Genomic DNA, 57671 nt, shown 5'->3' on the forward strand with positions numbered 1-57671 from the left:
CTATTTATGCTGCCAGCACCTACCACCTCCGACAACCACCCGCTTACAATAGCCTCCAGTCTTGTTTTTTGCCCCACAAACTGAAGAGGTAGGTGCAGTGGTTCCCCCAGAGCTATTTCCGCCACTTGGGGTGGTGGAAACGTAGCTGCCAAAGCTCGCTGTACCGTTTCCAGTGATGGTATTATAGGAAAGATCAGCGCGGTTATAACCGAGATTTCCGTACACGGCCTCTTCATCTTTCAAAATATAAGCTTGGATAGTCTGATAACTTGAAATGATTGATGAAACGCTTAACTTCAGATCAAAGGAAATTTTTTTATCAATTTTAAAAGTCCATTTACCCATGTTACCTGTTACCGATTTAGTCTGATTAGCTGCATCGGTATAGGAGATATTGCAATAATCACAGGTAACTTCATAAGAATAAACTATCGGAGTTTGCTGCGGCTCTTTTATCATTTCCACGGCTGCTTTCTTGCAGGAGCTGGTCATCATAACGAATAAAATAACTAGCGCGGTAGACATTACTGATTTTGTAAAAATTGTTCTCATATCTATTATTTTAATTAACATGAGCGAAGGTATGAGTAATCAAAAAAACATTTTTACGGGTTTCCGTAAGTGGTAGAACATCTAAAATAAAAACCTAATTAAGGCATTTCTATGCGCTATAATAAAGCTTCTATCTAGGTAGCTATTAAACGTTCAATAGAGGAGCAACCAGATGCTCTGTATGACAAAATAGTATTATCAAAAAAGTCTATGAAACTTGCTAGTTGACAATTAAATCAACTTTAATATTGATTCATTGAGCCAATCTATGCTTGACATGTTTTTTTCTGAGCAACTTTTTTATCAGGAAAAATACAATCAGTAAAATTATAACCAGCGATATACCCCATCCCACAATTTGCAAGACAAAACGGTGGTAAGATAGGTGGTTACTAATAATATAATTAGAAAGCGGTTTTAGTTTCTTTTTGCTATCCACAGGATGCACTCCGCTATCGGTAAAAAATTCATATTCTCCATTCCTTTTCGCATACCAAACTTTTCCAACCGCATTTTTGCTTAGCGTATCGGACCACCCAATTTTTTTAAAATTTTTATAAAGGCTTTTTTGCAAAGGAATTATGCCAGTTTGGGTATTACTCTTTTCACATTCCACCGAAACATATTTATCACCATCCCAGTACATGCACTTCTCAGTCGGAAGCGTATCACTTTCAAACCATCCGCTCTGTTGAAGAATGATAGCAATACTGAAAATTAAAAATCCAGCAATACTGTATACTGCAAATTTCCTATAGGAATTTCTTTTTTCTTCAAATGACTGCGTTTCCTCAACATCTTCCTCTTGAGTTTCATCCTGAGAAGTAGTCAGGTTCTCATTGTCATTATCTTCAGTTGGTTCGGGATGCTGAAGAAGCTTCTCAAGGTCATCATAGTGACAATCTTCATCCGCTTCCGCTATCTCACCTTTTCCCTCTTCCATATCAAAATTTTCATTGGTATCTGAAGAATTTTCATCCTCAGAAGTTCCTAAATACGAATTCAAGCCAGCACCATATTTTTTCACCTTCCAATCTTGATAGGAATGAAATTCTATTAGCCAGGCTAAAAGTTTTACAGGCTCTTCGTCTCTAATGACCGTCCCTTTTGTTAGAAAGTTAACCAACGGTCTGAATTTATCAAGCTCAAATCGGTCAATGCTTTTAAACAGATCTTCATATTTTCCCAAAGGATCGAAAAAATCCTTAATTATATCTCTGTCCTCCTTGCTATTTTTTATTGCATAAATCCTTATGCATTCCTTTCTCAGTTTAAGCCTTTCCGGATTCTCCATAGCGGTGGAAAGTTGATTGGATTTCTTTTTTAAAAAGTAAAATTCCAGTAATTCTCTTTTATAATCTTCGAACATCAGCGTCAATATTTCCCCAAAAATAAGAGGGAATTTCCGGAATTTTTACGGTTTCCCGGAATTAGCAAGGAATTAGGGGAATAAAAGGAATGAATGGAATTATCTGTAAGACAAGCTCTTGACTCCTACTATGTTTGCATCGTTGAATCGGCAGACAGTTATTCATATAAACGATTGAGTGCTTCTTGCAAGTTTAAACAATAAGACAATGCCGCGGGACTGATAACCGGTTTGGGAAGCAGTTCTCTGTTTCCGCGATTGCGTCTTAATACTTCCCAAAAAATTCAGAAGGCCTTCTGACAAAAAATGTAGCAATCCCCCTGTATGGTCAGAGGGACCTACCAAGGTATGTCTTTTAATTTTTTGAAATTATGTTTATTCCATTGTTTATTGCAATTTTATTAGGTCTGGTAAGTCCATCAGATAACAACAACTGTTCAAACAGTAGCGGCACAGTAGTAACCACCCAGAATGCCAACGGCGATGACGGTGATGATGGAACGGATACTGGTGAAACGGGAGGCGGGCCGGTGAGCGGCGAGAACGGAACTATAAAGCCACCAAAACCATAATAATTTTGTTTATTGACAGAGGGCGGCCCAGGCGGCCCTCTTTTCTTCAAAAGGTTATGCCTTCGAAGACCAACAATTCAATTCCTAAAAATTTTTCTTAATTTGGCGTAAATCCCTAAATTTTGAAACTCTCCGTTTTTGCAATTATCCTACTGGCTTTATTTTCTGCTTGTTCAGATAATAAAGCAGTAAAAAAGTCTACAGAACCCAATACCTTTTATTATCAGGCCTATCATTACGATGATCATGGACTACAAGACAGTGCTTTTTTATTTTTCAGTAAGGCTAAAGATGTATTTTCCCAACGAGGGGATAGCTTGGGAATCGGCAAATGCCTTCTTAATATGGCTATAATCTCAAATTCCAGGGGTGATTACTTTGGAGCTCAAGAACTTTCACTCAGTGCGATCCCCTTTTTTAGACCACATAATTTAAAGGAACACCCTTACCTTCAATCCAACTATAACAACCTTGGGATGGTTTCCTACAATTTGCTTGATTTCCGGCAAGCAATTACTTTTTATAATATAGCAAAAAAATACACCCTGGATGCAGCCGGATTATTGATTTTAAACAACAATATTGCGAACGCCTACAGGCGTTTAGGTGAATTTGACAAAGCGATTAAAATATATTCTATTATACTTAGCCAAAAACTCTCTGAAAAGGAATGGTCAAGAACACTTTCAAACTTCGCCTATACCAAATGGCAGCAGAACCGTAAATATGATGCCTCGAATGAGCTTTTTCGCGCATTAAAAGTCAGAAAGCATATAGCTGATTTGCAGGGACAGATTTCCAGTTATACGTTCCTGACCGACTTTTATAGCTTAACTCAGCCCGGCTTAGCCAAATACTACGCAAAGGAAATGTACAATGTCGCAGAAAAAATAAATAACCCAAATGATAAGCTCGAAGCTCTTCAGAGGTTGGTCAGACTAAGTGCCGAAAACCAAAGCAAGCAATATTTTAATGTCCATCAGATTTTAAATGATAGTTTGCAGACAGCCCGGAACGCAGCAAAAAATCAATTTGCGCTGATACGTTACGAAAGTGAGAAAAGTAAGGCAGATAATTTAAGGCTTCAGCAAGAAAACACAGAGAAAACCTATCAGGTTAATAAGCAGAAGACTGTTACCTATCTTCTATCATTCCTATTTGTACTATTTACACTTATTGGTTTATACCTAAGTAAAAAACGAAAAGAAAGGCTGGAACTCACCGCGCAGAATCGAATAAAAGAGGGTCAGCTTAAAACATCAAAAAAAGTTCATGATGTAGTAGCTAATGGCTTGTATAGGGTAATGACGGAGATCGAAAATCAAAGTGGTATTGGAAAGGAAGAAATACTCGATAGACTTGACGGGATGTATCAGAAATCTAGAGATATATCATATGAAGTTGAGCTTCCGCAAGCCCAAGATTATCATAAAAAATAAATAGCCTTTTAAAGATATTTGAATCTGAACGCGTCCACATCACAATTGAGGGGAACACGCAGAATCTTTGGGAAGGGATATCTGCCTCTGTGGAACATGAGCTCGAGCATATTCTTCAGGAATTTATGGTTAATATGGATAAACATAGTCAGGCATCCCATGTATCAGTTCGCTTCAGCAGGCAAGGTGATAGATTAGCTATATCTTATCATGATGATGGAATCGGCGTATCGGATAAAATAAATTATGGCAACGGACTTAAGAATACGGGAAACCGTATAAAAAATATACAAGGTGAAATTATCTTTGGAACTAAATCTGAAAAAGGACTGGAAATCAATTTTTCCTTTCCCGTTTCTCAACAACCTTAAACAATGTTCAAAAAAGTATTAATAGCCGAGGATCACGAAAGCGCCAGCATTTCCGTTCAAAAGACATTAACAGATTTAAATATTTTTCATGATAACCGGAACTATGTGTTTTATTGTGATGATGCACTCAGCCGGATTCAAAAGGCGATAAGCGAAGGAGAGCCCTATGAACTTTTGATTACTGATTTATCTTTCGATGAGGATTCGCCGCAAGTTGTTAAAAGCGGATCAGAACTTATTAAAGCCGCCAGAAACATACAACCTGATCTTAAAGTTTTGGTTTTTTCGATCGAAAATCGCGTTTCTGTTGCTGCAGGATTAATGAGTGAGCTGGATATAGACGCTTTTGTTCCCAAAGCAAGAAACGATGCAAAAGACTTAAAGGCTGCAATTGAAAAGATGGCTGCCGACAGAAAATATCTATCGCCAAACTTAAAAAAAACCTTCTCTCCAGAGCCCGCATTTACATTCACCGATTATGACAAAACTATTATTTCTATGCTTGCAAATGGAAAACCCCAGAAAGATATTCCATTTTACCTCCAGAGAAACAGTATCAAGCCCTCTAGTTTAAGTAGCGTGGAAAAGAGATTCAACACAATCAAAACAATACTCGATATTTCTAGCAATGAGCAATTGATCGCATATTGTAAAGACAGGAAAATCATATAACGCTGCCATCGTTCGGCTAGATTAAATTTATCATTAAATTGCATTACTTTAATTGAGAGCTAATTGCTTAAGGTAGATTAGCATTTATACTGGCGGTCAAATTTCAAGTACCCAATCTTATATTTCTTCTGTTTTCTTAATAACGGTTTTAATTACCTATTAGCCTTTTCGTGATGTGATTAAAATAATTGCACATCGCATTTCCTTTTACGGAAACCCGTAAGCTATTCATTTTTCACTCCTATAAATTTGGAGCTTAAACAAATATTAAGATGGAAAGATATTTAAATCACAGCGGCAGTTCAGGAGTAGCTGCTTACCAGATTGGCGAAGACTATATCTGGGTTCAATTTACCTCAGGAAGTATTTATGAATATACCTATTCAAGTGCCGGAACAAGAAATATCGAAGAGATGAAATCTCTGGCAAATTCAGGGAGCGGGCTTAATAGTTTCATTATGAAAAACGTGAGGAATAAATATTCTAGAAAAATACAATAAATATGGAATATAAAGTCATTCCCTTTACTGCAACCCTGGACCAAAAGAAACAAACAGCAGTTGCGGTCGCAGAACAACTAGAGGAGGTCATAAATTACTACAAGTCTCAGGGCTGGATATATATTAGGTTGGAAAGCGTGTCTACGTATGTTCAGCCAGACAATGGGTGCTTCGGAATAGGCGCAAAGCCTGGTTATCTTGCACCCTACCAGATGGTAGTTTTTGGTAAAACGGAGTAATGAAGTATATTTTGTTATTTGCAATCAGATTTTACTGGATTTTGAAATCTAATAAACAGCCTGCCCGTTGTCTTTTCAGAATAAGTTGTTCCCGTTACGTCTATCAGATAACTACAGAAGATGGATTTTTTAAAGGTGTTCATGCATTGTTCAAACGTTTCAGAAATTGCAGGCATGGCTATCAGCTGATGATAAATCCCTTGAATGGGCAAAAGACTATGGTTTTGCCTGATGGCACAAACATTAGACAAAATGAAATTGCAGAAAAATTCCTCAACTGAAATGCTCCAAATAATCCCTATCGATCTATAAAGTGTTAACAATCTAATACCCTCTACGACGGCGCTTAATCATAACAAATATTCGCTCTCAGAAAATCGGGAGATTGCTTTGACTGATTAGTCATATGATATGCAATTTCCCATTTTCATTTTAGGCATGATATCGTATACCGTATTAGACCCTACATAATATGAGCTAGATTTTTTAAACTTCAGATTGACAGCCGGATAAAAGAACTGCTTTACGGTTTCCCGTAATAATGCGTGCCAGCTGAATTATATTTTTGTTCAATAATAGTCCAGATATGATAACATCTCAACACTCTTTAGAACAGGAAGTTCTTCAGGATAATAAAGAAATTTTTGCCCGGCTTGTTAAGGAGTTGGAAGGTGCAGATTTCGAACTGCTAATCGCTACGGCATGGTTTACCGATGAGGAACTTTTCGATATTGTCAAAAGTAAAGCTGCTCAGCGCGTCAGCGTTAAGCTAATAATTGCAGATAACCAGGAGAATCGTAAACTTCCTTTTGATGAATTGGTAGCACTTGGTGCATCAGTTACCAAAATTAAAGGTGCGGGCTATGGGAACATGAATCAAAAGTTTTGTGTAATTGACAAACGTATTGCCATGCATGGCTCGTATAACTGGTCCGTAAATGCAAGAAAAAATAATCATGAAAGTATTATCGTCACCAACCATAACGAAACTGTAGCAAGTTTGATTGACACTTTCAATGATATTGAAAACAAAATCACAAGTCAAGGCGAACAGCCAATAGAAGATAATATTCAAACGGATAAATCTGAAGTTTTAAAACTAGAAAAGCATACTGCGAAAGAGTATGCAGTTTCAGAATTCACCAAAGTGCTTGATTCAATGATTGCTGCAGAAATAGGGAATTTCGACCGTTCCATGCTCAGCAAACAGGGTTATGAAAGATCTAAATTCAATAACGGCGACCACCAGGTGCTGACTAAGGCACTTGATACAGTTTATTCGGTGTTTATCAATGATATTGACGTAGTCGAAGATAAAAAAAGAAGACTCCTTACAAAAATTGATGAGCAGGAAATAAAAAGCATCAATGCATTTCAGGAAAGCCTTGCACTGCAATTACAGAGTGCGGAAGTGGAATCTGAAAACGAAATATTGAATGCAAAAAATAAACTGATTAACCTAAAGTCAGATGTTGAGAAAAACTCGCAAATCATTGATGGGATAAAAAATACAAAAATCGAATTCCATCAAAATATTATTGGTGAAATTAAAGAGAAAATTCGTCATGCCAAAAGGGAGTTCATCAGTCCCAAATTTAAATGGTATGAATTTATTCCTGTACTCACCGCAAATATTTGTCTGATAATCTACCTGTTTATCTTTTATTCTTCGGCGTGTTACATTTTGTTGTTTGCCGTTGAGGATTCAAAAATTGCCATGCAGAGCGGACTCGAAAGCATACCCATGGAAATCTTCAATCCAAAAGCGATTAATCTGACGATCGAAAAAGGAGGCTCAGGGATTCTTTTTATCTTTCTCTTTGTAAGCATTCCGATATTCTGTGCGCTAATAAAACTTTTCACTAAAAATAACTGGATAGTTATTCCAATGTTTCTAGTTGGGATTCTGCTCATTGATACTGCAATTGCTTATAAAGTTTCTTCGGCAATCCATCAGATGAAATTCGACTCTGGGGACTCGAATGAGGCTTGGAGAGTGCAGATGGCTTTTAGCGACCCTAATTTCTATCTGGTGTTTTTATTGGGTGGCTTTGGCCTTCTGATGCTGAAGTTTGCTTTTGATAAATTGATGTCAATTTTCGATGAGCGCAATCCTGACATCGCCTCACTAAGGAGCAATGTTCTTGTTGACCAGATGGGTGAAGATATCGGTCTTGAAGAAGCAAAAATTGTGTTGCTCAAAGAAGAAATTCAATCTATTGAATCTGTAAATATCGGATTAGATGCCCAATGTAAGATTACGGAGGTCTACCTTTCGACCCTTCCTAATAAGTTGAATCTGATTAAGGAACTTAAGAAAACGGATTTGATTACCGGTAAACAGCATATTAGTGATATTGCCACGATATATAAAAGCCATGTTCAAAATGATAACATTCCTATTTCAATTGATTCGTTGCGAGATAGGATAAATATTTTCCTGGAGGGCTGGAATGATTTTCTTCATGAACGATATTCTATCCCGCTTGCGATGGAAAAATCGCGCGAAGCCTTCGACACCGCCGTTAGCTGGCAAACCGAAAAAATGAAAAATTCATATATAGATAAGCGCGTTCAAATATCATGAAACAATATATCCTTATTAGCCTGATGTTGCTCACATCCGCATCACTTTCTGCCCAGAAAAAAGAAATTGTCAACTATAATATAATATTTTCTCCCGATCTGTCTAACAGGCTGAATACAACTTTATATCCTAAAGTGGTTAATGATGCAGATATAGTGGAAGGTGTGCTCAAAAATATTTATCCAATACTCCGGATTAAACGTTCGCAAGATCAACTTGACCGTTACAGCGTTGATTTTGTAAACAAAGGATTAATCAGTATGTACAAGGTTAATACCGATATGCTTAATATCGATTTTCAACGTTTCGAAAGGCAAAGTGACAGAATTGCATATGTGATGGCCCGAAAAGTTCCCCGAACACTTACCGGAGATGTTTCCGGCTTTATGTCGGAATATAGAAAGTTTAGCGAAAAAGCATCCAAATCAAACAATGGTGCAGATATATGGAGCTACTTTCAGTCAGGCATTGATAACCGGATTGTTTTGCCAAGTTTGGTAAATGCTAAAGTAACTCAAAAATTTAGAAATATCATGGTGCTGCTCACCGACGGGTACATCGAAGCTGGTATTTACAATAAAGGTTATGATTTGAGTGCCAAAAAAGTTGCTGATTTCAGGAAGTCATTTTTGAAGTCAAAATCAGAAAGTATGGAGTCATTTCTTTCTAAAAATAAGGTGTTCAGAATTAATCCGGTAAAAAATGCTGAGTTGAAAAATCTGGAGGTGATCGTTTTAGAAATGTACGACCGATCCCTTTCCAAAACTGGCGCAGCAACCGCACATCCTACTGATATGGAAATCATGAAAGTAATTTGGACAGATTGGATGAGAGCTTCTGGTGTAAAAAGATTTGAACTCAGGCAGACAGCTAGTAATAGCGCAGAAGCAGTGAAGTATGTAATGGATTTTATCAGAAACTAGATGTTTTTATCAACTGAAGTACCTTAACTAACCACTCGATTAAATAGATACTATGAACTTACTTTAAGACTTGGAAAGTTTGATAACGAAATTGTGAACGTATAGAATAAATGTCTTATGCTGACGGGAATGAAAAATGAGGCACATTTGATATAATGCTAGAGAGGAGTCAATGAACTCTTTAAAGTGGGTTACGACTCATGGCTTCTTGCTCCAGTTACTGCCAAAAAAGAGTAGAATTGATAAAAGACCCTCAAAAGCATGTTCTCAGAAAATTCACCTATCCCGCATTTGTGGCCTGCAAAAACCAAACGCACCACCTTAAGCGTTTTTGCTTCTGCATTTACGGCAAAAATTCTCATCATTTTACAGCTAGCTATCTTTGGGTTTTTGGTTTGAGGTTCAGTGAGAAGGAATTGAGCTTTTTACTTGACTATAGAATGGCAATTAAGATTTTAAGACCTAAGTTTCAAAATGATGCTCTAAACCATTGAATAAATAGTGTGGCCTTCAAGCGGCTGACTGATATGTTATCTTTCGTTTTTGGCAGTACTTTGACTGATAAACTTCTGTCAGCAAATTTTTCATAGCCTTCCACCGCTAATTTTGATATAATATGGGTCCTGTTAGCGCGGAAGAACAATGCATGGTCAAGATTTTTATAAAGATTGTCCAATGCTACAAAGCACACATCACGATCGCCGTTGTGATGCTGAATGTAAGTGGTCTTAGTATCTATAAAGATGTAGGCAATGGTTTCTGTTGCAATTTTTTTTTCTCCTTTTCCATCAGGAATGTACAGATGTTCGGCAAGGTCTGTTTTTAAGTTTCGAGCATCATTCTTTATCCATCCTGGAACTTTATGGATATAGTAAAGCACGATGTGCAATAGATTGATCATTATGCATATAAGCACCAGAAGGCTAGACATATTCCTGATGTACCTTGTCGAACTAATATTGACTTTGAGAAAATAAAAGGAAGCCCAGCCGAAAAAATAACAGATTAAAACAGGGGCCATGAGCCCCAGAAGGATCTGAAAAAAGAGCCTTTTCCACAAATTTTCTTCCCACAACCACTTTGAATCCAGATAAATTGTGAAAATATTCGTAAAAGTTATCATCAAGAATACTGCTGCGAAAGTGTTTGCACAGGCAATATGGTACCAGGTCTGGCTAAAGGTATTCCAGAATCGCGAGTTCATCGTTGGCCAGTTAAGACAGATCGTTATGCACAGCGCAATCACCATCATCCAGCTAAAGCTGAAATAGTCTAGAGAATTTTTGCCATCTGATTTATCGCTATGCATAAACTGCCCTATTAGTTTCATAAAAATACAAAAAACCCTTTTTATTGGTTAGTCATTTGGGCTACTTCAACAAATTGATGAGCAGTTCACACCTTAATTATGTACAGGTGAGGGAATAACACAAATAAATGCACATTTTTTTTTGGATGGTTAACCCTAAATTTATTCAACCAATACGATAGGTCATGAACGAGAATTTTGATGAAATGCCCTCCGAATCACAAAGAAAAGAATATAAATTTCTGTGGTTGAAGCTACGAAAACCGGAAAGAAAAGAAACTTATCAAACGCTTTTTAGCTTGATTGCGGTATTGCTTGGTGGTGGGCTGGCTACATTATTTCCCCAGAAAAACTGTACCTGCGAAGATCAGGTAACGGATTTGAGATTAGAAACACTAGCCCGTGAAGGAAATAAACAAGTAATCAATTATCAGCAAGAGCGGGAAAGTGTTATTGTTTGTGCCGCTAAGAGAGAGGAGTTGCTTAAAAGACTTGAACAGCAGGAAAAGCAACGTTTAAATAAAAAGACTAAAGCCAATTGATTTTGGTGAAATAACATTAAGATATGCAGGGTAGCACCTGTGTTCAGCCGCCCTTCCCGGGCGTAAAGTAGAAAGCGCTAAGATAGCTCGCCCGGAGGTGAATTGGGTTATTGGTGCGGAAACCGGCAGGTGCTCGCAAGTGTTAAACCGGACTTTCAACAAGGGGCGCATGCGCAGCGATAAGTGCACAGATTTTTATAGTGGGCAAGTAGCAACCAGGTTGATGCAAAGGGTAAATTGTTAGTTAACGACATGAAATTATGAAGACATCAAGGATAGCGATATGGATTGAACAGATACCGAGATTCATTTTCCGGATCTGCCTTGCCGAATTGGCGATGCTATTCCTCGGTATAATCAAAATTTGTCTCGATGCGGTAGATGGAATATTAATTCCAATAACTCCAACCAATAATTACCAGGCCCAAAAGAGAGTTGTTGTTCAATTTCCACATGTTCGAAGATTTGCGCTGTTTCCGGCGAGGCCGTGAGGCCTGATTAAAGGAAAAAGGCTGTCCAAAGCTGAACAGTCCTTTTTCGGAATGCCCGCCACAAGGGCGACCATAATTAAATCATTTTAAATTTAAACAATATCGGTATGTATACCAAATCATTTAATACTAAAAAAACATGGCTTGGAGCTATGTTTTCTTTTGCACTAGTTGCAATTATGGGTTTAACTTTTGCGTTTAAACCATCAGATAGTAGTGCCAATATCAAGAAAGTACAGCCAAATCTGTACTGGTATCAGATCAGTTCTTCGGGTACATTACAGGCGCAGCTTAACAGTACCCCTCAGACAAAGGATGATTCTATGCCTGGTGGCAGCAATCCCCTAACCTCTTGTGAGGATCAGACTGCTGCTGATTGTATCAGAGGTTACGAAACTGTTCAGACGATTGATGATATCGCTCCCGCTCCAGCGGACAACGACCATCGCGTAAGGTTCAGTAATTAATGATCAAGGGGTGGTAATGGATGGTTATTCCTTCACCACCCCTTTTTCCCTTATTACCAGGACATCAATTGGCCTTTTCTGTTCAACAAGGTCGAGCCCATATTGCTTTAACTGTGCTCTGATTTTTCCCAGATTAAAACTATCAACAGCATTTCCGTTCAATTCAATGTCTATGTTTCCTGAATAACCGGTTTCGTCCACAAATGGCTTTTCTAGTCTAAGCGCTACCCAGGAACTTAAAATATTTGAAAAAGTTTTAAAAGGACGGTTAATCAGTCTCCTAACCGAATCAATTCGACTGGTCCGGATATCAGACATCCTAAAATTTGAAGGCCCGGTTTTCTTAGACTTTAGCTTATCCGTATTTCCTACCTTTACTAAAATCATACTACTGATCAATTTCTTTTCTGCTCTTGCATCAAATCCAAGATATCGCTTCAGATCGGAACGCATCATAATGAACCTTTCTTCGTCCATATTTTCCGGCAACAGCAGTGCATAGTTGTATAGATTTTTTCTCTTCCAATCGTAAGCCAGTTCTTCCTCTTTAGGTGAAATAAACCGTTGAGTATCGTTCACATCCAATACAATGTTCCATTTCTTGGAAAAATCGTATTTCCCCTGTTCCCCGAAAGCTTCCCTGTATAAATTGATGAGGTCGTAGTTATGGAATGATAACCCATTCTTTCCTATCGATCCATTTAAATTCACCCCCGGAATCGCTTTTGAAAGATAGGAATAGCTAATTACGCTAGGCTCATATTCCCTGTCAAAGAGAGATGTCAAGTATTTACGCCTTTCCCGGTAATCCTCTAAATTCATTTTGTTTCCGGCAAGGAAGCGACGAATGGATGCTGCCGTGAGTTCATTGGTCATCTGGTGAAACTTCCCTTCTCCGTCTATCCACGCATATGCAGGATTAGCGCGATTCGGGAATAATTTGTTGATCGTGACGTCACCGGTTGCAAATGGAATCTGTGGCCTGAAAAGAAATTTGCGGGTCTCAAAAAACCTTCTTGTTGAATCAAGACTTTCCTTGTTAACCAGCACAATCGTTACCTCGTCTGCGAAAAGTCGCTGCAGGGAATCTATTTTTGGAAACGACTTTAAACAGGAAATACAGCTTGGGCTCCAAAAATCGAATATGATCAACTTTCCTCTAATCTTCCCAAGGTCAAACGCTTTCTTAGGATAGTTATAAGTATTTTGAAGCACGATATCAGGAATCTGTTCGCCTTTTTTTAAAGCGGCCTGGGCCATACCTAACAGTGGAAAGAAAATCAACATTAAAATTAGGAGAATTAAATGTTGGGTTTTAGCTGTTTTAATTTGTCTAATTTTCATATCCTGTATTTTGGGTTAAAAAAATATTGGTCTGCGTTTCTGAAAAAGGAATGGGATATAATGCCATGAAAGGTTTCCAGTTTGGCTTAAGTCCAGTAAGTTTTTGGTCAACTCTGCCGCTTCTTTTCAAATCAAGCCACCGATGGCCCCACTCACAAAAAAGTTCATTCTGACGTTCATGAAATATTGCCTCAGTCAGCTCCGCTTTAGTCAGTATAGTAGAAAGGTTGGGGAGTGGATTTGTTATGGCAGGTGTTGCAGCTACCCTAGCTCTGGTTCGAACCACATTCAGATCCGAGACCGCTCCACCGAGGTTGTCCTGAGCTATCCGCGCTTCCGCTCTAATCAGGTACTGCTCAGCCAGGCGCAGGACGATAAGACTTTCACTTACCGTGGAGTTGGCCCTGACCTTATATTTGTAAGGATAGCTATAACTTATACCATTGACAATATTACTGGACAACCACCTGCTTTTTCGAAGATCTCCTGGCTCAAATTCATTTAGCAGGTTATCCATGATCACAAGAAGAGGAACAATAGTACCAGAAGACGGGAGGAAAACGGCTGCTTCCGCGGTATTAGCCGTTTCCCTTACCAATTGCCAGATGGTTTCATTTGAGGTGTTCAGAAAGGTTTTGTTTAGATCCGGCTCCATGTTATATAAACCGGAGGATATTACTGAAGATGCTTCAGCCTCTGCCTCAGCCCATCGCTGGCTGTAAAGATAAACCCTGGCCAAAAGTGCTCTGGCCGCGAATAGATTGGGCCTTGCTTTTGCGCTACTCGGGTAATTTGCAGTCAGGAGAACTTTAGCTTCCTCAAGGTCTTTAATAATCTGGGCGTAAACAATGTTCGATGACGTTCGTGGCATTACCGCGTTCTGCTCAAAGTCGCTTGTGAGCGTAAGTGGAATATCACCAAAAAGATTAACCAGATAAAATAAATAAAATGCCCGAATGGTAAGGGTTTCACCGGTTAACTGTTTTTTTGTTGCGGTACTTAATGAGTTTGAGGCGGCCAGCCCTTCCAGAATGGCATTTGCGTGGTAAATGTTGCGGTATGCCGTGCTCCAGAAGTTATTGCTGATTATCCCGTTTGAAGAAAGCAGCATATTGGCCGAAAATGGATCATAACTGCTGCTTGGCGCAGGATTGAACAGTTCATCCGCCGACAAGCCGGAGTATACGCTCAGCCCGCCATTACTCATGCTCAGGTTTAACGTCACCATCTTGCTATAGAGCCCCATCACCGCTGATGTTGCGGTCTCATTTCCAGAAAATACATCTTCGCTGAGGATCAGGTTTCCTGTCTTTGGCACCTCAATTAGTTTTTCACATGCACTCCATAAAAAAGCAGTTAATAGCAGGCTCCCAAGAAGCAAGAGCTTAAGATGAGGAATAGGCCCTGGGTGTGTTTTAATTACTGTTGTTTTCATAATTATAGTATTAATTGTAAACCAGCGGTTATTGTCCTTAAGGGTGGCAACACAAACAGATTCTGGCTTTCTGGGTCTGCTCCTTTATATCCTGTTATGGTTAGTAAATTTTGACCATGAACGTATATACTCAGCTGTTGCAGTTTGAGCTTTTTCACCCATCGCTCCGCAAAGGCATAGGTCAGGGATACATTTTTGAGCCTGATAAAAGATGCGTCACTAAATACTGCACTTGAAGCCGGTAAATAACTTCCCGCCGGCGCATAAGCAGCGCTGCTGCCAGAGGCTACGAAACGCTGAATATCTGCAAGGTTTCCAACAGCTTGCCACCGATCCAGTACAATAGTGGGCTGGTTGAAATAAAAGTAACCCGGGATGAAGGTCGATTGGGTATATAAGTAGTTATATCCGGTCTGCTTTTTGAATTCCAGGAAAATGTCCAGCTTGATGTTTTTATAGGAAAAACTGTTCTGAAGGCCTCCATAGAAATCAGGCTGAGTATTTCTTATCAGGATTCTATCAGAAGCGTCATATAAGCCATCTCCGTTTACATCACGAAAGGAGTAGATTCCTGTTGATGGATCTACCCCAAGGTATTCGAGCACTCTTTTTGTCGAAAGCGGTTCGCCGATGATATAGGTATTGGCATAGCTGGAGCGATCAAGGCCACTGAATTTCACAAGCTTGTTTTTTGGAATGCTCAGGTTTGCATTAGATGTCCATTTAAAAGCGCCACTCAGAAAGTTGGTACTTTCAAGACTGATTTCCAGTCCTGAATTCTGCACCACAGCATCGAAGTTTCTAAGAATCGAGGTAAAGCCTGTTTGTATGGGCAGCTGATAATTGATCAGCTGGTTTCCGCTACGGTTTACAAAGTATGCCGCACTAAGCATGATCCGGTTTTTCAGCACCCCTAGCTCCAGTGCCACTTCAGCTTTATGGTTTGTCTCCCAGGAAAAATCCGCATTATACAGGCTTGAAGGCTGGAGCCCGGCATTTCCCTGATAAGGCAGGCTGGAATTCGTCCAGGTATCCAGGAACTTATAGTTACCAATCTGGTCATTGCCTGTTGTGCCGTAGCTGGCCCTTATCTTTCCGAAACTAAGCCAGGAAAGTTTTTCCCTAATATAATCCTCTCCTGTAAATATCCATGCCGTTCCAAGGGCGCCAAAGTTTGCAAAACGCTTTCCCGGTCCGAACCTGCTCGATCCATCACGTCTTCCCGTCAGGTTGATGAGGTATTTATCCGCAAAATTATAATTGATTCTTCCATAAATGGCCGTATAGCGGTAAGCGTAATCACTATTGCTTGTGGTTACATTCCCTGCTGCGGCTATTGAGGAAAGCAGGATATCATTCCTGTAATTCTGTGCGGAAACGCTCAACGTATTGCTGCTTGTATTCTGTAAGGTCCCGCCGGCAAGTATGTTCAATTTGCCCTTACCTGAGGTATTGGTATATTCGAGCTGCGGCTCGACAATCCAGCTGCTTAAAAATGACCGGCCAAAGTTGGAATAGGGAAGTGTTCCTGAGTTAGGATTTATGGAACTCGAGGGATTAAGCGCCTGGTCATTACCAGATAAGCTATTGTACCCCAGGCTTACCTTTCCTTTTAGTCCGGCTAAGATTTCGTAGGCCATATTAACGCTTGTTGTCAGGTTACTGAACTTTCCGGTGTATTGTCTGTTGGCTGCGGCCAAAGGGTTGGTAATTGCCCCGCCAAAAAAAGTGCCGCCCTCTTGCCAGTTCAGGTTGCCTGCATCATCGTATAATCGAATATTTGGTGGCATATTGATATAGGCCGTAAGATCGCCCGAACCCATCTTATTGCGGTCATATAAAAGCCCGCCACTAAAATCAAGACTAAAGCGTTCGTCCGTTGAGCGGTGATTCAGGCTAATCCGGCCTGATAGTTTATCGTCACGCTGTTCACCAGGAAATACAGAAGTCTCTCCATGATAGCCTCCGGAAATCAGGAACCTGGTTTTCTCAGTCCCACCGCTTATCGATGACTGTACGTCGGTGGTTTTTGCATTTCCTCCAATCAGAAGATCCTTAAAATTGGTATATCTGGTCTGGTCCCATAACAGGAGATCGGGGGCGTTTGCATTTGTCAAAGTAAGCCCGTCATTTTTAAAAGCCTCCCTTCGCATCTTAAGGTAATCTTCTGTTGCCAACATATCCATTGTTCTGGTGATGTGGCTATATCCGTTGTAGATATTCAGGTTTAATCTGCTCTTACCTGCTACACCTTTTTTTGTCGTGATCAGAATTACACCATTCGCTCCGCGGCTACCATATATTGATGTCGCATCAGCATCCTTTAAGATTTCAACACTTTCAATTTCCGAAGGGTTGATGGTACTGAATGGACTCACCCCGCTACTTCCTGTTGCATTGGTAACAGTGTTGATGGCATTGTTTCCTGGGGAAAAGGGAATTCCGTCGATAATAAATAACGGTTCAGAGCCTTGCATCAGCGATCCCTGGCCTCTGATTTGTACCTTCAGCCCAGCGCCATTGATGCCGCTATTTTGTGTGATGGCAAGTCCTGGTATCCTGCCTTGCAATGCACTTAGCGGATTTGACACAGGTTGAAGCGCGATTTCTGAAGCACTTACCTTTCCGATAGCGCCGGTGTTCAGCTTTTTAGTCGTTGTGCCATAGGCGATCACCACTACATCATCAAGAGATCCTGCTGACTCATTCAAGATGATCTCAAGTGTTAATTTAGGTCCAAAGGGGATATTCGCAGTCTGGTAACCGACACTGCTTATCGTAAGGATTCCATTAAGTTTGTCAACCGTGAGGCTGAACTTCCCTTCTTTATCTGTGAAAGTTATCCTTTCTTTTTCAGAGGTTTTTATCGTTACGCCAGGAATAGGCTTCCCGGCTTTATCCCTCACTGTGCCGGAGAGTTTTATCGAAACAGTCTGCGCAGCTGCCCAAAAATTTAGGCATAGCAAAGCCATTACGATGAATTTTATCGTTTTTTTCATGAAGTCCGTTAGTTGGTTGGGAAAAAGGCTTAGAAAAAACCAAGGCAGGTTATCATTAAAGAACCTATTTCTATTTAACCATTCAGGTTACCTGCCTTTGGTTTTGATAGATTATACGGGGTTCTTAGGCTTTAAAGCATAAAGCCTATCGAAAGGATAGTGGTTGCTCAGGCTCATTTGTAATTTACATTTATAGGATTTAAAAAATTAGGCAAAAACCAGCCCTTCCGCATAAAAACATGCGGGTACGGGAAATCGTATTGCTTATTAAAAAAAGATGCCTACCTTGGGAATGCGAATAACTATAGTAATGCACCCTTGCCTAACAGCAATAAAGGGCTGGCACCAAGGTAAATTAACCCGCCAGGAATCAGTGCGCTCTCTCACACCAACCCCTACTTTTTAATGGGCTATTTTATACCTGGAATTCCGGCACGCGCATTACGATGGAGAACAGATAACGTTCTTTAACAAGAGTTTAAGGGAAAACTTGAGTATCACTTCCTGGAAGTGGTACGATTTGATGGCGCTTAATTTTTTCGTTTTCATAAACGGTTAATTTTATGTAAAACGATGCAGGCTCAATAAAAGCAAATGGGAAACCATATTGGAAAGAAACCAATAGGGCGAACTCCAAGGCTTTTGAGTGAGGTACCGTCAAGAACCGCTTAAGCCAAGGCTTAAGTTCCACAAAAGACTAACATGAAGTCCGCCCTATTGAATATAAGATATCGCGAAGATAGCAAAACTCAATAGATCGGCGAACTCACGGTCGGCTCATGTGGAAGTTTGACGGTTTTCACTCATGAGTAACATCGTTAAAGCCAGGTTATACCCCAACTCTATTTGTCGCTGTAATAACTGATAACAAATATAATAAATTGATTATTAAAATCAAAATATTGACTATTAAAATCAATTAATAATAAAATGGCTGATCTAAACAGAATAAAAGTCGTACTTGCCGAGAAGAAAATTTCCAATAAATCATTGGCCGAACACCTTAATAAAAGAGAAGAAACGATTTCGCGATGGTGCAAAAATAAGCAACAACCATCAATAGACGACCTTAATAAAATTGCAGAATTCCTGAGAATGGATATCAGAGACTTATTAAATCCAAGTGATTGGAGTAAAAAGTAATGCTGAAGAACTTAAATGAATTAAATAATATACAAACTAACAACTAAGTTAAGCGCTAACTTTTCATGACTAAGCCAATAATATTTGGAGAGATAAAAGGTATCCCAGAAGGTTATCAATTTGAAGATAGAAGAATAATGATGAAGGACAGTTTCCGTAGAAACTGGGCAGGAGGAATAGACGGGACTGGGAAAACAGGCGTTGCGGCTATTGTACTTTTAGGGGGCTACGCTGATGACGAGGATCTTGGCGATACAATCATTTATACAGGCGCTGGTGGCAACGAGGGCGACAGTAAAAAGCAAACTAAAGACCAAGACTGGAATAATCGAGGCAACGCTGGATTATTAAAAAGCATGGACGAAGGATTACCCGTAAGAGTAATTAGAGGCGCAAAACACAAAACCCCATTTTCTCCAAAACAAGGCTATAAGTACGCAGGCCTTTACAGTGTAATAGACGCGTGGCAGGAGGTCGGTAAAAGCGGTTTTAAAATCTGCAGATACAAGCTCGAATACACAGGTATTAATCCACATAGGAAAACCACTGAAGAAATAGAACTTGATTACTCGACTAAAGAGAAAAAAGAACCGAAAGCGTCGTTCTAAGAATAGTTCGTGACACCAAAATAGCAAGAGAAGTTAAACAGCTCTACAATTATCAGTGCCAAATATGCAATGAAACCATCATTACCAAAGTTGGCCGCTATGCAGAAGGAGCACACATCAAACCCCTAGGCAAACCACATAACGGAGATGATAACTCAAATAACCTAATATGTTTATGCCCTAACCATCATGTAATGTTTGACAAAGGGCTATTCTCTATTTCAGATGAATTTAACCTATTAGGCGACATGGATGGAAAGTTAATTTTGAAGGAAAAGCATAAACTAAATTTATTAAATCTAGCCTATCATCGCCTTGCACATGGATACAGTTAGAGTTGTGTGTGGCATTATTTTCAAGGAAGATAAAATACTTCTCTGCAGAAGAAAAGCTGAAAAATCCCTTGGTGGTTATTGGGAATTCCCAGGCGGAAAAGTTGAGCCGGATGAATCGGAAGGTGATGCGTTAAAGAGAGAGCTTCGAGAAGAGCTCTCCATGCAAGTTGAAATAAACAACCATTTTAAAACCATTACTCATCAATACGAGAACGTTCAAATAGAACTTATAGCCTACGGCTGTAAGTTCATTCAAGCTGATTTCGTACTAATAGACCATAATGAAATTCAATGGGTTAAAAATACAGATCTACTCAGCTTCAATTTAGCCCCAGCAGATGTACCTATTGCTAAAACGCTTATTGCAAAAAGAAAATATTAAAGCTAGTGGAGAATTATTTTCTACTGCCTTTTAAAAAAGCAGTCTAGAAACCGGCAACTATAAAAAATGAATGCGATATTCCACGCAGAAGAAACCCAAGGTGGCTACAACTGGACCATTACCTCCAAACTAGGCCATATCCTGTATACGGCAGAACAAAAATATGGGCTAAGAGATAAAGAATATAGTAAACTCAAAAATTTAGTTGCCAAAAACAGAAAAACAGGAGTTAAATTGTATGAGGTCCAAAAGTCCAACCTCTTGCTAAAGCTATTTTTTTCAATTGTTTAGCTTTTTTCTCCATAGAAGAGGTGGTTTCTTTACTCATATTTATACTAGCATGCCCAATAAATGGAATGTTATCTTCAATTACATCTAGCGAAATAGCACTACATTCATCCTCACTCACTGAAACAGTCCCTGATGTTTCGAAACCAATGCTTCTAAAGTGATGAAATGAGGCTTCTGGTGTGAACTCATCATTATTATAAACAGATAGCAAACCTTCATCTGTTTTTTTAGGCTTAAATACTTGACTAGTGATTTCACCAATGGGTTGAAACGCTTGTACAGAAATTATCTTGTTTGTTACAAAATTTGGATTTACCTGCCTATGGAAAAGTTTATCTTTTGACATTAAAGAGCTTCATTTACTAAAAGATTCATTGATTTCCATCCTACTTTCGTAGAAAGATCAAAGTTTTTTATCGTTTCTTTTTCATTCTCAAAATTTAATGCATGTAACCTTGACTTAAAATTCATTAAATCTATCACAGCATCAATTTCGTATTCACTAGAAGACCATTCAAATTGTATATTACCATCTGGTCGAGGAAATATGGCTGGCTTAATGAAAGTTTTTGGAACAAACCTATCATAGAATGTGAGCAACTTGAGCAAGCCCTTTTTATTTGGCGCTTTACCCTCACCATCTAACCAACCATCTTTTATTAGCATCAATTCATCAATTCTTGAATGCACATCGTAGGGATCAATCAGTGTTGCCTCATCAACTCGGTCAATTACCTGTAAACGTCCAGTTGAATCAAATTTCCCTGTACCTTTAATTAGAACTTTGGTTACAAGCTCAACATCAGCTAAACTTTTGACTAATAATTGGATATCTATGAGTGCTAATGAAGCACTTACTAGTAAGCCAGATTCACTAATTGTAAATGTTTGATTTTTTTTATCAATAGAAGTAACATCAGCATAAATTTCAAATTTATCTATCGTCAACCCAACATATGGCCTATTTAAAACCTTTGCTCTAATGTCGTCAGTAAGCTTGCCATATTTTTTCCGACCAGTCCTATTTAAAAACATGGTTTCATTAGGTCTTAAATGGCGACCAATCCTAATAAAGTAGTTAGCATACTTCGGCTTGGATAATATTGAATTGTTATCCTCAATATCAATATTCTCTAAATCTTTTATCAGAAGATTTTTTGCTTTTTCAAGGTATGAGTAGGTATCATTACTTAAATCCAGTGCTTCGATTTCAGAAGTGTCCAAGTCCAACTCCATAATAGAGCTACCTTTTTTTATATCTAATAGCCTCAAGCTTATTCCATCTAGAAAGTGATTAGGTAGTCTACTTCGTGTGGGATGCTCTTTTTTATAAATATCCTTAGCCAATTCAAAGATTAAATCCTGAATTACTGATAATTCCTGAAGAAATTCTACGGGTACAGATTTTGTTTTAAACCTATCACCTTCTAGTGTTGGTGTAAGAAATTTTTTCTGATTATTCTTCAAGATACGATGATTGCGTTACGCTAAAATATTTAGAAATATTCTAAATATAAAACGTTAAAGTGAAAACTTGCTAGTTAATAACTAGTATAGAGTTATAAAACGATTTTTTCGACAACAAATTATTTGTTTGATCACATTGTTAGCTATCACGGTCGGTATAACTAGCCCAGAATATATTTTCTATATAACGCAAGCTTAGACAGCATCGTCTCCCCATCGAACCTCATCCAACTAAAAAATCTGCATTTCTTTAAGCAAAAAATAGCTCGTTTCTTCAAGTATGTTTTTTTACAATTGCCTATTGCATTATCTCATAAAGTCTTCAATGTCTTTCCTTTGCTTAAGGCGGTATCCTTGTTCCAATATATCTACCGTTTTATGGAAAACCGTAAATTAATTGATCTGGGTTAGATTAGCTTTGTATAGGGCTTATATCTGTCCGAGAACTAATTATTAATTTAAAATTTATTATGGAAGCAATCAAACCTGGGCCTAAGCCCAAAACAGAGGAGGGAAATGACGATAAGAGAAGGAGAGTTCTGCCGGAGACCAAACCGAAACATCCTGATCTGAAGCCGCACATCCACAAACCAAAGGATTAAGCTTGTTGGCGTGAGGTTTTGTAGCCTCATGCCTAACAGCCCCTTTTATAGCTACAAAATTGAAATTTGTTTCCCTGTATTTAAGTGGGTATTTCAGGTAAATAGGTGCTCGTTCCATTTTCAAAAGCAATGAATTAACAATATTTAAATGTTTTAAGAGCTGTCTGATTCTCGAAATATAGTTATCTAATCAAATAGAAATGCACTAAATACATTTTTAAGAAGATTTTTTAAATTTAGTATTGAAGTTTTTTGGTGTGGCTTGTTTATTTAATGCGCATGTGAGGAAGGGGCTATAATAGGAAAGTGCTTTTAAGGACATTAATTCATTATCATATAAGTCAATAAAACAAAAACGAATCAACATTTGGTGATAAATATTGATAGTTTAGTAAAATAACTACACCTAAATTAACCCTCATGAAATATTATCCTGTTTTGCTTTCGAAGGCTGGCGAATTAATTGCCTTGGAAAAACTTGCACAGAATGTTAAAAATAGTTCTGCACCTATTATACAAGTTGTTGAAGATAACTTTATTTCTGTATCAGATCATCTAAAAAACAATTGGTCATTCACAAATAACGAAGTACTGGTAGATTTTTCTTTGATCGATAGTTTGCCAGGTAAAATGGCAGATGTAACACTATTAATAACGGACTCGGTTGCAAATGGAATTAATATTATTCCTGTTATTGATTCTAGCTCGCCAATTGCATATATTAATGCAATTAGTTCTTTAGTAAATCAGTTTAATCTTAAAGTATGTTTAAGAGAAATTTACCCATCTAATTTGATTTCGCTTAATTCGCAAATTGCGAGTATTTTAAATACTTTCTCTATATCCGAATCACAAATAATTCTATTGCTAGATCTTGGTTATGTACAAGCGAGTAATTTCTCTATGAAAGTTAATAACATCGCTGCGCTGATAGGCGGCTTAACAAATGTTTCAAATTTCGATGCGATAGTCGTTGCGAGCGGATCTTTCCCCGAAAATTTATCACCTTTTACTGCAAATCATCTTCATATAATAAGACGTTATGAAAACGATATCTGGGAATATTTAACAACGCAGAATCTCCCACAAAATTTAAGATATGGCGATTACGGCACGAAATATCCAACTTATACGAATGTGAGTTTTACTGGAACATGCAGTATAAAATATACGACACCTAAAACCTTTGCTATTTATAGAGGTGAACTCTCACAAAATCATCCACTTGGAAATGCTCAGTATATACAGTTTGCGAAGCAATTAGTTTTGGCATCTCACTATTCTGGCCCATCCTTTAGTTGGGGAGATCAAAAAATTGAGATAATTTCTCTTCAGTCACTATCACCTCCACCTCGTTTGAAACCAGGTAATGCTAAGACATGGGTTGAGATAAGCCAGAATCATCACATAACATTATTAGAAAGTATTTTGTAGTTTGATGCTTAGGGGAACGTAGTTTATTAGCAATAGATTCTATGTTTTTAATAAAAATGAGCTAAGTTTGAAGAAAAAGTTGATTTATGACTGATGTTGATATCAGAATCATTCTGAAAAATACTTTGTTGAAAAATTATTACGAATGTTCGAATAGTAGGGTTGTTGAAGAGCTTGAACTTCCTATTGCAAAAGCGAGAATAGATATGGCAGTGATCAATGGTTATATGCATGGCTTTGAAATAAAAAGCGCAAGTGATACATTAAAAAGAATTCCATCTCAAGTGGAAGCATATACTAAAGTATTTGACTACCTATCAATCGTTACGGAAGAAAAATATCGGAATAAATTACTTATGATGACGCCAAAGTGGGTAGGAATAATTATTTGTAATAAAGATGGTGAAACAACCTTAATTAGAAAAGCATTAATAAATAAAAAAAAGCAATCATTTTTTCTTGCAAAGCTTTTATGGAAAGATGAATTGCAACTACTTTTGGCTAACAGTGGGGTAAAATTTAATAAATCAGATCGAAATTGGTTGTTATGTGAGGCCCTTGCCGAAAGATTTACCGTAAAAGAAATATCTGAATTAGTCCGAGAACAACTTCGACTAAGAGCAAACTGGAAAAGTTGTTAACTCGCCAGCTGGTCTAAGCCGCTTATATCGCATTTTTCGAGATTTCATAACTTGGCCTAACAGAGCCTGGTTTTGGATTAATTTAAACTTGGATAGATTTTTTTTGAAAAGCTGAATCTAAAAAGCTGTTGGAAGGAGTTGTTGGTATTTGTTCAGAGGGTAAGTAACATATTGTATTTAATCGGCAATCCATTTGGCAGCCACTTTGCATTGAAATGGAGGGGATATTAGGTTCTTCCCCGCTTTTGGTGGTAAGTCACCAGAGAAAGGATTAAAAGATTTTGTAGATATAATAATTGTTCTTAGAATAGATATGGACACCCTAGTACAAAAATAAATTATGACGATATTTTAGGGATGATGATTACCCACTATGAAAAAAGTACAAAGGAATTGGGTTTATAAGGAAGAAAACTTAAAAATAAGTCATTGGCTGAACACCTTAATAAAAAGAGAGGAAACGATTTCGCGATGATGCAAGAATAAGCAACAACCATCAATAGACGACTTTAATAAAATTGCAGAGTTCTTGAGGGTGGATATCAGAGAGTTGTTGAATCCGAGCGATTGGAGTAAATTTGAGGTCCTCGGTTACAAACAAAAGAAAGCAACTTAATTATGAATAATGCCTCTCAACCCTTCAGAAAATTCCCACTAAAAGCGTTATTGCGGAGCTTAGCTCTAGGAGCAATATCTGCGATAAGTTTATTAGCTTTTTTTTTTCTAGCATCTAAATACATTGTCGCAATTGGGAAATTTGCAACTTTCAACGCAGAGTCCGGACCAATAGGTGATACTATTGGAGGAACAGTTGGGCCATTGATAGCCATCATTGCGTCAGTATTAACATTTCTCGCATTTTGGGTTCAATATGACGCTAACCAGCAACAAAAGATTGATCTACAAACCGAAAGATTCGAAAACAAATTTTATCAGATGTTACAAATTCATAGAGATAATGTAACTGAGCTAAAAATGAGGTCAGTAAAAATTATCGAAAGTGATGATAGTTATACCTTTGAGACTGTTGCTGAAGATGGCAAAGCGGTCTTTAAAGATATTTTCAATCAGTTTGTCGATTGCTCTAATGAGCTAAAATTATTCTTCAATAAACTAGATAGAATTTATGAGAGTGATTATAGGATTAAACTAGAAAAAAATGCTTTTCTTCAAAACGATAAGAAATTACTCGCACTTTTAGCAAAGGTTGATATTTGCTATTCAATCGTATATTATGGAGTAGGGGCCGAAGGTTTGATAACTCTTCATAAAATTTTTGAGAATAAATATAAGGACAAGTTTATTCAAGACATCTTAAGATATATTAGTTTAAAACCTGGTGGTGATTTGGCAATACTTCAAAAATGGGCTCGACTTAATAAAAGAGGTTACAGGCCAACTAAAATCATCATTTTAGATAAAATTTTTAGCTGGAGAAAAAATAACTCGGTGCTAGATCCCCAAGCATGTACTTTAGAGAACTCAGTGGATTCATTAGCCAAAGATTATCACAATAGATATAAAAAATACTATGAGGGCCATCAGAGTAGATTAGGGCACTATTTCAGACATCTATATCAAACAGTAAAATATATAAATAATCAAGAAAAAATTTCTTACAAAAGAAAGTATGAATACATCAAAGTACTGAGAGCACAGCTCTCGAATTACGAGCAGGCTATATTATTCTTAAATAGCTTGAGTTCTTTGGGCCAAAATTGGGAAATGCATCCTGAAATAAACTCAGAATTAACTACAAACGGTAAAGTTAACTTTGAACTTATCACAAAATATAATCTAATAAAAAATCTTCCTGGAGAAACGATTTATGGAATACCTTTTAAAAGATTTTATCCAAATGTTCAGTATGAGGGACATGATAAAAAAAGGAATAATTCGCATTACATATAATAGTTACTTTAATTTATTAACTTAAATACAGAATTATATTCGTGATGAGAAGATCTAAATAAAAAATCGCCCGTATAACTTCTTTTAGTGAATACTTTAGATGTATGTTAGCTGTAAGCATAACAAACTTCAAATATTTTGTAAAAATCCAGTCTAATCAATTTTTGGTTATTCTGCAGTTCTAAAATAAGATTTAGAAACTAAGAAAACCAGTCCTTTACAGAAATTATGTTACAATACTTACAGCAAATGGGGGGGGAAAAGTTTAACTTGAAGATAAAGTTAAATTATTTTATCTTGCAAATATGATATTGTTATTAACTATTGTTTATAAGGCTAATTAGTATAACTCAAGACCAAACAACAAATTAACGCACTTTTTCACTGATAAATTTAAAATGATATATTTTCATTATTGCCAAAACTATCTAGAGAATACGAATGACCAATCCGCAAAATTAATCTTAAAAAAACTTACGGAATATTCAGTAAGAGATACCCTTAGAGGGATTAATTCTATTGCTTGCCACACTGGTGGCATTTTTGTACTCAACATATCTTCTCCTCATTTAAAAATTATAATGGAGGAGAAACGCATTGATTTTGGAGAGAAGCAGATAACAGTCTATTTCGTTCGAGATCTACTTAATGCTAGTTCAATGTACAATTGGCTACAGTATTATGTGGAAATAAGAGATGGCAAATGGCTGGAATATAACCCCCTGCCCGATTTCGAGCAAAACGCCTTCATTCATTACTATGAAAGTACCTCGAATGCTGTTGGAAAGAAGAAAGAGTATCCTCCAAACAATCTAATCGAATGGCATAGAGACTATAGGTTAAAGGTCGATTATGACATATATGAATCTGAGGATTGGGTTAAATTTGCAATTAATAGCTCGCCAAGTGATGGTATGAAAGATGATGAGGCTAAACTCTATAAATTGGCTTTAGATTCACTTTCAAACGGAGAGTTAAACAATCATGCGAGTTATGAAACAATATGCATTAGAGAAAATTGTGATATACGAGTTGTTGAACTTCATGATATTTGTATCTATTATTTGGAGATTATCCTACCTACAGTTAACACACCAATATTTCTTCTAATAAACGGAGCAAATAAGGTCACGCAATTTGATCATTATAATAATATTAAAGAGAATCTGAAAGACAGAGATTATAAGATTGATTCGATCGAGCGTGTACAGCGCCTAGCGTTAAGGGCCTATCCTAAATGGGCACTGAAGAATGCAGATCTATGGAAAGCCATTCAAAAAAATAGTGAAACGGGAAATCTATCCCTGTTACCTGAACAAACGGTTTTTTTGAAGGAATTTACATTCCCAAAATATATCAACGGACAAGCAGGTAGCGGTAAATCAACCATGTTGTATTACTTATTCGCGAACACCTACTATTTTAAATGTTTTGGTGAGATAGAGGGTGACGTAATCTTTCTCACTGAAAACGAAAATTTACTTAAGCATACAAAAAAGTCAGTAGTCGAACTTTTGCAGTGTAATCCAGAGTTTGAGCTGTCATTTGAGGATATATCGAACGTGGACAAAAATTTCATGTCTTTTAAGAATTTCTTACTAAGTCAGATTCCTGACGATGTAGATAGCTTTCGAAACGATAAATATCTTGATTTCTCAAGATTTAAGATGCTGTATGAATCCTCGGCAATTCCAACTCATGTTATAAAAAAATATTCAGCCGAATTATCATGGTTTATACTCTCTACATATATTAACGGTTACGATTTGGATTTCCAAATCACTAGTGAAAATTATGAAGAAAAAATGCCATCTGAGGGCAAAAAATTGGTATCGCTTGATGATTTGAGAGGGATTGAACGAGAAATTCTACCATTTTACAGGAAGCAGATTGAAGAAAATGGTTATTGGGACAAAATTAAAATCATTCGATATATTAAAGATAATCTACAAAAAGAGAAGCTTTATGAAGTTATCTTTTGCGACGAGGCGCAAGATTTTAGTAGGGTAGAGTTACGTTATATTCTAGGCCTTTCGAGCTACTTGCATTATGATTTAAGCACAACAGAGCAAGTACCAATTGTATTTGCTGGCGACGCGCTACAAACTGTTAATCCAACTGGTTTTAGAGCTGCGGAAGTGAAGGACATGTTATACGAAGAACTAAAACAAATTGCTGGTTTTAAATTAGATACTGACAAAATTGAATATGCCCCAGAGTTTAACTATCGATCATCCCAGGCAATTGTCAATGTAGCAAATGCAATTCAATACTGGCGGAAGAAAAATTTCGAATCTATAATAAAAAAGCCACAAATTGCAAAGAGACCTGAATTTGGGAAAGACAATAATCTAAATATCTTCATCGACTTCAAAAGCGTAGAGCAGAATGAGAACAATATTATTGATAAGCTTAAATATAAAATATTTATCATTCCAGTAAATTTTGATGACAAGGAAGAATACATTAGAACCAACGCAATACTCAAAAGTTTTCCAGAGGCAAATATAAAAACTGCTGTTGAGGCAAAAGGTATAGATTATGAACAGGTTGTTATTTTTGGCTTTGGCGAGTATGGAATGTCAATTGAAAACTTAGAAGAATATGAGAGGCGGTTTTTCTATAACAAACTCTACGTAGCTGTCACCAGGGCTCAGTTAGAATTGATCATTTTAGATTCAAATGATAGTCAGGAGAAGTTTTGGTTGAAGATGATCAGATTTTATGCAGACTCATCTTGGAGTAATGATAGTGGAGTACAGCCTAAAGAGATTCAAGAAACTATAGTATTTGGGGCAAACCAAATTCCACAGATTTTGCAAAGTACGCCCGAAATGGCACTTGCAAATGCATACAAAGACAAGGAACAAGGTGTATTTTCTAAAAATCCCTTCTTATTAAGAATTGCAGCTCATCAATTCTTAAAATTAGGTAAAAAAGATGAACATTTTATCTGCCTAGCTTTGATGTATAAGCTTAGAGAAGAATGGCATGAATCAGCAAAATATTATTTAAACAAGGATGTCGGTTATCAAGGCATTCCGGAAGCAGCCCTAATCTATTGGGAAGGTAAACTTTTAAACGAGTTTTTAAAATTTAGTCTTAAACCAGAAAATGAAGAAAACCACATAAAGACGATTATTGCCACTCTTATGCTGACAGGTGAATTGGAAGGGAGTCAATTGAGGTCTCTTAGAGAAAGTCGAAATAAGATAAGGGGTATTTTATATGATACTCCATGGATGCACGAAATTATTAATCAACTTCTTCAACTACTCGAAACAAGCAGCGATACGGAAAGTATAAAGCTATTAATCGATGTGTTTGAAGAAATTTGCAGCAATGAGTACACTGATGTTTGGCTTAAAATAGGCGAAAAAAATCTTCAGATTAAACGGTATGAATATGCCGTTGAGGCTTTTGAGAAAATTGGACATGAGGGAGTGTCATTTATTACCGCCAAAATTCAAATTTCTAAACAGAGTGGAAAAGTGATCGAAGAGGTGTTCTGGTTAGGAAGCCTGATGAAGGAACCACAGCTTAATGAATTGAAAAGGAAGGAGATTCGAAGTGAAATTATCGAACTTTATAAGTTAAATCGTGAAATTTTTATCCAAGATGGAATTACTCCCCCTCAAACATTGCTTTTCATATATTCAAGCTTATTAAAAGAAGGTAATTTGCACTCTGACATATTATTAATTTGTAAATGTGCAGAGAAGACTTTTTTGCAAATAAATAAGAAAACTGTTGAAATTGTTACTTTCTACCACCAATTTATGATAGAGTCGAAAAGGAATACGGAAATATTCCAATTTGTATTGACTCGGTGGGTAAGAACTATGCTATTAGGTGGATTTCATATCCCTGAGGTTAATGAAATATATAGGGCTGTTTGTGCAGCTAACAAAATCAGATTCCACTACTTCACTGAAGAGGAAATAATACGAATTCCAGCAATTCCCTCTAGTATAATCAGTGAACCTCCGTTCCATTTTAAAAATGTTAGTATACGCAATTTCCGGAAGCTCCAGAATGTCACTGTAGAAAACCTCGGTCTTATCAACTTAGTTGTTGGTGACAATAATGTTGGCAAAACAACATTCTTGGAATCTCTTTTATTTACAAGTGATCCAGAACAACTTTTGACGAGGCTTGCTTTTGCTTTTATTGAAAGGAAAAATTTGTTCCCTTCAGTATCCATCACTTCTGAAGGTTCTCGTTATTTTTACAAATTAGAGAAGAACTTCCTTTTAGATTTTAAAAATCACCACAATCCAACCTCTCCTACTGAATATATCATTGAAAATAATCGCTCGGAATGGAAATATACACTTCATTTGGATGATCTTCGTCAACACGACATTAGTCCTGGGACCATATCTTTTAGCGAAGATAATTGGCTTCTCGTAGAAGAATTAAATGCGGTGGACTTGGTTAAGACGCCCTTGATCGCTTATGGAAAGGGATTCGGTAGCGATTTGGCGAAATCATACTTTGAAGAGGTAATTTCCAGACCTGAAATTGAGAAAAATGTTGTTCAAAGTATGAGGCTGTTTATTCCAGGTGTAGAAAGAATAATTGCAGACACCGCCACTGGCGGAATTCATATCTATGATAGAGATTTCCCTGAAATACCATTACCTCTGCACCAATATGGAGAAGGTGCCAACAAGCTTTTTAGGATCTTAGTCTTACTTGTAATTCATCGAGAAAAACGGGTTTTGATTGATGAAATTGATGCTGGAATACATTTTTCGAGATTTCCAGCTTTTTGGAAAACTATTATAACGGTGGCAATTGAGAATAACACACAGATCATAGCTACTACTCACAATGACGAGTGCATTAAATATTATGCTCAGATTTTGGAAAAACTTGGTCTCGATTGTCAAAAACGTGCTAGGGTGGTTCAGTTAAAGAACGTAGCAGATCAAATCAAGATCAGATCATATGAGTATAATAGCTTTAACGAGGCTATTGATAATAACTTTGAACTCAGAGGAGGAGATAAGTTATGAGCAAAATCCTGATTTTTTGTGAGGGCATAACTGACCTCTTTTTCATCGGCCACTGTCTGGATAAATTTTTCGGATTGGAATTCAAGTACATTTATAACAAGAAAAAACCGTTAAACGAATGTATAATAACTCATAAATGCGAAATTGTTGGTATTGGTGGATGTGAAAAACTTACTAATCCTTTATATCTGGATAGACTTCGTGATAACACGGCAGAAGGTGGCAGGAACATTATTATTTTTGATGCAGACTTTGGCCCCGAAGCTGTAGGAGAAAAAAAAGGAACTGGCAATAATGGTTTTGTTAATGCAAAAAGAAAACTCGAAGACATCCAGAAAACTAAGGAGGTAGAATTTGATTTTTATTTATGGCATAATAACGCAAACGATGGAGAAGTAGAGGATCTTTTAGCAAAGCTAATTCCAGAAAATAAGAAGAAGTTGATGGATTGTATAAATAATCATAAGGAATGTTTATCTAGCTTAGAAATTGATAATTTAATGGTCCCAGATAAAAAGAAGGTACTTGGTTATTACCTTTACAGTCTTCAACACGATTTGCACGATTACCAGAATAATGATGTTTGGCATCTCAGTATTACGGATATTTCAGACCTTGGAAAATTTGCTACATTTTTGCAAAAATACTTCGCGTCTAATAACGTAAATGATGGACTCGCTGAAATTGCGACTAACGCATAGGGCAAAAAGGAATAACTGTATTTTACGATGGGTTGATTTTGTCATTTGAGGTAGTTGAGCTGCAAAGGTAAATTATTATTTTTCTCTCCCAGTATCAATCATCTCTGTCCCATTGCCTGGCCAGTTTCTCTATATAATCCACAAAACCTGCTATGCTAATCAAGATTTGTGTTTTGAACCAGGTTAAGTAATTCTCAATTTGAGATACCTGTTAACATTCGAAAACCTTAATTGCAAAACTACTTGTTGTCACAAAATTAGGGTTAATTAGTAAATATTTCGTCACAGAATTAGGGTTATTTATTGCTTTTCTGTTACAGAATTAGGGTAAATGTATGTTTTGCCGAAATGTTCGCGAAAATCATTTATCAATTTTCTTGATATTTTGTAGCTGGTTGTATTTAGATGATTTTTCTTGTGTTAAACGAATTCATTTCGTAAATTTGAGTGTCAACATTTGAGCCAATAATAGTCATTTTGACAGTTAGTGAGTCGAAATTGTATTTTACAATTATTTGATAGTCAGAAGGTTATTTAAATAAAACTTGTTCTGGTTTCGTCGGCAACTCTAATTGCAGTTAATTTCGCTTTACCTGTAAAGAAATATTTTGAACCATTAACAAAATTTTTGCATATTGCATACGCAAGGGGTGAGAGCCTTGCATCAATCATTAGATTGAGAGCGTTAATTTAGATAAAAGGATGCAACAGCAATGTCGCATCCTTTTTTTCTTTAGGGTTAATGCTTATCGAGGTTTAGTATGTCAATCTTGTAAAATTTCACATTATTCTACTTTCTCCAAAATTTTCTGCATATCCAATCCGATCTTATGATCAAGTACTTTTGCATAAATCTGCGTCGTTTTAATACTGGTATGTCCCATCATCTTTGACACGCTTTCAATAGGTACGCCGTTATTGAGTGTTATAGTAGTCGCAAATGTATGCCTGGCGATATGGAAAGTCAGCAACTTTCTGATATCGCAGAGGTCAGCTATCTCTTTTAAATAGGCATTCATTTTCTGATTGCTCATCATAGGAAGCAGGGTATCTTTCATAATACATTGTGGATGATTTTCATAAGTCTTGATTATGGAAAGGGCTGCGGGCAGTACAGGTATCCGTGAAAGCGTATTCGTTTTTTTTCTGCTGGTGTATATCCATAAATTGTCATCAGTTCCTTTAACCAGTTCAGATCGTTTTAATTTACATACGTCAACATAGGCAAGCCCAGTATAGCAACTGAAAATAAACATGTCGCGAACTGTAGAAACTCTATCCATACTGAATTTCTTTTCCCTTATACGGATTAATTCTTCTTTAGTAAGAACCTCTCGGTGCACAGTATTCTGTTTTGGCTTATAATTTAGATATGGGTCTATAGCCAGCCAACCATTAGATAAACATATACGAACGATTTTGCCGAGGTTCTTGATGTACTTGATTGCAGAGTTATTGCCACAGTTGCGAACACTCCTAAGATAGTATTCAAAATCTATTAAAAAAGCAAAGTTGATCTTCGTAACAGGGATGTCTGAAATATTATAATTTAATTGCATAAAATCCTTAACATGCATCAGACAGGTCTCATAGCGCCGAAGGGTGCTCTGTTCAAATTCTTTGCCGATGAGGGTTTTCATTTTGGCGTTATGATCTGCAAATATGGTAACTAGAGTTCTTGATTGAAACCCTTTCCCAATGAAGCGGTTTTTAACTGTTTCTGCTGTAACAGTTTCATTTGCTAATGTCATTACCTGATGAAGTTCTTGAGCCTTTGATTGCAACTTATCAAGATATGCATTTAAAACCCTGTTATCTTCTTTGGTACCAGCGACCCGCCCAGCCTGTGCGTTCCAGCGCTTGGGATCGCAAGACTTTCCAGTTGAGGTTTCTGCCCGTCGTCCGTCAACTGTAAATCTTAAATAAATAGTAATTGGCCCATCTTTGTAAGTAGCGCGCTTCTTTAAATAAAAAAGCAAATTCATGTTTGTTCTCATGACAAGTGGTTAAAGTGATACAAAATTGTTAATTCCGTCACTTACAGTCAAGATGTTTAATGAGTGAACTAGCTTATAAACAACCGCTTAAGCTATATTTGGTGAGCATTAATATCATTTAATATGCTCACCTAATTGCTCACTTTTTCCTCACGAAAAATTGAATATTTTGATGTTTTCACTAAACGAAAAAGCCTGTAAACATTTAATTTACAGGCTTTTAGTTAAATTTAAAACTATTTTCGCGGAATGGACGGGACTCGAACCCGCGACCTCCTGCGTGACAGGCAGGCATTCTAACCAGCTGAACTACCACTCCTTTTGTTCCCTTTTAAGTTTGAACCTCTTTCCTCTTTCGAGGTTGCAAATATAGCCACTATATTTAGTTTATCCTTATCTAAAGCGAGTATTTCTTTCTCAAACACGTAACTGCCTGAATACCATTTAAAATATTTTTTACTTAAAGGATTTGAATGAAATAAGCACGATGACATCAATGGGTAGAAAACAAAAAAGCCTCAACTTTTTCAAGTTAAGGCTTTTGTTGCGGAATGGACGGGACTCGAACCCGCGACCTCCTGCGTGACAGGCAGGCATTCTAACCAGCTGAACTACCACTCCTTTTGTTCCCTTTTAAGTTTGAACCTCTTTCCTCTTTCGAGGTTGCAAATATAGAGACAATATCTTTATTTGCAAATTTTATTTTAAAATAATTATAACCAATTAATTACCAGCGCCTTCTTGCATCTTCTCTGCATTTTCAGCAAACTGAAGTGCATCTATAATTTCCTGGATCTCTCCATCCATGATGGTTGGAAGATTATACATCGTTAATCCAATACGATGTTCGGTAACACGCCCTTGCGGATAATTGTAGGTTCTGATTTTTGCCGAACGATCTCCTGTAGACACCATTGTTTTACGTTTAGCAGCAATATCACCATTTTTTTTCTGCAACTCAATATCGTATAATTTACTGCGCAACATTTCCATTGCAATTACACGGTTACCCAATTGCGAACGCTCTTGCTGACAAACCACTACTATTCCGGACGGTTTGTGGGTTAACTGTACTTTAGTTTCTACCTTATTTACGTTCTGTCCACCCGCACCACCAGACCGTGAAGTCTGCAATTCAATATCAGCTGGGTTGATATACAAATCAATCTCTTCAGCCTCTGGTAAAACCGCAACTGAAGCTGCCGAGGTATGTACACGACCCTGCGTTTCGGTATCAGGAACACGTTGAACACGGTGCACACCACTTTCATATTTCAACTGACCATAAACATCATCGCCGCTAACTTTCAAAATCACCTCTTTGTAACCACCAGCAGTTCCTTCCGTAACATCAACCGTTTCTACTCTCCAGCCTTTGGTTTCAAAATAGCGGGTATACATGCGGTATAAATCGCCTGCAAACAGAGCAGCCTCATCTCCACCTGTACCGCCACGGATTTCAAACACAGCGTTTTTAGCGTCTTCAGGATCTTTTGGAATTAACATTAAACGGATATTGCTTTCCATTTCTTCCTGTTGCTTCAGCAATAAATCCAGTTCTTCTTTTGCCATCTCACGCATTTCAGGATCTTTTTCAACCGCTAAAATTTCTTTGTTGGCGTCAATATTACTCATCACATTTTTGTAGATTTTATATTCGTCTACAATTTTGCCCAAGTCTTTATATTCTTTGTTTAAAGCCGCGAAACGCTTCATATCCTGAATTACATCCGGATTACTCAACGATTCTTCTACATCTTCCCAGCGTAGTTTTATAGCTTCTAATTTATCTAACATATTATTTTTTGTATTGAACTTCCCTGCATCCAGCGGTAGCTAAAATTTAAGGAAATGCGAAAATAAGGAAAAAAGCTGAATTTGTTTGAAACAGGCTTATACAGATTAAAACGTTTTGGAAATGAAAGGTGCTGAAATATGGCAGCCGACAGCCCCGCTAACGTTTCAAGTCCCGAAGAAAAATCGGGCGCTTTACACTTATATCGGGTTTAGGAACAAAGGTTAAATACCATGTTGAACATTATAAGAACGGCAAACTAAAATAGCAGCAATAAACCGAGTGAATAAACGGGATTGAAATGGCAGCTCCCGATTTTTCATCGGGACTATAATGCAAAGCCCGACTTGCATTAACCTTAATTCCCGATTGCTTTCCAAACAATCAACACACAAAGATATCTACACTACAGGCGAGATGACGACTTTCAAAAATTTTATTGAAAGTATTCCAACTTCAAATCAACCCCATCAAAAACACCATAAGAATTGTAATTTAACCACTCGCCAATGTTTACATAACGGCTTCCATTGCCCAAATCAATATCCAACGGCAAATGCCTATGGCCAAAAATGAAGTAATCAAAATGCTGTTTTTGCAACTGCTCTTTGGCATAAATGGCGAGCCATTCTTTATCTTCCCCCAAAAAAACTTCTTTTTCAGTTTGCGCTGCCCTACTCCCCTGGCTCCATGCATTTGCAATGCCAATGCCGAAATTTGGATGCAAACGGGCAAATAACCACTGGCAAAGTTTACTTCTGAAAATCTTTCGCAAAAATTTGTACTTAGCATCTCCCGGCCCCAAACCATCGCCATGATGAAGGTAAAACCTCTTACCATTTCGCTCAATTATCTTTTCATCGCTAATGATTTCCATCCCAATTTCTTGCGTAAAATAATCGCGAACCCACATATCATGATTTCCTTTAAAGAAATAAATTTTGATTCCAGCATCGGCCATGGTGGCCAGTTTACCTTGCAAACGGATAAATCCTTTCGGGATTACTTTAGCATATTCAAACCAAAAATCGAAAATATCGCCCATTAAAAACAATTCGCTGCAAGTAGGCTCTATAAAATTTAACCAATTTACAATACGCTCCTCTCGGCCGCGACTTTCGTTGTAATTCGGCGTACCTAAGTGGAAATCGGAAGCGAAATAGATGTTTTTTGACATGTTCGGCTTCAAAGGTAGGGGAAAAAGTCCGAAGTCGGAAGTTAGAAGCCTGAAGTAAAATCAACAAAATTTTAATGGCTGCAAAATCAAATCAATGGAAAATTGAAACGGGGAAAAAACATATATTAGTAAACAAATCTTTATGAGCATGAAAAAACAAATTGCTTTAGGCTTATTTGCGATAAGTCTTTTTGCCTGTAATGAAGGTAAAAAACCAGCTGAAAAAATTACAATAATGAAATATCCGGAAACTAAAAAAGACAGCACGACAGATAACTATTTTGGCACCAGCATCGCTGATCCTTATCGCTGGCTGGAAAACGATACTTCGGCAGAAACCGCGGCCTGGGTAAATGCTGAAAATAAAGTAACGCAAAATTACCTATCGCAGATTCCTTACCGGGATGATATTAAGCGAAGATTAACCGAAATCTGGAACTATCCAAAAGACGGCACACCTTTTAAAGTTGGAGAATATTACTTTTTCACCAAAAATAATGGTTTGCAAAATCAAAGTGTATGGTTTATTAAAAAGGGTTTAAATGGTATTGAAGAAGTTTTTCTTGATCCCAATAAGCTTACAGCAGATGGAACAGCAGCCGTTTCACTGATCGGCTTTTCTCATAACAAAAAGTACGTAGCTTACTCTGTTGCTCAGGCAGGCTCAGACTGGAGCAATATTTATGTGATGGATATCGCCACGAAAATGAAATTGGGTGACGAACTGAAATGGACTAAGTTTTCGGGTGCAGCCTGGAAAGGCGATGGTTTTTATTACAGCAAATTTGATGAACCTGCCAAAGGCATGGATTTATCAGCAGCGAATAAATTTCAAAAAATCTATTACCACAAACTGGGCGATCAACAAAAAGAAGATCAATTGATTTTCGAGGATAAAACGAATCCGAATCTTTATTTTGGCGCTGGTGTAACTGAAGACGAACAGTTTTTAATTATCTATGCAAGTGCCGGAACTTCAGGCAATGCACTTCACTATCAGGATTTAAAGGAACCTGGCAGCAAAATTTCGCTTCTGGTGAAAGGATATGACCATAATCACAGTGTAATTGAAAACGTTAACGACAAACTGCTGGTAAATACAGATTTGGGTGCAGAAAACAAAAAAGTAGTTCTGGTTGATCCTAAAAATGCTGATCCAGCCCAATGGCAAACCATTATACCCGAATCGCAACTCGCATTAGAAGGCGTTTCAACAGGTGGCGGCTATTTGTGGGCTTCCTATTTGAAAGATGCCAGCACCAATATTGTTCAATTTGACTTAACCGGAAAAAAACTTAGAGCAGTTAAATTACCTGCTTTAGGTACAGCTGATGGTTTTAGTGCTTTTAAAGAGGACAAAGAATTTTTCTACAGTTTTTCAAATTTCACCACTCCAGGAACAATTTATCGATACGATATTGCAAAAGCTGAATCTACACTTTACAAAAAATCTGAATTAAAATTTAATACCGACAATTACGAAACCAAGCAGGTATTTTATACTTCTAAGGATGGAACTAAGGTACCCATGTTTATTGTTCACAAAAAGGGAATAAAACTGGACGGCAACAATCCTGTATATTTATATGCATATGGTGGTTTTCAGGTAAGTTTAACGCCGGGCTTTAGCTTATCGAGAATGTTATTTTTAGAAAAAGGTGGCATTTATGTACAGCCAAGTTTGCGTGGCGGCAGTGAATATGGAGAAGCCTGGCATAAAGGCGGAATGCTGGGTAAAAAGCAAAATGTATTTGATGATTTTATCGCCGCTGCAGAATATTTGATTCAGGAGAAATATACTAACGCGTCAAAAATCGCTATCTCTGGTGGATCAAATGGTGGCTTGTTAGTGGGCGCATGTATGACGCAAAGACCAGAGCTTTTCAAAGTTGCTTTGCCTGCAGTTGGTGTGTTAGACATGTTGCGCTATCATAAATTTACAGTTGGTTGGGGATGGGCGGTAGAATACGGCACCAGTGATAAAAAAGAGGACTTTGATTACCTGATCAAATATTCACCACTTCACAATATCAAAGCGGATGTAAATTATCCTGCAACACTAATTACAACAGCAGATCATGATGACCGCGTGGTGCCGGCGCATTCTTTTAAGTTCGCGGCTACATTGCAGGAAAAGTATAAAGGTGAAAATCCTATCTTAATCCGCATTGAAACTAAAGCTGGCCACGGCGCAGGAAAGCCAACTACTAAAATGATTGAAGAGGCAAGCGATGTTTGGAGTTTTGTATTTCAGAACTTAGGAATGAGCTGGTAAGAAACTGTTAATCTGATGAGCCATAAACAAATCTCATCAGATTACTTATTGGTGCTTATCGACAATGGTGCCTCTGGAAACCAATTTTGGGAAACCCGATATATAGGTTGTACCCAGGCAACCGGTTTTTAATTTTATCATTACTTTATCGTGAGGATTAATTTTTTTAAAACCAATATACCAATAGAAAAATCCCGAGGTTTCAATTGCACCTAACGTTGTAATGGTAACGTGAAATGTTCTCGTTTTGCCGGTACCCTTAATAAATCGGTGCGTAACCTCTGTTTCTAAATTATCAATTTTACGACTGTAAAACTTATTTACCAATAACAATATTACATCCGAAAGCCAAAATTTTGAGACATATATCAACATTAAGAGGAAAAATATACCACAGAGAATGGTCCTCAACAGGCTATCATCTGCAAAGATTCGGCGAAAGTTAAAAAAGTATATGACAACAACTGGCAAAATCAGGAAGTAATTGAGGTAGCTAACCCATCCACTAAATTTTGGATTACTTAACACGGCACTGACATTAAAAACAAAGATCGAAAATAAAGGCATCAGCAATATCCAATTCCACGGCTGAGCACCAAAATAAATGTATGCACCAAGCCCTAATGGCATAAATGCACTTGGAAGTTGCCAAGTTTCGCCATAAATGATAAATATCGCGGCCCAAACCACAAATGCTAATCCCAAAATTGGCAAAAGAATACCTAGATCCATAATCATCTATTATTGTTTAAGGCTCTAAACATAGAAATTATTCACAAGCCAGACAATACTCAATGAACTCTATTAAATCCCTAGACAAATTATAGTTTGTTTAGCATTCTTAATATTCATGATCTTTTGTTTTAAGGCCATTTAGAACACACAAAATACTGACTAAAAACACATTACAAAATTATCTAGAATATTTCTAAATAGAGAAATTGATAAAAGTTTATTTTGTAACTTTGCATCAAATTTTTTTTGAATGATCTCTACTGATATAGCCGTAATAGGCGCTGGTCCGGTTGGTTTATTTGCCATTTTTGAAGCCGGTTTATTAAAAATGCGTTGCCACTTAATTGATTACCTTCCTCAGGTTGGTGGTCAGCTATCTGAAATTTACCCTAAGAAACCGATCTATGATATTCCTGGTTATCCATCGGTATTGGCGCAAGAACTTATTGATAATTTGATGGAACAGGCAAAACCTTTCCATCCAACCTTTACGCTAGGCGAACGTATCGAAGGGTTAGAAAAACGCGGCGAAGCTGATTTCGTACTTACAACAAATATGGGTACGGTAATTGAAGCCAAAGTGGTAGTAATTGCTGGGGGTTTGGGTTGTTTCGAACCTCGTAAACCTGCTGTGGAAAACCTTGAAAATTTCGAGAACGGAAAAGGTGTTAACTACATGATCCTTGATCCGGAGAAATACCGTGATCAAAAGATGGTTATTGCTGGTGGTGGCGACTCTGCTTTAGACTGGACCATTTATTTGGCAGATGTTTGTTCTGAGCTAACATTAGTGCACAGAAGCGAAAGTTTCCGTGGTGCTCCTGATTCTGTTGCCAAAGTAATGGCACTGGCTGAAAGCGGAAAAATTAATCTTGTTTTAAACAGCAATTTACAGGCCGTTCATGGTACTGATAAATTAGAGCAGGTTGAAATTGTACAAAACCGTACAATGGAAAAAACGGTTGTAGCTGCAGATCATTTAATTCCTTTATTTGGGCTGAGCCCTAAATTAGGCCCAATTGAAGCCTGGAATTTAAACATCAGCAAAAGTGCTATCGAAGTAAATACTGACGATTATTCTACCAACATTCCGGGTATTTATGCAATTGGCGATATCAATACTTACACAAATAAATTAAAGTTAATTCTTTGTGGTTTTCATGAGGCGGCGTTAATGAGTCATAGCGCTTATTCTTACATGAATCCTGGAGTTAAATATACCATGAAGTACACAACAGTAAACGGCGTTTCAGAATTTTAAGCTTTGCGTTAATATTGTTTCAATAAAAAACTATTTTAGTTAAGTTTGCGCTTATAAGCGAGCAAAATGGAAAACAACATTACAATATATATGCAGGAACCGGATGGTTCTGTTACACCACATGAAGCCCCAACTGATATGGGCCTAAGTTTGATGGAGTTTTTGAAAGCATCTGAGTATGATATATTAGCTACTTGCGGCGGAATGGCACTATGTGCTACTTGTTGCGTAGATGTTTTAGAAGGCGAAGAAAAGCTAAATGAAATGACCGATGATGAGTACGCCATGTTAGATACTTTGCCTGACTTATTGCCAAATTCTCGTTTGGCATGCCAGCTGCAGTTAAATAATAACATGGATGGTTTAAAAGTGAAACTTCATGGTGTAAGCTAAGCTGAAAATATAAAATATAAAAAAGGCGATACTGAAAACAGTGTCGCCTTTTTTTATCTCTTATTGGCCATTGCAAGGCGTGAAACAATTTTATTCTACACTAGTTTGCTTCATACCTTGCAATAACGAAACTGAGCGTGAGTACCCTCGCAGCAAGAACACTATTGAATGTTTATCTTTTGACGCTCCACATTCCAACCATATACTTCAACAGCCAGGTTGCCTTCTCCATCATGAAATTCTACGGTAACAACTCTGGTTTCGCCAGGGAGCACACTTAAATAATTATCATCGTAGAAAGCCGGAAGGATTCGTTTTCCAGTTTCACGGTTAATTAATGCTACCCGGTTAAAAAATGCTACCGGATTACCGACAGGATTGCTCAAAGTTACGGCTATTTTATTTTTTGATGTTCGGTTTGCTGAAACGCTTAAATTTGCTGACTTGAGTTCCTGTAACCCTTTATAGCTTCCATTTTTATCTGCTAACCAATAAATGTTTTCACTCAAAACCTCCTGCTTTTCATTCAATAATTTTAAGGAAACAAACACGCCATCTTTCTGATCCATTTTCTTCAGGAAATCATTCAGTGGAAAAAACCGGCGAACCGATGATGCTCCAATAGAATTGAAAACCTGGGAGTAGAAATAATCCTTTCCAGCCATATCATATACTTTAGCCTGAACCATTAAATTATTACGATCTGTTAGGCCATTGTTAACCACTGTTACCATGCTGTCTAAGGGATTCATCATGATATGCAACGGCTCGCTTCCTTTCCTTAAGCCATATAAACTGGCGTTTGGATCTAAATAATAATCGTACATCTGCCCACGCAGCGCTGTCCATGGGTTTTGTGTTTTCCAGATAATTGAGCCGGTATACCAGTCCCACATTTTATTGGAAAAACCTTCCATTAACGCCCGGTATTGATCGTAATTTACCAACTGTGCCTTCATGGCAAAATCTTTGGCATCTTTAGCTTTCCCGTATGGATTAATGTATTGATTGTAGCCGATATATTTATGATAATCCCAAACGGAATCGGGTTTGCTTTTAAATTGTGGTGCAATCATGTTTTCCTTCGGAATAAAACGCTCCAGCGATTCATAATCGCCCACCCCGACAGAACCTACTTCAGAGTTATACGGAAAAGTTTTTACGGCCCAAAAACTTATCGGATCCTGAATACCATATGGTCCATCACCATTGCCGCCAATTGCATTGTACGACATTTCATCGCTATTGGAAAAATCAAAGAATTTTCTCGTACCATCTAACCGAGGCAGAATGTCGTTTTTAATGGGATTCAAAATATCTTCCGGAGGAGTAATCTCATTTCCACCACACCAAAAAGCTAATGAAGGATGGTTGCGAATCATTTTCACCTGATCTTCAATAGCCGTTAACACTAATGGATGATTATCAGGGTAGTTCCTTCTGGTCCATTGATCTTCTTTTTTCAATGGATCAACCCAACGGCCATTACAATCGCCGCTAAACCAAAAATCCTGAAAAACCAACAGGCCATATTTATCGCAGGCATTGTAAAACTCAGGGCGCTCTAAAATCGCACCACCCCAAATTCTAATCAGATTCAGATTCATATCTTTATGATACCTTACTTCAGCGTCATAACGGGCATCACTAAAACGTAACATCGCATCAGATATGATCCAGTTTCCACCTTTTATAAAAATCTTTTGCCCGTTTACATAAGCACCCATACTTTTAGTATGCTCATTCCATATGTTGTCAATCTGCCTGATTCCTACAGTTAAATTTTCCTGATCTAAAACCTGGTTGGCGCTGATAAACCGAATATTCACAGGATATAAATCTTGTTTGCCGTAACCGCTTGGCCACCACAGTCTGGGGTTTTCCAGGGTTAAATCCGGAAACTTAATTTCTGATGCTGCAGCGGAAACAGTAACATTTTTTTTAACCAGCTTACCGGCTATTTCATATTGTAAAATTCCTGAAATGGCTTTCCCTGTCGGATTCTCGACCTCAACAGATACTTTGATAATTGCGGGCGCTTGTTTAGCACCTGGCAATCTTTTTCCCGGAACCAAGGTGACAACATGAGGATTTTGAATATTGATACCTTTGGTTTTTTCAATGGTAACTTTATCCCAGATACCTGTATTGCGATCGCGGGTAGGTTGAATCCAATCCCAACCAGCAGTGTATTGTGTAGTCAAACCTTTTGCTATAGTTCCATCCCCACCCTGGCCGCCATTCGGGTTACCCGGAAAATCAGGAGGATAAACGATTACTGCCAGGCGATTTTTACCAGTTGAGGAAAGGAGTTTGGTAATATTGTACTTCACCCTTAAGTGCATACCCTCATGGGTTTTCTGATTAACCTTTTTTCCGTTTAAGAAAATCTCAGCTTTGTAATTGATCCCCCGAAACTGTAACCAAACCTGGTCATTTCCAGCTGCACTTTCATTAAAATCCTTTACAAACCAATAGGTATAATGTTCTTTCCCGACATTGTAGATATCTGCAATTTTCTCATTGTTCATCCCATAAAAAGGATCAGGAACTTTTTTATTGTTCAGCAAAGTAGTTAATACCGTTCCAGGAACAGTAGCAGGCATCCAGCCACTGGTATTAAAGCCTAAAGTTGAGATCTGAGATTCGCTGGCGCTGGCATCCTTCACATTTACACATAACCAACCTGAGTTTAGTTCGTAACGCTGTTGCGAAAAGGCTTTCAGATTTAAAAGCAGCACACAAAACAAAAATATTTTTTTCATTGATTTTTAAAAGTTTGGTTTTAAAGGTTGCTATCAATTCCTATTTAGTAGAAACAGGTCGATCTGCCGGATTCACACCCCATGTTTTTGAAGGCTGATCGCCCATATAAATCTGCATTGTACCACCATCGGAAATGGTTTTATGCAAAATGAATCCTTTATTATATGGTTTGCCATTGATCAGAATTTTTTGGATGTACTTATTTGTAACGCTGTTGCCAATTACCCTGATATCGAACTTCTTATTTTCAGGCAAAGCAATCGTAGCTGAATTAACCAGAGGCGTTCCGAAGACATAAGCCCCGTTGGCAGGATTAACCGGGTAGAATCCCATCGCCGTAAAAACATACCAGGCACTCATTTGACCCACATCCTCATTGCCACACAAACCATCAGGTTTAGCAGTGAAAAAACCATTATCAATTTTTCTGATTAAATCGGCCGTTTTCCAGGGTTGGCCTGCATAGGCATAAAGATATGGAATATGATGACCTGGCTCATTTCCCTGAGCATAATTGCCAATCAATCCGGAAATATCAGGTGAGCTGTTTTCGCCTAAATCTGCAGGAACGATAAATAATGAATCCAGTTTATTCACAAATGGTTTATCGCCACCAAAAAGATTAATTAGGCCTTCCACATCCTGAGGAACGAGCCAGGTATATTGCCAGGCATTTCCTTCCGTATAATCATCTTCGCGATGTTTAGCCTTAACCGGACTAAACGGTGTACGCCACTTCCCATCTGCCATTTTACCACGCATAAACTGAACATCCTGATCAAAATATTCCCTGTAGAGCTGTGCCCTTTTACTGAAGTATTGATAATCTTCAGTTTTATTCAATGCCTTTGCAAACATGGCGATACAGTAATCATCAATGGCATATTCCAGGGCTTTTGCTGCTGATTCATTTACTTTTTCTGCCGGGATATACTTTAGTTCTTGAATATACCCTATGCCATCGGTTTTCTGCATGGCAGATTGTTTTACGGCTTCGTAAGCTAGATTAACATCATAACCACGATAACCTTTTAAATAAGCATCCACTACGACAGGTACGGCATGATAACCTACCATGGTGTTGGTTTCATTACCCATTAAATGCCATACCGGGAGTTTCCCTTGCTCTTTGTAAATAGCCAACATCGTATTTACCACATCGTTTACGCGATCCTGATGGATGATGGTATATAATGGATTTGCTGCCCGATAGGTATCCCATAAAGAAAAAGTAGTATAATTAGTGAAGTTTGCAGCCCTGTAAACCTTTTTATCTGTACCCAGATAATCTTTATTCACATCATTAAAAATTGACGGCGCAACCATAGTGTGATATAAAGCCGTATAAAATATTTTTTTGGTATTAACGCTTGCATCGATTTTAACCTTTGATAACTCCCGCTCCCATTTCGCATCCGCACTTTTTACAGTCGATGCGAAATCCCAACCCGGCAATTCAGTTTGAAGGTTAAGAATTGCATTTTCTATGCTAACGGGAGATAAAGCCACTTTGATTTGAAGCTTATTGTTATTGATCGATGAGAAATTGGCTATTGCCTTTAACTTTTTACCACTAATTTCTTTACCTTTTTTCAGCTGATCATCATCATAAATATCGAAACTGTTTATAGGTTGAGAAAACTTAATAACGAAATATAAACGCTGATCATTTGCCCAGCCTTTTGAATTTCTGTTGCCAACTACGGTCGTTGCGTCAATCTGCTTAAAAGACACATTGGTGGGCGCATCCCAGCCAATGCCTTCTACCAAATCAATCACAATGTGTGGTGTTACTGAATTTTTTGGAAAGCTGTACTGATGAAAGCCAACCCGGTTAGTTGTAGTGAGCTCAGCTCTGATTTTATATTTATCCAGCAAAACACTATAATACCCGGCCTTTGCAATTTCATTTTCGTGGGTGAATGTTGAAAGATAACCTTTTTCTTCAGCTCCCTTTTTACCCTTTTCTAAAACGGTTGCTCCGGTAACGGGCATAATTGAAATATCCCCTAAATCACCGATGCCCGTTCCGCTTAAATGTGTATGCGAAAACCCGGTGATGGTGTTGCTCACATAATTGTAACCACTGCACCAATCCCAGCCTTCCATTATATTATTAGGCCCCAGTTGCACCGCACCAAATGGAACATTGGCACCTACAAAAACATGCCCATGTTTAGCCGAACCAATTATAGGGTCAACAAAAGAAGTTAGCTTAGCACTTTTCTGTGCCTGAACGTGAAGAGATAAAAAAAGTGAGGCGCAAAAAAAGAATGGTTTAAAGCTTTTTAATTTCATGGATATAATAGGAGATATGAATTTGTTAAATCGTTTTACCTGAGTAAATGATTTTGTTATTAAATATTATTTGGGTTGACTGAATTTAGGGTTAATCTATACTGGCAACTTCTTTAACAGGCTTACCGATTACTTTGTAGTTTCCATCGCCTTTTAAAATAGCTAACATTTGTGGTTGATTGGTAAAAAGCGACTTCGCAGCAGCTAGCTCTTTATCATACTGAAAGCTTTGCTCAATCCGACCTTTTTCAAAAAAATATCTGCTGATGATTTGCGTTTCCAATACACGTTTGATTTCTGATTTGTGTGTTGCTAAATCGTTCTTTTTTGAGGAGGTCAATTTATATTTCAGGTTCTCCAAATCCGCCTTTACCTCAGCAGATTTGTTTTCTTTTTCAGCTTCTGCCCGCAGGTCGGAAAGTAAGCGTTCTGTCCGGCTTTGATAGGTTAAATCTTTATCGGCCAAAGTGTTTACAAAAGCTGTGTAGTCTGCATCCGATATTTGAAAAACTTTAGCCGATTCCAGTTTTGGGTTTTTCTTCCAATAGGCATTGGCATAATTAAAAAACAAACTTTTATTTATCATCGTGATGGTTACCGGGCTTAACTTGGCCGCATTTACCACTACATCTGGGTAAACACCGTTACCACTATACACATTTCTACCTGCTTTGGTTTGGAACATTGCAATTGTTGAATCTGCGAAGCGCTCTGCAATTCCATTGGCATCTTTGTGAGCATAATCGAGCTTTTGAATGCATCTGCCTGATGGTGTATAGTATTTGGCTACCGTAACTTTTACCAGGCTATTATAGGGCAGATTAAAGGTTTGTTGTACTAAACCTTTGCCATAACTGCGCTGTCCGATAACAATTGCCCTGTCTAAATCCTGTAGTGATCCGGCAACAATTTCTGAAGCTGAAGCAGAATTTGCATTAACTAAAACCACCAGCGGAACAGAGGTAGAAACCGGCACAGCCATCGTTTTATAAGTAATGGTTTTTTCAGCATTTTTCCCTTTCTGAATTACCACCAACTGATCTTTATCTACAAAAAGGTTTACAATTTTAACGGCCTCCTGTAAAATGCCGCCACCATTATTCCTTAAATCCAAAACAATTCCTTTAGGATTTTCTTTGTTGATGCCCAGCAATGCGTCTTTTACCTCTTGCCCGGAATTTTCCAAAAATTTATCCAACTTGATATAGCCGATACCATCGCCGACCATACCGGAGTAAGAAACATTGGGTTGTTTAATTTCTTCGCGGTTTAATTTCTTAAGGATTTCCTTACCATCTCTAACTAAGGTTAAATCAACAACGGTTCCTTTTGGGCCGCGTAACAACTGACTGATCTGGCTTCTTTCTTTTCCCTTAACTTCAATACCATTTATCTTCAAAACCTGATCACCAGGTTTCACATCGCTTTTATTGGCCGGATAGCCTTCGCTCACATCGTTTATAAATAGTTTACCGTCTATTAACACGGTGGCAGCACCAATTCCACCATATTGCGTACTTACATATTTTAACTTATAGTCTTCTATTTCTGATTCAGGAACATATTCCGTGTAAGGATCAAGGCTCTCGAGCATGGCATCAATCCCGGTTTTCATTAGTTGTGGTGCATTGGTATCATCCACATAATTAATGTTAATCTCTTTGTATAATGATGCGAAAATATCGAGGTTTTTTGATACAAGAAATAAATCTTCTTTGAAAGAAAAAGAGATCACAGCCAAGCAAACACCTGCCGCTAAAACATAATATTTTAGTTTCTTCATACCTTTTTATTTATAATCCAGCACAGCCTGAACTGTTGGGATGATTATTTCTATAAAGGTAAATGTACGAAAAGGTGCAAATATTAAAAGAAGATATTTGGCAGATAAGAGAATGTATATGTTACCGGGAGGGTGTTAGGCTTTTAAAGTCTGTTGCCTTTAGTATCGGCCAGAGCTTTTTGAATGGTAAATTCGATGTATGTACGATCGCGTTTTACCAAGCGCATTAAATCTTCAACCAATTGATCTTCTTTACCCGGAGTAAATTCCAAAGGCTCATTAGCCAAATCACGGTATTTTCTTAAGAACTTTGTTTTTACCTTAAATGCAGTTTCTGAAGTAAGTTGAAAATTAGCCATAGCAGATTTTATTTGAGGCAAAAGTAAAAAATATTTGCTCAGGTTATTACTTTTTTGTTTCGGGTGTTAAAAAAATAGAGTTTTAGGGAATATCTTTACACCATAATAGTGTTAAAACACCGTTATACAATCTAATTAAAACAAACACGCAAAAATTTAAAACTTTAAAACATGAAAAAAATCATCCTTTCTATTGTTTTCCTAACAATCGGTTGGGCAACATCTCAAGCGCAAACTTTTAACCTGGGGGTTAAGGCAGGTGTAAACTTATCTAAACTAAATGCCGATTTTGCCAGCGAAGAAAATCGTTTAGGTTACCAGGTTGGTGCCTGGGCCCGCATCGGTGGCGCTAGCTTCTATGTGCAGCCTGAGGCTTATATCGGAAGCAAAGGAAATAAGTTCATCAGCTTCACCAACAACAACAATACTGAAATAGCCGCAGAAGGAAAGGTGAAATTTACCACTTTAGATATTCCGGTTTTACTCGGAACCAAGTTTGGAGCCAATAATCTTAACTTCAGATTAATGGCCGGGCCAGTTGTTTCCTTCGTGTTAGATGAAAACTCCAGCTTTAGCAGTGCTTATGATCAGGTTACTGATTTTAAAAACTACAAAGACCAGGCATTCGGCATCCAGGCTGGTGCAGGTGTAGATGTTGGCGCAATCTCAGTTGATTTGCGTTATGAGGCTGGCCTTTCAAACATCAGCAAGAGTGAAAAATATACCCAAAAGCCTAACTTATTTCAGTTGAGTTTAGGATTTAAAATTTTATAAGAAATTCAGGCGCCAGAAATTAGTTTTTTGGCGCTTGCCTTTGGTTAAAATCTGCATCTGTAAAATTGGCATTACAGCAGTTGGATAGCTTAAAAAATACGATTTTTATATCTGTATTCTTTAATCCGACTAAAATGAAAACCCTTTTTCTTCTCTTATTTGCCCTGATAATATCTTCCGGACTTTGGGCGCAAGACTTTAAATACGCATTTGTTACCGACACGCATGTCGGATCGTCGACAGGAGAAGAAGATCTTCGAAGAACAGTTGCCGACATTAATGAACTGCCCGACATTGATTTTATTATTATTACCGGCGACATTACAGAGATGGGTACGAATAATGAACTGACTTTGGCAAAACAGATCCTATCCGGACTTAAAAAGCCCTACCACATTATTCCCGGAAATCATGACACGGGCTGGTCGGAATCGGGAGGGGTAAAATTCATTACCGAATTTGGTGGTGATAAATTTACTTTCGATCATAATGGCTATCGTTTTATCGCCTGTGCATCAGGTCCCTATGTAAGGATGAGTGATGGACACATCCCCAGGGATGCTACTGTTTGGCTGGATAGCGTATTAAAAGCAACTCCAAAAAATATGCCCATCATTTTTGCAAATCACTATCCGCTTGATAACAGTTTAGATAATTGGTACGAAGCAACGGATCGATTAAAGAGATATAATATTCAATATGCAATATGTGGTCATGGGCATAATAACCATCCCTATAATTTCGAAGGAATTGAAGCTACGATGGGTCGCTCGAACTTGCGGGCCAAAGACAGCATCGGTGGTTATAACATTGTTAGCATGACAAAGGATACGGTCTTCTTTCAAACGAAAAAGCCCACTCAAGCTATTGGTGCCGCCTGGAGAAAAATTGTCTTAAAAACTTTTGAAGATAATCAGAAGAAATATCCTCGCCCCGATTTTAATATCAATACAAAATACGCCAATACAAAGGAAGTATGGTCCTATCATTCAACTGCCAATGTAGTAAACACGCCTGCTTATTCCAGTAATCATGTCATTTTTGGAAACAGCCTGGGTTTAATAGAAGCGCTGAACAAAAAAACAGGTAAAAGAGTTTGGGTTTTCCATACTGGGGGTGCAATTTACTCCTCTCCGGTTGTGGTAGACAATCTAGTTATTTTAGGTTCTGGCGATGGGTTTATTTACGCATTAAATGAAAAGACAGGAAAAATCAGCTGGAAAATGCAAACAGCAAATTCTGTTTTGGGTTCGCCAGTTGTAAGTGGCAAATATATTTATATCGGAGGAAGTGACAATACTTTCAGAGCCCTAGAGGCAAAAACCGGAAAAGTAGTATGGGCATTTAAAGAAGTTGAAGGTACAATAGTAGGCAAGCCGCTTATCTATCAGGGCAAAATTATTTTTGGCTCCTGGGGAAGACATTTATACGCATTGGATATAAACAGCGGAAATCTTGTATGGAAATGGAACAATGGCCAGGCAAACAGAATGTTTTCTCCGGCAATGGTAACTCCCGTGGCTGCTAAAGGCATTGTATACATTGCCGCTCCCGATAGATACTTAACTGCGATTGACGCAAATAATGGCAGTACCCTTTGGAGAAACAAAGAAGCTACGGTTCGTGAATCAATTGGTTTATCAACTGATAGTACAACCATTTATGGCAAAACCATGCAAGATGAAATTGTTGCCTACAAGGCACAGCCTCAAGATCCGGGTGTGCTTTGGAGATACAACGCTGGCTTTGGTTATGAACATGTACCATCAATGTTGATTGAAAAAGATGGCAATATTTTCTTTGGTACAAAAAATGGTGTAGTATATGCTATTAACCCAAAAAACCAAACGACAACCTGGGCTCATAAAATAGATAACTCGATGATTAACACGGTAAATGTTGTTGATGGGAAAAATCTAGTGGTGAGCACCATGGACGGAAAAGTAGCTTGGCTGAATGTAAAAAAGTGATCGTTTCGAAATTCCTGCACAACAAAAGAGCCCTCTAAACGAGGGCTCTTTTGTGTAATACATTTTTGAGCTGTTACCAGCCTGTGGTTTGTGTAAGTTTATACCCTTTCTCCTGATATTGAATAATCTGCGCCTGTCCAACTGGTGCTAAATAAGCACGATCGGTAAACGCATTTCTGTTTGTTGCATTGGTCACCATCCAATAGCCTACCATCGCAGCTGCGTTTGTTCCGTTATATGTAACAATGGTTCCATCTGCCTTTTTTACTTTAACGTTTCCAGCTGTTGCATTGGCAGGAGTTAAGTAGGCTGGAGCTTCTGTTTGTACATTTACCCACGGACCCAGAAAATAATCCGGATTGGTACTAAAATTCATATTATTCAGTTTTTTCCAACGTTTTAAATCCAGTAACCTGGTATGCTCGAAAACGAATTCCATACGTCTTTCTCTACGGATTTCCCAAATTAAATCAGGAACATCAGCGTCACGGGCAGGATCGACCGGAAGTGAACCAATGGTTAAAGGTGCGGTTTTTAAAACGCCTTTTGCTATGGCAGCAGCATCCAACGGACGATTTCTAATTGCGTTAACAGATTTATTTAAATCTGCCTGCGTAACTGCTGCCGCACCAAAATATTGAGCCAATACTGCTTTTGCTTCCACCCAGTTTAAAACCACCTCCGCTAAACGAATTACTGGCGCATCACTGGTATTGGTATTACTTCCCCAGGCTGCCGGATAGGTTTTACCGATATAAGTAAGGGCATCTCTAGATGCAAATTTGAAGCCATATAATAAAGTAGCCGACGGCACCAAAGCCTTATCATAGAATGAAGCCTCGAAGCGTGGATCTCTGGTTTTTACTAAATCAGCGATAGTAAAGGAGTTTGCACCTGTTACAGCAGAATTTTGCCAAACTTTTCCATCATTTAATAGGAATGATTTGATCAAAACCAAGTTCCCATCCACACCTACAACCTCGGTTCCGTTTTGGTATGAGCCAATACTGTGGGTAACGGCTAAAGCTGCATCATAAGTTCTGTAAAGCAGTACTTCTGGATGACCAGCCAGGTTATCACTTGAAAAGATTGATTTAAAATCGCGGGTAAAGTTGTATTTATTGCTATTGATCACATAATCTCCTGCCTCTACCGCAAACTCTAAGTATTTTTTAGCTCTTGCAGCATCCAAGCCATGATAATGTTCATAAGTACCTTCAAAAAGCATAAATCTCGAGATAAATGCGGCCGCAATATATTTGTTTAAGTATTGTGCACCATCATTTTCACGCATATTAGCCATTACGAATTTAAAATCGTCATAAACCTTATCCATCACCACACCTCTTGCGTCTCTATCTTTGTATAAAGTAGCTAAATCAGTATCTGCAACCTCCTTATCAAAATAAGGTACATCACCGAAAACACTTACTAATCTGCTGTACTCAAAACCTCTAAAAAAACGTGCAACAGCCGACCAATGATTATACGCTTCAGTCGAAATTTTAGGTTTTGCTACATTATCCAAACGATTAATCATCACATTAGATTTTCGCACCCATGAAAAGTTCCAAGTTGGACCGGCATAAGTTGCCAGCCATTCTGCACCTTCTGCAGCCGAGCCTCTAGATGTAGGTATACTGCTTTCAAAGTTAGCCTGTACATTTTTTCCTGTTAAATCATCTGAGAAAGTATAGCCTCTTACCGGAGTGTAATCAGCAGTAAAGCCAGAATTATAGCCATTAAAATAGTTTGGATAGTAAGCATTTGCATACATCCGAATATCGTCTTCCCCACGCCAGTATTGTCCATCTACATAATCTGTTAAAGGTGGACGATCTAAAACATCCTTTTTACAAGAAGCCATAAACAGGCATACCATCACCGGTAAACCATATATATATTTGAAATATTTCATCTTCATTATTTTAAAAAGTTAACTGTAAACCAAAAGAAACACTTTTGAATGCTGGAATTCCAGTTCCGGTACGACCACTGTTGTAATTAGATTGATCCCAAAGCGAATAACCACTTACACTTTCAGGATCAATTGGCAAATCGCCCAAATGATCCCAGGTAAAGAAATTCTCCAAGGCCGTATAAACTCTCAGCGAACTGATTCCAACTTTTTTTGTTAATAATTGAGGGAAAGTATAACCAAGGGTTAAATTTTTGAGCCTTAAATAAGCCATATTTAACAAGTACCTATCTTGCACCTGCATGTTATTGGTAGTGCTACTTGCGGCATTGTTGTATGCTGCCGGATAGAATGCGTCAGGTGTTTGCGGTGTCCAATAGTTACCTGCAATTGCCTCTGGCATGGCGCCATCTGCAGAGTTGAAGCCTGGGATGGCTAAAAATCCAGCTCCCCAAATCTTGCGACTTCCAACCCCCTGGAAGAAGGCGCTAATATCAACACCTTTAAAATCGGCACCCAATCTAAATCCATATTCATAACTAGGATTTGAGTTACCAATTACTTCCAGATCGCCGTGATTAGCCAGGGTTCCATCGCCGTTGCTGATTTCGCCATCACCGTTCACATCCAGGAATTTTACATCACCCGGCCCAAAACGGAAGTTGGCTGAATTTTGTAAAAACGGCTGGTAAACCGGTTTCTCGCCATTTGGCCCAGCTTTTAACTTATAAGCCTGCTTTCCTGCATTTAATCTGCTTTCTGCAGCAGTTAAAGTTATCAAAATAGGCTTTCCACTTCCATCAAGTTCAAAATCACTCATTTGGTATAACCTGTCTGTACGGTACCCCCAGATTTCACCAATGTCTTTTCCATTATAGTTACCAGTAACCTGGGTTCCAGAACCGTAGGCAGTTAATCTTGTTTTAGCATCAGAGATATTTCCTTTAAAGTTAATTCCTAAACCATTTTTGAATCTATGATTAAAGTCAACTGTTAACTCCCAACCTCTCGTTTTTAAGGACCCGTAATTTCCCTGAGGTGCTCCGGCTCCAAATGTTAGTGGTATACCCTCTGCAGGCACAATCATATTGTTTGTACTTCTTTGGAAAACATCAAATGAAACGTTTAACTTATTTTTTAGTAAGGTTGCATCAACACCCACGTTCGTTGTTACAATGTCTTGCCACTGAATATCTGCAGCAACTGCTGCTGGTGTGCCTACAAAATTCACTTTTGCGCCGTTTGCACCAATCCAAGTTGATTGACCGCTTGGCATAGTTGCGATATATAAACCATTAGGAACAGTTTGATCACCGATAGAACCCCACGAACCTCTGAATTTTAATTGATCTAAAACAGGCTTAGTCCATGACATGAAGCTTTCTTCACTGGCTACCCAACCCGCCGAGAATGATGGGAACCATCTCCATTGCAAGTCTGTTGGAAATTTCGAAGAGCCATCGTAACGCAGGTTACCCTCTATTAAATATTTATTTTTGAATGCATAATTCACGCGGCCAAAATAACCTAACTGCGCTTCCCATCTCTTATCAGAACCCGGAATACTTACTCCACCTGGTATTAAACCCATTGCCGTTGTGGCTGGTATAACAGTTTGTACCCCTGTTCCAAATTTGAACTGTGGATTAATAATATCGGCAAGATTGGTAATCATGCCGAACTGGGATTCTGTAGTAGAAGCAACACGATTTAAACCCAGTATGAATTTGAAATCATGATCCTGTTTGATGTTCCAGTTATAAGTTGTGAATGCATTGATCGTATGCATAAAGAAATTAGTCGCTGTTCTGGCGAAATGATCCGGACTTGATCCTGGTGTGGTGTACATGTCGAGCGATAAATCATAAGCAGCGATAGCGCCAGCAGTAGTACTGGATACAACTTGCCCCATATCGTTTACATAAATTGGCGCACCGTTTGCATCTAAACGGGCTTTCGGCGCCACCCATGAATTTCTGGCCGTAAATCTTGTCCCTGGGCGTTTCCAGTCTTCATTTTGATTGGTAAAGGTATAATCAAAATCAACTTTCCAGTTCTTCATGATGTTTACTGTAGTTCCCAAATTCACATTTGCATAATTTAGCAGGATGTTTGCCGTGTTTGCCGCAGCAACCTCACTCTCAGGACTACGAATTGCATCGCCATTTTCATCCTTTCCAAGTGGATACAATGAACTCCAGCGATACAGGTATAACCAAGGATCGGCTGTTGTGGAGTTAGTTGAGTAAGCATATTGCTTATTTCTTCTGGAATACAATGCCCCCCCGCGAATGGTTAAGTATTTGTTAATTTCACTCGAAATTTTTAGTGAAGCATTGTACCGGGTAAAGCGATCCTCTTTAGCTGGTTTTAGCATCCCGCTTTGATCTAACAAAGCTAAACCTAAATTGTATGAGGTTTTCCCTGTAGTTCCACCAACGGATAAATTGTGTTGTTGTGTCGGTGCCCATTCTTTTATCATATAATCATAAGGATCATATGTTCTAACACCCATTTTTTGATTTGCACCTTGCACATACCAATCTCTTCCGAATACTGTTGGGTCGTCCGGACCAATTGTGTTGCCGTACTTTTCTTTCCAGGCTACAGCTTTTTCATAACTTGCTCTGTCAACGTAATAAAACGCACCAGTTGGTGTTGTTATTCCTACCCTTTCAGAAGCATCAACAGTGTATTTTAAACCATTTACATCTGCCATCTTTAAATCTTTCCATACATTTTGAAAAGAAAAGTTGTTTGAATAATTAATAGACGGCTTATCACTTCCTGAACCTTGTTTGGTAGTAATCAATACCACACCAAAAGCAGCTTTGGCACCATAGATAGAAGCGGCCGCGGCATCCTTTAGAATAGTGATTGATGCAATGTCGTTGGGATTCACGAGCTGTATACTTGGAATCTCAACATTGTCAACCAAAATTAAAGGCGAACTACCTCCTGCAAAAGAAGCCAGCTGGCCACGGATTTTGATGACAGGGTCAGATCCAATTTCGCCGCTTGGTACAGTAACGCTTAAACCCGAAGCCGCACCTTGTAATGCTCTTCCTACATCGGCAATTGGCCTGCCTTCCAAAGTTTTTTTAACATCGATTGTAGAGACAGCTCCTGTTAAGTTACCCTTACGCTGGGTACCATAACCTACCACCACTACATCGTCCAAACCTTGAGCATCCGTTTTAAGGCTTACATTTACTGTTGTGCCCGTTCCTACGGTTCTTTCCAGTGTTACATAGCCAATGTAGGAAAAAACTAGTACATCGCCAGTTGATGCTTTAATGGAATAGCTACCATCGGCATTGGTTTGTGCAACCGCAGCAGCTCCCTTAACTCGAATAGAAACACCGGGAATAGGTCCATCATCTGATGTAACCTTGCCGGTAATAGTTACCTGTTGCGCTATAGCGTGAGCCAGCAGCAAAAACGTACCAAGAAAAATAAATAGTAATTTTTTTCTCATAAACGTAAGTTTAGAATGTTGTTAGAATGATTAGTTTTTTTAATACCGCATAAAACAGCAATATTTCAAGTAAATATCACTAAATATTTTTTGAAAATTGTAAATTTTGGTATACAAAATTTTTATTACCGCACAAAAACGCAGAAAAGCGCATAAATATTGACTATGAGAACTTTAGGTAACAGGAATTATATATGCTATTCAATCAGTAAAACAAAAAAGGCCAACCTTTGAGGGTTGGCCTTGATAAGATTTTATTTAAAAGTTAGCGGGTTAAGAAAAATCCAACATAAGGTTTTCTTACTGCATCAGTTCGACCAGAATAACCTGTGGCAAATACTGTAT

45 protein-coding genes and 2 tRNA genes (1 of these 47 running past the window's edge) are annotated in these 57671 nt (G+C 38.0%); 24 read left to right on the forward strand and 23 right to left on the reverse strand.

The genetic code is table 11. The features are described 5' to 3' along the window. Together ON09_RS01195 and ON09_RS01200 are read right to left on the reverse strand one after the other, a co-directional pair. On the reverse strand, positions 1 to 552 hold the full coding sequence (locus tag ON09_RS01195) for a hypothetical protein (RefSeq protein WP_010599240.1): 552 nt from the start codon (positions 550 to 552) through the stop codon (positions 1 to 3). Positions 553 to 805: 253 nt separating this feature from the next. Further along, positions 806 to 1921: a hypothetical protein gene (locus ON09_RS01200; RefSeq protein WP_010599241.1), complete on the reverse strand. Its 1116-nt coding sequence runs from the start codon at positions 1919 to 1921 to the stop codon at positions 806 to 808. Positions 1922 to 2292: 371 nt separating this feature from the next. Between ON09_RS01200 and ON09_RS01205 the strand changes: the two genes are divergently transcribed. The 8 genes from ON09_RS01205 (at position 2293) to ON09_RS01240 (ending at position 9224) form a co-directional block, all read left to right on the forward strand. After that, the gene (locus ON09_RS01205) at positions 2293 to 2493 is read left to right on the forward strand and encodes a hypothetical protein (RefSeq protein ID WP_010599242.1); all 201 of its coding nucleotides are present in this window, start codon (positions 2293 to 2295) and stop codon (positions 2491 to 2493) included. Between the two features lie 122 nt (positions 2494 to 2615). Continuing rightward, positions 2616 to 3932, forward strand: coding sequence for a tetratricopeptide repeat protein (locus ON09_RS01210; protein WP_051010146.1), 1317 nt, complete (start codon positions 2616 to 2618; stop codon positions 3930 to 3932). Between the two features lie 89 nt (positions 3933 to 4021). Continuing rightward, entirely contained in the window at positions 4022 to 4303 is a 282-nt protein-coding gene (locus ON09_RS23975) for a sensor histidine kinase (RefSeq protein WP_051010147.1), read from the forward strand. Between the two features lie 3 nt (positions 4304 to 4306). Further along, the gene (locus ON09_RS01215) at positions 4307 to 4975 is read left to right on the forward strand and encodes a response regulator (RefSeq protein ID WP_010599243.1); all 669 of its coding nucleotides are present in this window, start codon (positions 4307 to 4309) and stop codon (positions 4973 to 4975) included. A gap of 272 nt (positions 4976 to 5247) precedes the next feature. Next, a complete protein-coding gene (locus tag ON09_RS01220; protein WP_010599244.1) occupies positions 5248 to 5475 on the forward strand; it encodes a hypothetical protein in 228 nt (75 codons plus the stop codon). A 238-nt stretch (positions 5476 to 5713) separates the two neighbouring features. Continuing rightward, positions 5714 to 5995 carry a membrane protein insertion efficiency factor YidD gene (gene yidD, locus ON09_RS26725; RefSeq protein ID WP_010599246.1) on the forward strand — a complete coding sequence of 94 codons (282 nt, stop codon included), beginning with the start codon at positions 5714 to 5716 and terminating at the stop codon, positions 5993 to 5995. Between the two features lie 305 nt (positions 5996 to 6300). After that, positions 6301 to 8301, forward strand: a complete 2001-nt coding sequence (locus ON09_RS01235) for a phospholipase D-like domain-containing protein (protein WP_010599247.1) — start codon at positions 6301 to 6303, stop codon at positions 8299 to 8301. Then, positions 8298 to 9224 carry a hypothetical protein gene (locus ON09_RS01240; protein ID WP_010599248.1) on the forward strand — a complete coding sequence of 309 codons (927 nt, stop codon included), beginning with the start codon at positions 8298 to 8300 and terminating at the stop codon, positions 9222 to 9224. The genes ON09_RS01235 and ON09_RS01240 overlap by 4 nt, the downstream gene beginning before the upstream one ends. Before the next feature lie 191 nt (positions 9225 to 9415). Here the strand turns inward: ON09_RS01240 and ON09_RS25045 are convergent, their stop codons facing one another. Both ON09_RS25045 and ON09_RS01245 read right to left on the reverse strand, forming a co-directional pair. After that, positions 9416 to 9589, reverse strand: coding sequence for a hypothetical protein (locus tag ON09_RS25045; protein ID WP_157258795.1), 174 nt, complete (start codon positions 9587 to 9589; stop codon positions 9416 to 9418). Positions 9590 to 9693: 104 nt separating this feature from the next. Beyond that, positions 9694 to 10533, reverse strand: coding sequence for a LytTR family DNA-binding domain-containing protein (locus tag ON09_RS01245; RefSeq protein WP_157258796.1), 840 nt, complete (start codon positions 10531 to 10533; stop codon positions 9694 to 9696). A gap of 185 nt (positions 10534 to 10718) precedes the next feature. Between ON09_RS01245 and ON09_RS01250 the strand changes: the two genes are divergently transcribed. Further along, positions 10719 to 11075 carry a hypothetical protein gene (locus tag ON09_RS01250; RefSeq protein WP_010599250.1) on the forward strand — a complete coding sequence of 119 codons (357 nt, stop codon included), beginning with the start codon at positions 10719 to 10721 and terminating at the stop codon, positions 11073 to 11075. Positions 11076 to 11673: 598 nt separating this feature from the next. Then, complete coding sequence (locus tag ON09_RS01260; protein ID WP_010599252.1) at positions 11674 to 12033, forward strand: hypothetical protein; 360 nt, start codon at positions 11674 to 11676, stop codon at positions 12031 to 12033. Between the two features lie 24 nt (positions 12034 to 12057). On the opposite strand, the gene ON09_RS01265 is transcribed toward ON09_RS01260, so the two are convergent. From ON09_RS01265 to ON09_RS01275, 3 genes are read right to left on the reverse strand one after another with little or no spacing between them, the layout of a single operon-like run. After that, the gene (locus ON09_RS01265) at positions 12058 to 13377 is read right to left on the reverse strand and encodes a DUF3738 domain-containing protein (protein ID WP_010599253.1); all 1320 of its coding nucleotides are present in this window, start codon (positions 13375 to 13377) and stop codon (positions 12058 to 12060) included. Then, positions 13367 to 14812, reverse strand: a complete 1446-nt coding sequence (locus tag ON09_RS01270; protein WP_010599254.1) for a RagB/SusD family nutrient uptake outer membrane protein — start codon at positions 14810 to 14812, stop codon at positions 13367 to 13369. The genes ON09_RS01265 and ON09_RS01270 overlap by 11 nt, the downstream gene beginning before the upstream one ends. 2 nt (positions 14813 to 14814) lie before the next feature. Continuing rightward, complete coding sequence (locus ON09_RS01275) at positions 14815 to 17811, reverse strand: SusC/RagA family TonB-linked outer membrane protein (RefSeq protein WP_010599255.1); 2997 nt, start codon at positions 17809 to 17811, stop codon at positions 14815 to 14817. A gap of 930 nt (positions 17812 to 18741) precedes the next feature. On the opposite strand from ON09_RS01275, the gene ON09_RS01285 reads away from it, so the two are divergent. The 4 genes from ON09_RS01285 to ON09_RS01295 all read left to right on the forward strand — a co-directional run bounded on the left by ON09_RS01285 (position 18742) and on the right by ON09_RS01295 (position 20279). Beyond that, positions 18742 to 18954, forward strand: a complete 213-nt coding sequence (locus tag ON09_RS01285; protein ID WP_010599257.1) for a helix-turn-helix transcriptional regulator — start codon at positions 18742 to 18744, stop codon at positions 18952 to 18954. Positions 18955 to 19019: 65 nt separating this feature from the next. Beyond that, positions 19020 to 19562, forward strand: coding sequence for a YDG/SRA domain-containing protein (locus ON09_RS25515; protein ID WP_010599258.1), 543 nt, complete (start codon positions 19020 to 19022; stop codon positions 19560 to 19562). Between the two features lie 116 nt (positions 19563 to 19678). Beyond that, complete coding sequence (locus tag ON09_RS26730; RefSeq protein WP_394358209.1) at positions 19679 to 19897, forward strand: HNH endonuclease; 219 nt, start codon at positions 19679 to 19681, stop codon at positions 19895 to 19897. Then, positions 19884 to 20279, forward strand: a complete 396-nt coding sequence (locus ON09_RS01295; RefSeq protein WP_010599259.1) for a (deoxy)nucleoside triphosphate pyrophosphohydrolase — start codon at positions 19884 to 19886, stop codon at positions 20277 to 20279. The genes ON09_RS26730 and ON09_RS01295 overlap by 14 nt, the downstream gene beginning before the upstream one ends. Positions 20280 to 20508: 229 nt before the next feature. On the opposite strand, the gene ON09_RS01300 is transcribed toward ON09_RS01295, so the two are convergent. From ON09_RS01300 to ON09_RS25050, 3 genes are all read right to left on the reverse strand, one after another. After that, positions 20509 to 20916 (reverse strand): hypothetical protein, encoded by a 408-nt coding sequence (locus tag ON09_RS01300; protein ID WP_010599260.1) that lies wholly within the window; start codon positions 20914 to 20916, stop codon positions 20509 to 20511. Further along, entirely contained in the window at positions 20916 to 22037 is a 1122-nt protein-coding gene (locus ON09_RS01305) for a hypothetical protein (RefSeq protein ID WP_010599261.1), read from the reverse strand. The genes ON09_RS01300 and ON09_RS01305 overlap by 1 nt, the downstream gene beginning before the upstream one ends. A 492-nt stretch (positions 22038 to 22529) precedes the next feature. Further along, on the reverse strand, positions 22530 to 22757 hold the full coding sequence (locus ON09_RS25050; RefSeq protein WP_029204030.1) for a hypothetical protein: 228 nt from the start codon (positions 22755 to 22757) through the stop codon (positions 22530 to 22532). A 302-nt stretch (positions 22758 to 23059) separates the two neighbouring features. Here ON09_RS25050 and ON09_RS01315 point away from each other — a divergent pair, with 302 nt between their 5' ends. The 5 genes from ON09_RS01315 to ON09_RS01335 all read left to right on the forward strand — a co-directional run bounded on the left by ON09_RS01315 (position 23060) and on the right by ON09_RS01335 (position 32347). Beyond that, on the forward strand, positions 23060 to 24073 hold the full coding sequence (locus ON09_RS01315; RefSeq protein WP_010599263.1) for a beta family protein: 1014 nt from the start codon (positions 23060 to 23062) through the stop codon (positions 24071 to 24073). 86 nt (positions 24074 to 24159) lie between these two features. Continuing rightward, positions 24160 to 24714 carry a sce7726 family protein gene (locus ON09_RS01320; RefSeq protein ID WP_010599264.1) on the forward strand — a complete coding sequence of 185 codons (555 nt, stop codon included), beginning with the start codon at positions 24160 to 24162 and terminating at the stop codon, positions 24712 to 24714. Positions 24715 to 25332: 618 nt separating this feature from the next. After that, positions 25333 to 26625: a putative phage abortive infection protein gene (locus tag ON09_RS23980; protein WP_010599265.1), complete on the forward strand. Its 1293-nt coding sequence runs from the start codon at positions 25333 to 25335 to the stop codon at positions 26623 to 26625. 398 nt (positions 26626 to 27023) lie between these two features. Then, a complete protein-coding gene (locus tag ON09_RS01330) occupies positions 27024 to 31646 on the forward strand; it encodes an AAA family ATPase (RefSeq protein WP_010599266.1) in 4623 nt (1540 codons plus the stop codon). Further along, positions 31643 to 32347 carry a DUF3226 domain-containing protein gene (locus tag ON09_RS01335; protein ID WP_010599267.1) on the forward strand — a complete coding sequence of 235 codons (705 nt, stop codon included), beginning with the start codon at positions 31643 to 31645 and terminating at the stop codon, positions 32345 to 32347. The genes ON09_RS01330 and ON09_RS01335 overlap by 4 nt, the downstream gene beginning before the upstream one ends. A gap of 785 nt (positions 32348 to 33132) precedes the next feature. Here the strand turns inward: ON09_RS01335 and ON09_RS01340 are convergent. From ON09_RS01340 to ON09_RS01360, 5 genes are all read right to left on the reverse strand, one after another. Then, positions 33133 to 34344 (reverse strand): site-specific integrase, encoded by a 1212-nt coding sequence (locus tag ON09_RS01340; RefSeq protein WP_029204031.1) that lies wholly within the window; start codon positions 34342 to 34344, stop codon positions 33133 to 33135. 245 nt (positions 34345 to 34589) lie between these two features. After that, positions 34590 to 34663: transfer RNA gene (locus ON09_RS01345), tRNA-Asp, on the reverse strand. Between the two features lie 228 nt (positions 34664 to 34891). Next, positions 34892 to 34965 (reverse strand) — tRNA-Asp (locus tag ON09_RS01350). Between the two features lie 102 nt (positions 34966 to 35067). Then, the gene (prfA, locus tag ON09_RS01355; protein ID WP_010599269.1) at positions 35068 to 36141 is read right to left on the reverse strand and encodes a peptide chain release factor 1; all 1074 of its coding nucleotides are present in this window, start codon (positions 36139 to 36141) and stop codon (positions 35068 to 35070) included. Between the two features lie 434 nt (positions 36142 to 36575). After that, positions 36576 to 37316 (reverse strand): UDP-2,3-diacylglucosamine diphosphatase, encoded by a 741-nt coding sequence (locus ON09_RS01360; protein ID WP_010599270.1) that lies wholly within the window; start codon positions 37314 to 37316, stop codon positions 36576 to 36578. Positions 37317 to 37464: 148 nt separating this feature from the next. On the opposite strand from ON09_RS01360, the gene ON09_RS01365 reads away from it, so the two are divergent. Further along, a complete protein-coding gene (locus tag ON09_RS01365) occupies positions 37465 to 39591 on the forward strand; it encodes a prolyl oligopeptidase family serine peptidase (RefSeq protein ID WP_010599271.1) in 2127 nt (708 codons plus the stop codon). 45 nt (positions 39592 to 39636) lie between these two features. On the opposite strand, the gene ON09_RS01370 is transcribed toward ON09_RS01365, so the two are convergent. Next, entirely contained in the window at positions 39637 to 40329 is a 693-nt protein-coding gene (locus ON09_RS01370) for a hypothetical protein (protein ID WP_010599272.1), read from the reverse strand. Between the two features lie 247 nt (positions 40330 to 40576). Here ON09_RS01370 and ON09_RS01375 point away from each other — a divergent pair, with 247 nt between their 5' ends. Both ON09_RS01375 and ON09_RS01380 read left to right on the forward strand, forming a co-directional pair. After that, complete coding sequence (locus ON09_RS01375; protein ID WP_010599273.1) at positions 40577 to 41587, forward strand: NAD(P)/FAD-dependent oxidoreductase; 1011 nt, start codon at positions 40577 to 40579, stop codon at positions 41585 to 41587. Between the two features lie 66 nt (positions 41588 to 41653). After that, on the forward strand, positions 41654 to 41980 hold the full coding sequence (locus ON09_RS01380) for a 2Fe-2S iron-sulfur cluster-binding protein (protein WP_029204033.1): 327 nt from the start codon (positions 41654 to 41656) through the stop codon (positions 41978 to 41980). A 161-nt stretch (positions 41981 to 42141) separates the two neighbouring features. Here the strand turns inward: ON09_RS01380 and ON09_RS01385 are convergent, their stop codons facing one another. From ON09_RS01385 to ON09_RS01400, 4 genes are all read right to left on the reverse strand, one after another. Then, a complete protein-coding gene (locus tag ON09_RS01385; RefSeq protein WP_010599275.1) occupies positions 42142 to 44745 on the reverse strand; it encodes a glycoside hydrolase family 2 protein in 2604 nt (867 codons plus the stop codon). A gap of 40 nt (positions 44746 to 44785) precedes the next feature. Beyond that, the gene (locus ON09_RS01390) at positions 44786 to 47044 is read right to left on the reverse strand and encodes a GH92 family glycosyl hydrolase (protein WP_010599276.1); all 2259 of its coding nucleotides are present in this window, start codon (positions 47042 to 47044) and stop codon (positions 44786 to 44788) included. Positions 47045 to 47135: 91 nt separating this feature from the next. After that, positions 47136 to 48827: a S41 family peptidase gene (locus ON09_RS01395; RefSeq protein ID WP_010599277.1), complete on the reverse strand. Its 1692-nt coding sequence runs from the start codon at positions 48825 to 48827 to the stop codon at positions 47136 to 47138. Between the two features lie 143 nt (positions 48828 to 48970). Continuing rightward, complete coding sequence (locus ON09_RS01400; RefSeq protein WP_010599278.1) at positions 48971 to 49186, reverse strand: hypothetical protein; 216 nt, start codon at positions 49184 to 49186, stop codon at positions 48971 to 48973. A 171-nt stretch (positions 49187 to 49357) separates the two neighbouring features. On the opposite strand from ON09_RS01400, the gene ON09_RS01405 reads away from it, so the two are divergent. Both ON09_RS01405 and ON09_RS01410 read left to right on the forward strand, forming a co-directional pair. Beyond that, the gene (locus ON09_RS01405) at positions 49358 to 49960 is read left to right on the forward strand and encodes a porin family protein (RefSeq protein ID WP_010599279.1); all 603 of its coding nucleotides are present in this window, start codon (positions 49358 to 49360) and stop codon (positions 49958 to 49960) included. A 134-nt stretch (positions 49961 to 50094) separates the two neighbouring features. Continuing rightward, positions 50095 to 51930, forward strand: a complete 1836-nt coding sequence (locus ON09_RS01410; RefSeq protein WP_029204034.1) for an outer membrane protein assembly factor BamB family protein — start codon at positions 50095 to 50097, stop codon at positions 51928 to 51930. A 73-nt stretch (positions 51931 to 52003) separates the two neighbouring features. On the opposite strand, the gene ON09_RS01415 is transcribed toward ON09_RS01410, so the two are convergent. The 3 genes from ON09_RS01415 to ON09_RS01425 all read right to left on the reverse strand — a co-directional run. Next, positions 52004 to 53848, reverse strand: a complete 1845-nt coding sequence (locus tag ON09_RS01415; protein ID WP_010599281.1) for a RagB/SusD family nutrient uptake outer membrane protein — start codon at positions 53846 to 53848, stop codon at positions 52004 to 52006. Between the two features lie 10 nt (positions 53849 to 53858). Then, entirely contained in the window at positions 53859 to 57326 is a 3468-nt protein-coding gene (locus ON09_RS01420; protein WP_010599282.1) for a SusC/RagA family TonB-linked outer membrane protein, read from the reverse strand. A 265-nt stretch (positions 57327 to 57591) separates the two neighbouring features. Further along, positions 57592 to 57671, reverse strand: the 3' portion of a protein-coding gene (locus ON09_RS01425) for a DUF4397 domain-containing protein (RefSeq protein ID WP_010599283.1). It continues 685 nt past the right edge of the window; only the last 80 of its 765 coding nucleotides appear in the window; the start codon falls outside the window, past its right edge; the stop codon is at positions 57592 to 57594.

Source organism: Pedobacter agri PB92, assembly GCF_000258495.1.
GTDB classification, from domain to species: domain Bacteria; phylum Bacteroidota; class Bacteroidia; order Sphingobacteriales; family Sphingobacteriaceae; genus Pedobacter; species Pedobacter agri.

Bases quoted from the DNA above. Each gene is read 5' to 3' on its own strand.
- ON09_RS01330 (WP_010599266.1), top strand. From the start codon at position 27,024: ATGATATATTTTCATTATTGCCAAAACTATCTAGAGAATACGAATGAC.
- ON09_RS01240 (WP_010599248.1), top strand. From the start codon at position 8,298: ATGAAACAATATATCCTTATTAGCCTGATGTTGCTCACATCCGCATCA.
- yidD (WP_010599246.1), top strand. From the start codon at position 5,714: ATGAAGTATATTTTGTTATTTGCAATCAGATTTTACTGGATTTTGAAA.
- ON09_RS01205 (WP_010599242.1), top strand. From the start codon at position 2,293: ATGTTTATTCCATTGTTTATTGCAATTTTATTAGGTCTGGTAAGTCCA.
- ON09_RS01265 (WP_010599253.1), bottom strand. From the start codon at position 13,377: ATGAAAATTAGACAAATTAAAACAGCTAAAACCCAACATTTAATTCTC.
- ON09_RS01295 (WP_010599259.1), top strand. From the start codon at position 19,884: ATGGATACAGTTAGAGTTGTGTGTGGCATTATTTTCAAGGAAGATAAA.
- ON09_RS01410 (WP_029204034.1), top strand. From the start codon at position 50,095: ATGAAAACCCTTTTTCTTCTCTTATTTGCCCTGATAATATCTTCCGGA.
- ON09_RS01215 (WP_010599243.1), top strand. From the start codon at position 4,307: ATGTTCAAAAAAGTATTAATAGCCGAGGATCACGAAAGCGCCAGCATT.
- ON09_RS25515 (WP_010599258.1), top strand. From the start codon at position 19,020: ATGACTAAGCCAATAATATTTGGAGAGATAAAAGGTATCCCAGAAGGT.
- ON09_RS25050 (WP_029204030.1), bottom strand. From the start codon at position 22,757: ATGGAACGAGCACCTATTTACCTGAAATACCCACTTAAATACAGGGAA.
- ON09_RS01360 (WP_010599270.1), bottom strand. From the start codon at position 37,316: ATGTCAAAAAACATCTATTTCGCTTCCGATTTCCACTTAGGTACGCCG.
- ON09_RS01420 (WP_010599282.1), bottom strand. From the start codon at position 57,326: ATGAGAAAAAAATTACTATTTATTTTTCTTGGTACGTTTTTGCTGCTG.
- ON09_RS01415 (WP_010599281.1), bottom strand. From the start codon at position 53,848: ATGAAATATTTCAAATATATATATGGTTTACCGGTGATGGTATGCCTG.
- ON09_RS01250 (WP_010599250.1), top strand. From the start codon at position 10,719: ATGAACGAGAATTTTGATGAAATGCCCTCCGAATCACAAAGAAAAGAA.
- ON09_RS01200 (WP_010599241.1), bottom strand. From the start codon at position 1,921: ATGTTCGAAGATTATAAAAGAGAATTACTGGAATTTTACTTTTTAAAA.
- ON09_RS01335 (WP_010599267.1), top strand. From the start codon at position 31,643: ATGAGCAAAATCCTGATTTTTTGTGAGGGCATAACTGACCTCTTTTTC.
- ON09_RS01380 (WP_029204033.1), top strand. From the start codon at position 41,654: ATGGAAAACAACATTACAATATATATGCAGGAACCGGATGGTTCTGTT.
- ON09_RS01320 (WP_010599264.1), top strand. From the start codon at position 24,160: ATGACTGATGTTGATATCAGAATCATTCTGAAAAATACTTTGTTGAAA.
- ON09_RS01260 (WP_010599252.1), top strand. From the start codon at position 11,674: ATGTATACCAAATCATTTAATACTAAAAAAACATGGCTTGGAGCTATG.
- ON09_RS01275 (WP_010599255.1), bottom strand. From the start codon at position 17,811: ATGAAAAAAACGATAAAATTCATCGTAATGGCTTTGCTATGCCTAAAT.
- ON09_RS01340 (WP_029204031.1), bottom strand. From the start codon at position 34,344: ATGAGAACAAACATGAATTTGCTTTTTTATTTAAAGAAGCGCGCTACT.
- ON09_RS23980 (WP_010599265.1), top strand. From the start codon at position 25,333: ATGAATAATGCCTCTCAACCCTTCAGAAAATTCCCACTAAAAGCGTTA.
- ON09_RS01270 (WP_010599254.1), bottom strand. From the start codon at position 14,812: ATGAAAACAACAGTAATTAAAACACACCCAGGGCCTATTCCTCATCTT.
- ON09_RS01285 (WP_010599257.1), top strand. From the start codon at position 18,742: ATGGCTGATCTAAACAGAATAAAAGTCGTACTTGCCGAGAAGAAAATT.
- ON09_RS01395 (WP_010599277.1), bottom strand. From the start codon at position 48,827: ATGAAGAAACTAAAATATTATGTTTTAGCGGCAGGTGTTTGCTTGGCT.
- ON09_RS01365 (WP_010599271.1), top strand. From the start codon at position 37,465: ATGAAAAAACAAATTGCTTTAGGCTTATTTGCGATAAGTCTTTTTGCC.
- ON09_RS01220 (WP_010599244.1), top strand. From the start codon at position 5,248: ATGGAAAGATATTTAAATCACAGCGGCAGTTCAGGAGTAGCTGCTTAC.
- ON09_RS01370 (WP_010599272.1), bottom strand. From the start codon at position 40,329: ATGATTATGGATCTAGGTATTCTTTTGCCAATTTTGGGATTAGCATTT.
- ON09_RS01390 (WP_010599276.1), bottom strand. From the start codon at position 47,044: ATGAAATTAAAAAGCTTTAAACCATTCTTTTTTTGCGCCTCACTTTTT.
- ON09_RS01405 (WP_010599279.1), top strand. From the start codon at position 49,358: ATGAAAAAAATCATCCTTTCTATTGTTTTCCTAACAATCGGTTGGGCA.
- ON09_RS01375 (WP_010599273.1), top strand. From the start codon at position 40,577: ATGATCTCTACTGATATAGCCGTAATAGGCGCTGGTCCGGTTGGTTTA.
- ON09_RS01400 (WP_010599278.1), bottom strand. From the start codon at position 49,186: ATGGCTAATTTTCAACTTACTTCAGAAACTGCATTTAAGGTAAAAACA.
- ON09_RS01300 (WP_010599260.1), bottom strand. From the start codon at position 20,916: ATGTCAAAAGATAAACTTTTCCATAGGCAGGTAAATCCAAATTTTGTA.
- ON09_RS01195 (WP_010599240.1), bottom strand. From the start codon at position 552: ATGAGAACAATTTTTACAAAATCAGTAATGTCTACCGCGCTAGTTATT.
- ON09_RS25045 (WP_157258795.1), bottom strand. From the start codon at position 9,589: ATGATGAGAATTTTTGCCGTAAATGCAGAAGCAAAAACGCTTAAGGTG.
- prfA (WP_010599269.1), bottom strand. From the start codon at position 36,141: ATGTTAGATAAATTAGAAGCTATAAAACTACGCTGGGAAGATGTAGAA.
- ON09_RS01235 (WP_010599247.1), top strand. From the start codon at position 6,301: ATGATAACATCTCAACACTCTTTAGAACAGGAAGTTCTTCAGGATAAT.
- ON09_RS01315 (WP_010599263.1), top strand. From the start codon at position 23,060: ATGAAATATTATCCTGTTTTGCTTTCGAAGGCTGGCGAATTAATTGCC.
- ON09_RS01245 (WP_157258796.1), bottom strand. From the start codon at position 10,533: ATGCATAGCGATAAATCAGATGGCAAAAATTCTCTAGACTATTTCAGC.
- ON09_RS01385 (WP_010599275.1), bottom strand. From the start codon at position 44,745: ATGAAAAAAATATTTTTGTTTTGTGTGCTGCTTTTAAATCTGAAAGCC.